Source organism: Aeromicrobium sp. Leaf272 (assembly GCF_001422865.1).
GTDB lineage: Bacteria > Actinomycetota > Actinomycetes > Propionibacteriales > Nocardioidaceae > Aeromicrobium.
Window position 1 is genome coordinate 353,187 of the sequence record NZ_LMMY01000014.1, and the last position, 40,446, is coordinate 393,632.

General features: G+C 72.0%; 42 protein-coding genes and 1 pseudogene. 27 read left to right on the forward strand and 16 right to left on the reverse strand.

The genetic code is table 11. The features are described from left to right. Positions 1-95: 95 nt before the first annotated feature. The 3 genes from ASF38_RS14550 to ASF38_RS14560 are packed head-to-tail and all read right to left on the reverse strand — an operon-like array spanning position 96 to position 2,940. Positions 96-1,076, reverse strand: coding sequence for an SDR family NAD(P)-dependent oxidoreductase (locus ASF38_RS14550; RefSeq protein ID WP_056576909.1), 981 nt, complete (start codon positions 1,074-1,076; stop codon positions 96-98). Positions 1,077-1,132: 56 nt separating this feature from the next. After that, positions 1,133-1,783 (reverse strand): response regulator transcription factor, encoded by a 651-nt coding sequence (locus ASF38_RS14555; RefSeq protein WP_200914536.1) that lies wholly within the window; start codon positions 1,781-1,783, stop codon positions 1,133-1,135. Beyond that, positions 1,780-2,940, reverse strand: a complete 1,161-nt coding sequence (locus ASF38_RS14560) for a sensor histidine kinase (protein WP_235497746.1) — start codon at positions 2,938-2,940, stop codon at positions 1,780-1,782. Before ASF38_RS14560 ends, ASF38_RS14555 begins: the two co-directional genes overlap by 4 nt. Positions 2,941-3,071: 131 nt before the next feature. Between ASF38_RS14560 and ASF38_RS14565 the strand changes: the two genes are divergently transcribed. The 5 genes from ASF38_RS14565 to ispG all read left to right on the forward strand — a co-directional run bounded on the left by ASF38_RS14565 (position 3,072) and on the right by ispG (position 8,588). Next, complete coding sequence (locus tag ASF38_RS14565) at positions 3,072-3,998, forward strand: ATP-binding cassette domain-containing protein (RefSeq protein ID WP_055967386.1); 927 nt, start codon at positions 3,072-3,074, stop codon at positions 3,996-3,998. Further along, entirely contained in the window at positions 3,995-4,795 is an 801-nt protein-coding gene (locus ASF38_RS14570; protein ID WP_055967388.1) for an ABC transporter permease subunit, read from the forward strand. The genes ASF38_RS14565 and ASF38_RS14570 overlap by 4 nt, the downstream gene beginning before the upstream one ends. A gap of 66 nt (positions 4,796-4,861) precedes the next feature. Continuing rightward, positions 4,862-6,109: a 1-deoxy-D-xylulose-5-phosphate reductoisomerase gene (gene dxr / locus ASF38_RS14575; RefSeq protein ID WP_056554174.1), complete on the forward strand. Its 1,248-nt coding sequence runs from the start codon at positions 4,862-4,864 to the stop codon at positions 6,107-6,109. After that, the gene (locus ASF38_RS14580) at positions 6,106-7,434 is read left to right on the forward strand and encodes an RIP metalloprotease (RefSeq protein ID WP_056576912.1); all 1,329 of its coding nucleotides are present in this window, start codon (positions 6,106-6,108) and stop codon (positions 7,432-7,434) included. Before dxr ends, ASF38_RS14580 begins: the two co-directional genes overlap by 4 nt. Before the next feature lie 2 nt (positions 7,435-7,436). Continuing rightward, complete coding sequence (gene ispG / locus ASF38_RS14585; RefSeq protein ID WP_055968544.1) at positions 7,437-8,588, forward strand: flavodoxin-dependent (E)-4-hydroxy-3-methylbut-2-enyl-diphosphate synthase; 1,152 nt, start codon at positions 7,437-7,439, stop codon at positions 8,586-8,588. A 17-nt stretch (positions 8,589-8,605) separates the two neighbouring features. On the opposite strand, the gene ASF38_RS14590 is transcribed toward ispG, so the two are convergent. Further along, the gene (locus tag ASF38_RS14590; protein WP_055967394.1) at positions 8,606-9,094 is read right to left on the reverse strand and encodes a universal stress protein; all 489 of its coding nucleotides are present in this window, start codon (positions 9,092-9,094) and stop codon (positions 8,606-8,608) included. Positions 9,095-9,182: 88 nt separating this feature from the next. Here ASF38_RS14590 and ASF38_RS14595 point away from each other — a divergent pair, with 88 nt between their 5' ends. Next, positions 9,183-10,070 carry a DUF4081 domain-containing GNAT family N-acetyltransferase gene (locus ASF38_RS14595; protein WP_055967397.1) on the forward strand — a complete coding sequence of 296 codons (888 nt, stop codon included), beginning with the start codon at positions 9,183-9,185 and terminating at the stop codon, positions 10,068-10,070. 11 nt (positions 10,071-10,081) lie between these two features. Here the strand turns inward: ASF38_RS14595 and ASF38_RS14600 are convergent, their stop codons facing one another. Beyond that, positions 10,082-10,372, reverse strand: coding sequence for a putative quinol monooxygenase (locus tag ASF38_RS14600; RefSeq protein ID WP_056576915.1), 291 nt, complete (start codon positions 10,370-10,372; stop codon positions 10,082-10,084). 76 nt (positions 10,373-10,448) lie between these two features. Between ASF38_RS14600 and ASF38_RS14605 the strand changes: the two genes are divergently transcribed. After that, a complete protein-coding gene (locus ASF38_RS14605; RefSeq protein ID WP_056576918.1) occupies positions 10,449-10,811 on the forward strand; it encodes a hypothetical protein in 363 nt (120 codons plus the stop codon). Between the two features lie 79 nt (positions 10,812-10,890). Next, a complete protein-coding gene (locus ASF38_RS14610) occupies positions 10,891-12,636 on the forward strand; it encodes a proline--tRNA ligase (protein WP_200914554.1) in 1,746 nt (581 codons plus the stop codon). Between the two features lie 33 nt (positions 12,637-12,669). Here ASF38_RS14610 and ASF38_RS14615 read toward each other — a convergent pair whose 3' ends face one another. Continuing rightward, positions 12,670-13,077, reverse strand: a complete 408-nt coding sequence (locus tag ASF38_RS14615) for a DUF4439 domain-containing protein (protein ID WP_055967409.1) — start codon at positions 13,075-13,077, stop codon at positions 12,670-12,672. Between the two features lie 10 nt (positions 13,078-13,087). Further along, positions 13,088-13,543 carry a hypothetical protein gene (locus ASF38_RS14620; RefSeq protein WP_156366934.1) on the reverse strand — a complete coding sequence of 152 codons (456 nt, stop codon included), beginning with the start codon at positions 13,541-13,543 and terminating at the stop codon, positions 13,088-13,090. A gap of 106 nt (positions 13,544-13,649) precedes the next feature. Here ASF38_RS14620 and rimP point away from each other — a divergent pair, with 106 nt between their 5' ends. The 9 genes from rimP (at position 13,650) to ASF38_RS14665 (ending at position 22,698) form a co-directional block, all read left to right on the forward strand. Continuing rightward, positions 13,650-14,207, forward strand: coding sequence for a ribosome maturation factor RimP (gene rimP, locus ASF38_RS14625; protein ID WP_082480782.1), 558 nt, complete (start codon positions 13,650-13,652; stop codon positions 14,205-14,207). Then, positions 14,207-15,382, forward strand: coding sequence for a transcription termination factor NusA (nusA, locus tag ASF38_RS14630; protein ID WP_056576924.1), 1,176 nt, complete (start codon positions 14,207-14,209; stop codon positions 15,380-15,382). The genes rimP and nusA overlap by 1 nt, the downstream gene beginning before the upstream one ends. Then, entirely contained in the window at positions 15,379-15,672 is a 294-nt protein-coding gene (locus ASF38_RS14635; protein WP_056576927.1) for a YlxR family protein, read from the forward strand. Before nusA ends, ASF38_RS14635 begins: the two co-directional genes overlap by 4 nt. Before the next feature lie 146 nt (positions 15,673-15,818). After that, positions 15,819-18,581, forward strand: coding sequence for a translation initiation factor IF-2 (gene infB / locus ASF38_RS14640; protein ID WP_055967420.1), 2,763 nt, complete (start codon positions 15,819-15,821; stop codon positions 18,579-18,581). Positions 18,582-18,667: 86 nt separating this feature from the next. After that, a complete protein-coding gene (gene rbfA / locus ASF38_RS14645; RefSeq protein WP_056576930.1) occupies positions 18,668-19,120 on the forward strand; it encodes a 30S ribosome-binding factor RbfA in 453 nt (150 codons plus the stop codon). Next, complete coding sequence (gene truB, locus ASF38_RS14650) at positions 19,117-20,001, forward strand: tRNA pseudouridine(55) synthase TruB (protein ID WP_056576933.1); 885 nt, start codon at positions 19,117-19,119, stop codon at positions 19,999-20,001. Before rbfA ends, truB begins: the two co-directional genes overlap by 4 nt. Positions 20,002-20,051: 50 nt before the next feature. After that, the gene (locus ASF38_RS14655; RefSeq protein ID WP_056576936.1) at positions 20,052-21,284 is read left to right on the forward strand and encodes a phosphatidylserine/phosphatidylglycerophosphate/cardiolipin synthase family protein; all 1,233 of its coding nucleotides are present in this window, start codon (positions 20,052-20,054) and stop codon (positions 21,282-21,284) included. A gap of 110 nt (positions 21,285-21,394) precedes the next feature. After that, a complete protein-coding gene (locus ASF38_RS14660; RefSeq protein WP_055967432.1) occupies positions 21,395-21,844 on the forward strand; it encodes a hypothetical protein in 450 nt (149 codons plus the stop codon). Beyond that, the gene (locus ASF38_RS14665) at positions 21,844-22,698 is read left to right on the forward strand and encodes a serine/threonine-protein kinase (protein WP_056554197.1); all 855 of its coding nucleotides are present in this window, start codon (positions 21,844-21,846) and stop codon (positions 22,696-22,698) included. Before ASF38_RS14660 ends, ASF38_RS14665 begins: the two co-directional genes overlap by 1 nt. A gap of 706 nt (positions 22,699-23,404) precedes the next feature. Here the strand turns inward: ASF38_RS14665 and ASF38_RS14670 are convergent. From ASF38_RS14670 to ASF38_RS14680, 3 genes are read right to left on the reverse strand one after another with little or no spacing between them, the layout of a single operon-like run. Beyond that, positions 23,405-24,064, reverse strand: a complete 660-nt coding sequence (locus ASF38_RS14670) for a response regulator transcription factor (protein ID WP_055968550.1) — start codon at positions 24,062-24,064, stop codon at positions 23,405-23,407. Continuing rightward, complete coding sequence (locus ASF38_RS14675; protein ID WP_056576939.1) at positions 24,061-25,518, reverse strand: cell wall metabolism sensor histidine kinase WalK; 1,458 nt, start codon at positions 25,516-25,518, stop codon at positions 24,061-24,063. The genes ASF38_RS14670 and ASF38_RS14675 overlap by 4 nt, the downstream gene beginning before the upstream one ends. A gap of 39 nt (positions 25,519-25,557) precedes the next feature. Continuing rightward, complete coding sequence (locus tag ASF38_RS14680) at positions 25,558-25,857, reverse strand: hypothetical protein (RefSeq protein ID WP_056554203.1); 300 nt, start codon at positions 25,855-25,857, stop codon at positions 25,558-25,560. 113 nt (positions 25,858-25,970) lie between these two features. Here ASF38_RS14680 and ASF38_RS14685 point away from each other — a divergent pair, with 113 nt between their 5' ends. The 6 genes from ASF38_RS14685 to ASF38_RS14710 all read left to right on the forward strand — a co-directional run bounded on the left by ASF38_RS14685 (position 25,971) and on the right by ASF38_RS14710 (position 32,560). Next, on the forward strand, positions 25,971-26,945 hold the full coding sequence (locus ASF38_RS14685) for a bifunctional riboflavin kinase/FAD synthetase (RefSeq protein WP_235497751.1): 975 nt from the start codon (positions 25,971-25,973) through the stop codon (positions 26,943-26,945). 126 nt (positions 26,946-27,071) lie between these two features. Beyond that, positions 27,072-27,362: a 30S ribosomal protein S15 gene (gene rpsO / locus ASF38_RS14690; protein WP_055967444.1), complete on the forward strand. Its 291-nt coding sequence runs from the start codon at positions 27,072-27,074 to the stop codon at positions 27,360-27,362. 266 nt (positions 27,363-27,628) lie between these two features. After that, on the forward strand, positions 27,629-29,881 hold the full coding sequence (locus ASF38_RS14695; RefSeq protein WP_055967446.1) for a polyribonucleotide nucleotidyltransferase: 2,253 nt from the start codon (positions 27,629-27,631) through the stop codon (positions 29,879-29,881). A gap of 106 nt (positions 29,882-29,987) precedes the next feature. Further along, positions 29,988-31,199: a kynureninase gene (locus tag ASF38_RS14700; protein ID WP_056576942.1), complete on the forward strand. Its 1,212-nt coding sequence runs from the start codon at positions 29,988-29,990 to the stop codon at positions 31,197-31,199. Between the two features lie 9 nt (positions 31,200-31,208). Further along, positions 31,209-31,958 (forward strand): 4-hydroxy-tetrahydrodipicolinate reductase, encoded by a 750-nt coding sequence (gene dapB / locus ASF38_RS14705; protein WP_055967452.1) that lies wholly within the window; start codon positions 31,209-31,211, stop codon positions 31,956-31,958. A gap of 26 nt (positions 31,959-31,984) precedes the next feature. After that, positions 31,985-32,560, forward strand: coding sequence for an esterase (locus tag ASF38_RS14710; RefSeq protein WP_156366935.1), 576 nt, complete (start codon positions 31,985-31,987; stop codon positions 32,558-32,560). Between the two features lie 7 nt (positions 32,561-32,567). Here ASF38_RS14710 and ASF38_RS14715 read toward each other — a convergent pair whose 3' ends face one another. Genes ASF38_RS14715 through ASF38_RS14730 form a run of 4 tightly spaced genes read right to left on the reverse strand, consistent with a single transcriptional unit; the run spans position 32,568 to position 34,583 of the window. Further along, positions 32,568-32,870, reverse strand: coding sequence for an AzlD domain-containing protein (locus ASF38_RS14715; RefSeq protein ID WP_056576948.1), 303 nt, complete (start codon positions 32,868-32,870; stop codon positions 32,568-32,570). Further along, positions 32,867-33,574 (reverse strand): AzlC family ABC transporter permease, encoded by a 708-nt coding sequence (locus ASF38_RS14720; RefSeq protein WP_055967461.1) that lies wholly within the window; start codon positions 33,572-33,574, stop codon positions 32,867-32,869. The genes ASF38_RS14715 and ASF38_RS14720 overlap by 4 nt, the downstream gene beginning before the upstream one ends. Continuing rightward, complete coding sequence (locus ASF38_RS14725; protein WP_055967464.1) at positions 33,571-34,089, reverse strand: GNAT family N-acetyltransferase; 519 nt, start codon at positions 34,087-34,089, stop codon at positions 33,571-33,573. Before ASF38_RS14725 ends, ASF38_RS14720 begins: the two co-directional genes overlap by 4 nt. After that, the gene (locus ASF38_RS14730) at positions 34,083-34,583 is read right to left on the reverse strand and encodes a hypothetical protein (RefSeq protein WP_055967467.1); all 501 of its coding nucleotides are present in this window, start codon (positions 34,581-34,583) and stop codon (positions 34,083-34,085) included. The genes ASF38_RS14725 and ASF38_RS14730 overlap by 7 nt, the downstream gene beginning before the upstream one ends. Before the next feature lie 51 nt (positions 34,584-34,634). Here ASF38_RS14730 and ASF38_RS14735 point away from each other — a divergent pair, with 51 nt between their 5' ends. Then, positions 34,635-35,447, forward strand: a complete 813-nt coding sequence (locus ASF38_RS14735; RefSeq protein ID WP_055967469.1) for a thymidylate synthase — start codon at positions 34,635-34,637, stop codon at positions 35,445-35,447. 8 nt (positions 35,448-35,455) lie between these two features. Then, on the forward strand, positions 35,456-35,959 hold the full coding sequence (locus ASF38_RS14740; RefSeq protein ID WP_056576951.1) for a dihydrofolate reductase: 504 nt from the start codon (positions 35,456-35,458) through the stop codon (positions 35,957-35,959). A gap of 25 nt (positions 35,960-35,984) precedes the next feature. Here ASF38_RS14740 and ASF38_RS14745 read toward each other — a convergent pair whose 3' ends face one another. After that, positions 35,985-38,951, reverse strand: coding sequence for an EAL domain-containing protein (locus ASF38_RS14745; protein WP_056576954.1), 2,967 nt, complete (start codon positions 38,949-38,951; stop codon positions 35,985-35,987). Between the two features lie 97 nt (positions 38,952-39,048). Between ASF38_RS14745 and ASF38_RS14750 the strand changes: the two genes are divergently transcribed. Next, complete coding sequence (locus tag ASF38_RS14750; RefSeq protein WP_056576956.1) at positions 39,049-39,483, forward strand: MarR family winged helix-turn-helix transcriptional regulator; 435 nt, start codon at positions 39,049-39,051, stop codon at positions 39,481-39,483. After that, positions 39,480-39,953: a DUF2306 domain-containing protein gene (locus ASF38_RS14755; RefSeq protein WP_056576959.1), complete on the forward strand. Its 474-nt coding sequence runs from the start codon at positions 39,480-39,482 to the stop codon at positions 39,951-39,953. The genes ASF38_RS14750 and ASF38_RS14755 overlap by 4 nt, the downstream gene beginning before the upstream one ends. A 56-nt stretch (positions 39,954-40,009) precedes the next feature. On the opposite strand, the pseudogene ASF38_RS18130 reads toward ASF38_RS14755, so the two are convergent. Then, positions 40,010-40,446: pseudogene (locus ASF38_RS18130) on the reverse strand (acyl-CoA thioesterase domain-containing protein); the annotation flags it as partial.

The following is a 40,446-nucleotide window of genomic DNA, read 5'->3' on the forward strand; positions in this document are numbered from 1 at the left end:
GCACGACCAGACCACAGCGACTCAGCAGCGCGTGCAGGCCCAGCGGAGGCGACGGGTCGTCCACATCCCGTCGAGACGACCGGCAGGGGGAGCGCTCAGGAGCCCTCGACGTCGAGTCCGGCCCAGGTGGCCACGCGGTCCCAGACGCGGCGCCGAAGAGCCGGGTCCTCCTTCGGCCACGGGGCGTAGTGCGGCGAGCGACGTCGGCGGTCGCACCAGAACCCGTCCTGCCCGGTCCGCGACGTGGGCACCGCAGCCAGCCAGACCATGGTGTCGGCGCCCTCGGCGGCCGTGCGGAGCACCGGACCCAGGACCTTGGCGAAGCCGGGCAGTGAGTCGGTGATGCCGGGGGTCTGCGCCCAACCGGGGTGCATCGAGTGGCTCGGCAGCTGCGGGTGCCGCTGGGCGAGCAGCTCGGCCACCACGACCTGCAGCCGCTTCGTGCGGGCGTAGGCACGCACGCCGTCGTAGGTGCCCTCGCGGTACTGCAGGTCGTCCACGAGTGCCTCCGTGAGCGGGGCGGTGTACATGCCGCCCGACGAGACCCACACGACGCGCCCGTCGTCGGCCGCCTCGAGCAGCGGGCGGACGAGCTCGGTGAGCAGGAGCGGGCCGAGCACGTGCGTGGCGAGCGTCAGCTCGTGACCCTGTGCCGACTCCGTGCGCTCGGTCGGCATGACGCCGGCGTCGTGCACGATCGCGTGCAGCGCGCCGAGGTCGGCCCGAAGACGCTCCGCGTAGCGGCGCACGTCGTTTAGATCGCTGACGTCGCACACCTCCTCGCGGAGCTCGGCCGACGGTAGCGAGCGGCGGATCTCGCCGGCGGCGTCGGCCAGGCGGTCGGCCTTGCGTCCCACCAGGTGCACGGTGGCGCCGAGCTCGGCGAGTCCCGTCGCCGCCGCGGCGCCCAGGCCACCGCTCGCTCCCGTCACGACCACGTGGCGACCTCGGAGCGAGTCGGGCTCGGGGTCGGCCGGCCACCAGCGACGACGCAGCCGCGGTCCGATGCTGGAGTACCCGGGCAGCACCGTCTTGTCGAGGATCGTGTCGGCCAGGTCGGTCAGCGTCGAGGACATGCCTCCACGCTAGAGAGGTGGATCGCTGCAGGCACCTCCAGACGACGTGCCGTGCGCTACAGGAGGCCCGCGTCGTGCATCGTGATCGCCACCTGCACCCGGTTCACGGCGTCCAGCTTGGTGAAGAGGTGGGAGATGTGCGCCTTCACGGTCGCGAGGCTGAGGTGCAGCTCCGAGGCGATCTCGGCGTTGGACGCGCCTCTCCCGATCGCCCGGGCCACGTCGCGCTCGCGGTCGGTCAGCGACGCCACCAGGACCGCGGCCCGCGTCTCGCGGCCGTCGCCCGACCCGTCCGTCACCTGCTCGATGAGTCGACGGGTGATCGCCGGCGACAGCGCGGGCTCGCCGGAGGTCACCGTGGCGATGGCCTCGACGATCTGCGCCGGCGGGGTGTCCTTCAGGAGGAACCCGTGCGCCCCTGCGGCCAGCGCCCGCACGACGTAGTCGTCGGCGTCGAAGGTGGTCAGCACCAGGACGCGGGGCGCCGAGGGCAGGGCGACGATCGCGGCGGTCGCGTCGATCCCGTCCATCACCGGCATCCGCAGGTCCATCAGCACCACGTCGACGTCGCCCTCGCGGACCCGGGCGACCGCCTCGCGGCCGTTGGACGCCTCGGCGACGACCTCGAGCTCGTCGGACCCGCCGAGCATGAGCGCCAGGCCGGCTCGCACCAGTGCGTCGTCGTCGACGAGGAGCAGCCGGGTCACGCCGGCCACGGTACCCACGCCTCGAGCACGTAGCGCTGGTCGGGCGTCACCTTCTGCGTCAGCCGACCGCCGGCGAGCTCCACCCGCTCCCGCAGGCCCACCAGGCCCAGGCCGGCCCCCGGTGGTGGCGCCGTGGTGCGGGTGGTGCCGACGCGCAGCGGGTTCGTCACCACGGCCCGCACACCCGCTCCGCCCTCGGCCTCCACGCGCACCGTGACGGCGGTGTCGGTCGCGTGCTTGTGCGCGTTGGTGAGACCCTCCTGCACGACGCGGAAGATCGTGCGGCCCTCCGCGTCGGGAACGTCGTCGAGATCGCCGTCCACCGACAGGTCGACGCGCATCCCGGCACGCGCCCACTCCTCCACGAGGATCCGCAGGTCGCCCGCGGACGGCTGCGGCAGCTCGGGGGCCGCGTCGCCGGGACCGTCGCGGAGCACGCCGAGCACACCCCTCAGCTCGGTCATGGCCTGGTGGGCCGTCTCCTGGATCGTGCGGGCGGCCTCACGCACCTGCTCCGGCGGGAGGTCGTCCCGGTAGGCCAGCGCCCCCGCGTGCATGGTGACCAGCGAGATCCGGTGCGCGAGCACGTCGTGCATCTCCCGGGCGATGCGCGTGCGCTCGGCGCCGCGGGCCTGCGCCACCTTCGCCGCCTGCTCCGCCTCGGCGATCTCTGCCCTGGAGCGGAGCGTGGCCAGCAGCTCACGCCGCGACCCGACGTAGAGCCCCACCGCCACCATGAGGCCGATGACGACGACCACCACGGCGGCGTCGAGTCGTGGGTCGGGCCCCGGGACCGGGTTGATGGCCACCACGACCGGGATCGTCAGCGCCACCACGATCGTGACGGGGACGATCTCGCGCCAGCGTCGGCGCGTGGCCAGCGAGACGAGCGCGAGGCTCGCCGCGCCCCCGGAGCTGAACGACACGATGCTCACGACGTTGGTGACCAGCGCGGTCGCCACCGGGAAGCGGTGCCGCCACCGGAAGGTGGCCACCGTGCTCACCACCCCGATCGCGATGTCGGCAGCGAACCACCCGGGCGCGTTGGCGAGCTGCCACGGGGCGAGCTCGACCCACGACAGGCCCGTGACCGCGAGCACGAGCAGGAGTCGCCAGACCTGCCCCCATCGCGTCACGGTCGGGGGCGGGGGGCTCACCGGCGTCACGCTACCGACGTGGGTGCGGGCCGTGCCACGTCCACCCGGCCGACGAGGCTCATACTTTCGGCGACCGGATCGTGGCTGCGTGGCGGATGCCCACGACGCACCACGTCGGGCAGGCTGGGGTCATGATCCAGGTCCAGAACCTCACCAAGACGTACGCCGGCTTCACCGCCGTCGACGACGTCAGCTTCACCTGTCGCCCAGGGGCCGTCACCGGCTTCCTCGGGCCGAACGGTGCCGGCAAGTCGACGACGATGCGCATCATGACCGGCCTCACCCCGGCCTCCGTCGGCCAGGCCCTCATCGACGGCGTCGACTACCGCGACATCCCCAACCCGGGCACGCAGGTCGGCGTGCTCCTCGACGCCTCGGCGCAGCACGCCGGCCGTACCGGCCGCGAGATCCTCACCCTGTCGGCCCTGACCATGGGTCTGCCCAGCAGCCGCGTCGACGAGATGCTCGAGCTCGTCAGCCTGAGCGACACCGAGTCCAAGCGCCGGGTGAAGAACTACTCGCTCGGCATGCGCCAGCGGCTCGGCATCGCCAACGCGCTGCTCGGCGATCCCAAGGTGCTCATCCTCGACGAGCCGGCCAACGGTCTCGACCCGGCCGGCATCCACTGGATGCGCAGCCTGCTGCGCCACTACGCCGACCGCGGCGGCACGGTGCTGCTGAGCTCGCACCTGCTGCACGAGATCGAGATCATCGCCGACGAGATCATCGTCATCGGCCACGGCAAGATCGTCGCCCAGGGCACGAAGGACGAGCTCATGCACCGCGCACGCGGCGGAGCGGACTCCACCTTCGTCCACTCGGTCGACGACGAGCAGCTGCAGAAGGCGCTCGTGGGCGCCGGGCAGCAGCCCACCGCCGTCCAGGGCGGCCTGCAGGTCGCCGTCGGCGCCGAGCAGGTCGGCCAGGCCGCCCTCGCGGCCGGCGTCGCCCTCGTCGAGCTCCGGCCCGCCGGAGGCGCGGGGCTCGAGGACATGTTCCTCGAGCTCACGTCCTCGACCCAGCGCGAGAAGACCACCACCGAAGGAGGCGTGGCATGAGCGCCACCACCGCAAGCCCGCTGCCCGCGTCGGTCTCCACCGACCGTCCCGGCATCCCGTTCGCCCGGCTCGTCCGGGTCGAGCTGCGCAAGATGTTCGACACCCGCGCCGGTCGCTGGCTGATGATCAGCATCGTCGTGCTGTCGCTGATCGCGGCCGTCTCGGTGATCGCGTTCGCTCCCGACAGCGTCATCTCCTACGCCGTCTTCGCGACCGCCTTCGGCGTGCCGCTCGGCATCCTCCTGCCGGTGGTGGCGATCCTGTCCGTCACGGGTGAGTGGAGCCAGCGCAGCGGCCTGACGACGTTCACGCTCGTGCCGCACCGCGGCTCGATCATCAACGCCAAGATCGTCGCCTCGGTGCTCGTCGGCATCATCTCCGTGCTGGTGGCCTTCGCGATCGGCGCGGTCGGCAACCTCGCCGGTGCCGCGATCAACGGGATCGACGCCGACTGGGACGTCACGCTCACCCAGTTCCTCACGATCCTGCTGGCCAACATCCTGGGCCTGCTGCTGGGCTTCACCCTCGGCGCACTGTTCCGGAACACGCCCGCCGCGATCGTCGGCTACTTCGTGTACGGCTTCGTCCTGCCGACCGTGTTCGGGATCCTGGCCGCGTTCCAGGACTGGTTCAAGGACCTGCAGCCGTGGATCGACTTCAACTTCTCGCAGAGCAAGCTGTTCGAGGGCAACCTCACCGGCGAGGAGTGGGCACAGCTGGGCACGTCCGGGGTCATCTGGTTCGTGATCCCGCTGGCACTGGGCATCTGGCTGATCCGTCGGTCCGAGGTCAAGTGACCCGACGGCGATGAGACCTCCGGCGCCCGGGCGGGACACCCGGTGCCGGTGAGAGAGAATGGCGACATGCGAAAGCGTGTCGCCATTCTCGGTTCCACCGGCTCCATCGGTACCCAGGCCCTGGAGGTGGTCGAGGCCGCCCCGGAGCGGTTCGACGTGGTGGCGCTCGCAGCCGGCGGCTCGGACCCGGGCCTGCTGGCCGCCCAGGCGATCCGGCACGAGGTGGAGCTGGTCTCGGTGGCCAGGGCCACCGCCGCCCAGGACGTGCAGCTGGCGCTCTACGCCGAGGCCAAGCGACGCGGGTGGTCCGAGGGCGACCACCGCCTCCCGAAGCTGCTCGCCGGACCGGACGCCGCCACCGAGGTGGCCCGGGCCGACGTCGACGTCGTGCTCAACGGCATGACCGGGGCCGTCGGGCTCAGGCCGACGCTGGCCGCGCTCGAGACCGGGACCACGCTCGCCCTCGCCAACAAGGAGTCCCTGATCGTCGGTGGCGACCTGGTCACCTCCCTCGCCGCACCGGGTCAGATCGTTCCGGTCGACTCCGAGCACTCGGCCATCGCGCAGGCCCTGCGTGGCGAACGGATCGAGGACGTCCAGCGTCTCCTGGTGACGGCCAGTGGTGGACCGTTCCGTGGGCGGACCCGCGACGAGCTGGCCGACGTCACGCCCGAGCAGGCCATGGCGCACCCGACGTGGGACATGGGTCCGGTCATCACGATCAACTCGGCCACGCTCGTCAACAAGGGTCTCGAGGTGATCGAGGCGCACCTGCTGTTCGGCATCGGCTTCGACCGCATCGACGTGGTCGTGCACCCGTCGTCGGTCGTGCACTCCATGGTCGAGTACGTCGACGGGTCCACGATGGTCCAGGCCTCGCCGCCCGACATGCGCCTGCCCATCGCCCTCGGGCTGGCCTGGCCCGAGCGCGTGCCCGGCTCGGCCCGGGCCTGCGACTGGAGCGCCCCGACCGCCTGGGAGTTCTTCCCCCTGGACGAGATCGCGTTCCCCGCCGTCCGCCTGGCGCGCCAGGCGGGGGAGCACGGTCGGACGGCGCCGGCGGTGCTCAACGCGGCCAACGAGGTGTGCGTCGACGCCTTCGTGGCCGGCGAGTTGGACTTCCTTGGCATCGTTGACACCGTGGGAGCGGTCCTGGCCGAGCACCTCGACGACCCCGACGTCGCCCACGCCGACCTGACCCTCGACCTCGTGCTCGAGGCCGACACCCGAGCCCGGGACCGGGCGAGGGCCCTGGTGGAGGAAGCTTCCATGCGATCGAACACCGTGACAGCACCGGGCGGGACCCGCGCGTGACCGGGCTCGTCTACGCCCTCGGCGTCGTCGTCTTCGTCCTCGGCGTCATCGCCTCGATCGCCCTGCACGAGCTCGGCCACCTGTACCCGGCGAAGAAGTTCGGCATCAAGGTCACCCAGTACTTCGTCGGGTTCGGCAACACGGTCTGGTCGTTCCGACGCGGCGAGACCGAGTACGGCATCAAGTCGATCCCGCTCGGCGGCTACGTGAAGCTCGTCGGCATGCTCCCGCCGGAGCGGCGTTCGCAGGAGGACGTGCCCGTCGGGGGAGCGACGGCACCCGAACGGGTCCGCGACACGAACACCGGCCTGTTCACCCAGCTGGTGAGCGACGCCCGCCACGCCGAGTACGAGCTCGTCGACGAGGACGACGCCGACCGGCTGTTCTACAAGAAGCCGTGGTGGCAGAAGCTCATCGTGATGGCCGGCGGCCCCATGGTGAACGTGGCCATCGCGGTCGTGCTGTTCGCCGTCGTCCTCATGGGCTTCGGCGCGCTCACCCCCACCACCACCGTGGCGGCGGTCTCGGACTGTGCCATCAGCGACGCCGAGGCCGGTCGCACGTGCACCGACGCCGACCCCGTCACGCCGGCCAAGCAGGCCGGTCTCCAGCCGGGGGACCGGTTCGTCTCGTTCAACGGCGAGCGGATCACCTCGTGGGAGCAGCTCTCGGGGCTCATCCGCGGCAACGGTGGCGGCGAGGCGCGGATCGTCGTGGAGCGGGACGGTCGCGAGATCGCCGCGGAGGTGCCCACCACGGTCCTCGCCCGGGCGTCGGTCGACGACCCCGAGCGCACCGAGCGGGTCGGGTTCCTCGGCGTGGAGCCCACCCAGGCGATGCAACGCCAGGGACCCGGCACCGTGGCCGAGGTGATGGGTGAGCAGGTGGTGGCCACGGCCGACGCCATCGCCCACCTCCCGGTACGGATGGTCGAGGTCACCAAGGCTGCCTTCGGTGCCGAGCGCCCGGCCGACGGACCGATCAGCGTGGTCGGCGCGAGCCGCGTGGCCGGCGAGCTGGTCACCGTCGACGAACCCACGTGGTCCGAGCGGGCGCAGCGGATCCTCGGTCTGCTCGCCTCGCTGAACCTCTTCCTCGCGCTGTTCAACTTCATCCCGCTGCTGCCGCTCGACGGTGGTCACATCGCGGGCGCCCTGTGGGAGGCGATCCGGCGGGGCTGGGCGCGGCTGCGGAGGCGTCCCGACCCCGGATACGTCGACGTGGCGAGGATGCTGCCGGTCGCCTACGTGGTGGGTGGCATCCTGATGGTCATGAGCGTCATCCTGATCTACGCCGACATCGTGAACCCGGTGAGCATCTCGTGAGCATCCCCGTATCGCTCGGCATGCCCGAGGCGCCGCCGCCCGTCCTCACGCCGCGGCGCAAGACCCGCAAGATCAAGGTCGGCTCGATCGACGTGGGCGGCGACGCCCCGGTGTCGGTGCAGTCCATGACCACGACGCTCACCTCCGACGTCAACAGCACCCTGCAGCAGATCGCCGAGCTGACGGCCGCCGGCTGCGACATCGTGCGCGTGGCGTGCCCGAGCCAGGACGACGCCGACGCGCTTCCCGACATCGCGCGCAAGTCGCAGATCCCCGTGATCGCCGACATCCACTTCCAGCCGAAGTACGTGTTCGCGGCCATCGACGCCGGCTGTGCCGCCGTGCGCGTGAACCCGGGCAACATCCGCAAGTTCGACGACCAGGTCGGCGCGATCGCGAAGGCCGCCAAGGATGCCGGGGTCTCGCTGCGCATCGGCGTCAACGCCGGCAGCCTCGACAAGCGCCTGCTCGAGAAGTACGGCAAGGCCACGCCCGAGGCGCTCGTGGAGTCTGCCGTGTGGGAGGCCTCGCTGTTCGAGGAGCACGACTTCCACGACTTCAAGATCTCGGTCAAGCACAACGACCCCGTGATCATGGTGAAGGCCTACGAGCTGCTCTCCGAGCGAGGCGACTGGCCGCTGCACCTCGGCGTCACGGAGGCCGGTCCGGCGTTCCAGGGCACCATCAAGAGCGCCGTGGCCTTCGGGCACCTGCTGGGCAACGGCATCGGCGACACGATCCGGGTCTCCCTGTCGGCACCGCCGGTCGAGGAGGTCAAGGTCGGCATCCAGATCCTGCAGTCGCTCAACCTGCGCCCGCGCAAGCTCGAGATCGTCTCGTGCCCGTCGTGCGGTCGCGCGCAGGTCGACGTGTACACGCTGGCCGAGCAGGTCACGGCCGGGCTCGACGGCCTCGAGGTCCCGCTGCGCGTGGCCGTCATGGGCTGCGTCGTCAACGGACCGGGCGAGGCTCGCGAGGCCGACCTCGGTGTCGCCTCGGGCAACGGCAAGGGTCAGATCTTCGTCAAGGGCGAGGTCATCAAGACCGTGCCCGAGAGCAAGATCGTCGAGACCCTCATCGAGGAGGCCATGCGCATCGCCGAGACGATGGAGCCCGTGGAGGGCGCCACCGCCTCGGTCGACGTGTCGGGCTGAGGCCCGGACGACCGCCGCTAGTCGACCACGCTGTCGATCGGCCGTGACCGCGGCGCGGAGGCGTCGTCCTGACCGCGCAGCACCAGTACGGGGCACGACGCGTGTCGGACCAGCCGGTCGCTGACCGAGCCGAGCAGCAGCCCGGCGAAGCCGCCCAGGCCGCGGGGGCCGATCACGACCATGGTGGCGCCGCGCGACGCCTCGAGCAGGGTGTCGTCCGCGGGCCCGTGCACGGCCTCGAGGGTGACCGGCACGTCGGGGTGCGCCGCACGGGCGTCGGCGGTGTCGGCCTCGAGCGCGGCCTGCGTGGCGCGGCCCAGCTCGTCGACGCCCGGGACGAAGCCGGGGCGGGCGTCGGCCGGGCGCGCGGCGGTGGAGATCGACCAGGCGCGCACGACGTGCACGGGCAGACCAGCGGCCTCGGCGTGGTCGAGCGCCCAGGCGAGGGCGGAGTCGGAGAAGCGGGAGCCGTCGTGACCGACGACGAGGGGACCGGGTGACGTCATGACTCATCGTAGGACGGCGTGGGATCACCTCCGGCGCTACGCTGACGAGGTCTCGGCACGCCGTGCTGCGGACGGACGGAGGTGCGCGATGACCCAGCTGGTCGACGCGCGTGCCGGCGCCGGGCCTGGAGACCAGGTGGTCCGAGCGCTGACCCCCGGTGACGTCCCCGACCTCGTGCGCCTCACCGCCCGCGACGCGCGAGCCAACCTCTTCGTCCGGCACCGCGTCGCGGAGACCGGGCTGCGCGACGTGCTGCTCGGCGGGTCGATCCTCGGCTGCTTCCGGGACGGCGTGCTCGTCGCCGCCTGCCACAGTGGCGCCAACCTCGTCCCGGTTCAGGCCGACGCGGTGGCGATCGACGGCTTCGCCGAGCACCTCCTGGCCGCCGACACGGGCCCCGGCGGACGCCGCAGTGCCTCGCTGGTGGGTCCCCAGGAGGCGGTGCTGCGGCTGTGGTCACGTCTGGAGGGGCTGTGGGGCCCGGCGCGCTCGGTCCGGGCCGACCAGCCGTTCCTCGCCATCGACCACGACCCCGCTCTGCCGGCGGACCCGCGGGTCCGCCACGTCATGATCGACGAGGTCGACGCGCTGTACCCCGCCTCCGTCGCGATGTTCCGCGAGGAGGTCGGGATCGACCCGGAGGCCGGCGGGAGCGTCGGCTACCGGGCTCGGGTCGGGCAGCTCGTCGCGCGGGGCTGGGCGTTCGCGATCATCGAGCGCGGCCAGGTGCTGTTCAAGACCGAGGTCGGGGCCGCGGTCGACGGGGTGTGCCAGCTCCAGGGCGTGTGGGTGCACCCTGATCACCGCGGCCGTGGGATCGCAGCCCCGGCACTCGCGGGCGTGGTGCGCCTCGTCCGGCGTGACGTCGCACCCGACGTCACGCTCTACGTCAACGACTTCAACGCCCCGGCTCGCGCCACCTACGACCGCGTCGGGATGCGCCAGGTCGACACCTTCGCCTCGATCCTGCTGTAAGGCGTCCGGAGTCAGTCCGACGTGCTCCACCGGGTGAGCACGGGTGCCGCAGCCAGCAGGGCGGCCAGCGCGGGACGCTGCCCGCCGCCCGCCCGCCAGGTGCGGTAGGCGTCGTCGTGCTCCAGGCTCTCCCAGCGCTCGAGGGCAGTGACGTGCGTGGGGTCCTCGACGTCCGTCAGCACCTCGACCCCGTGGTTGCCGGGGAAGGCCCGGGTCTCGGCGAGGACCTCCTCGAGGACGGCCGGCGCGTCGTCCAGCCGGTCGGGCCGCAGCCGGAGCTCGAGGGTGGCGATGACGGTCATGGAGTTCTCCTGGGGCTGGTCGGGTCGGCAGGGCCGGGACCGATCCTTCCACGGGTCACCTCGCTAGGGTGCGGGCATGGATCGTGACGTGAAGGCGCTCGCCGGACTCCTCGCAGCCGCAGGGGTCGCCCACTTCGTGAAGCCGGCACTCTTCGAGTCGATGGTCCCGAGGCCCCTGCCGTACAAGCGCGAGCTCGTCCTGGGCTCCGGCGCGGTGGAGATCGCGTGCGCGGCCCTGCTCGCCCACCCCCGCACCCGTCGTGCGGGCGGGACGGCTTCGGCGGCGCTGCTCGTCGGGGTGTTCCCGGCGAACCTGCAGATGGCGGCCGACGCGGTGCGCAGCCGGCGCGCGTCGACGGGGTGGAAGGTCGGCACCCTCGCGCGTCTGCCGCTGCAGGCCCCGCTCGTGCGCACCGCGCTCAAGGCGTCCCGCGGCTAGGACACGCCCTGGGGCCGACCCCTGGGCCACCTCGCGCGCGAGGTGCCGCCGACACCCTCGATAGGGTCGGTCCATGCGCATGTCCCAGCTGTTCCTGCGAACCCTGCGAGACGACCCCGCCGACGCGGAGGTCCCGAGCCACAAGCTGCTCGTCCGGGCGGGCTACGTGCGTCGCGTGGCGCCCGGGATCTACTCGTGGCTGCCGCTGGGGCTCAAGGTGCTCGCCAAGGTCGAGCAGATCGTCCGCGAGGAGATGGACGCCATCGGCTCGCAGGAGGTGCGGTTCCCCGCGCTGCTCCCGCGTGAGCCCTACGAGGCCACCAACCGCTGGGTCGAGTACGGCCCGAACCTGTTCCGGCTGAAGGACCGCCGCGGGACCGACATGCTGCTCGGCCCCACGCACGAGGAGATGTTCGCCCTCCTGGTCAAGGACCTCTACTCCTCGTACAAGGACCTGCCCCTGAGCCTCTACCAGATCCAGACGAAGTACCGCGACGAGGCGCGTCCCCGTGCCGGCATCCTGCGCGGACGCGAGTTCGTCATGAAGGACTCCTACTCCTTCGACGTCGACGACGCCGGCCTGGAGGCCAGCTACCGGGCCCACCGCGAGGCCTACGTCCGGATCTTCGACCGGCTGGGGCTGGACTACGTCATCGTCCACGCCGACTCCGGAGCCATGGGTGGCTCGGCCAGCGAGGAGTTCCTCGCCGTCGCCGAGGTCGGCGAGGACACGTTCGTGCGTTCCCCCGGCGGCTACGCGGCGAACGTCGAGGCCGTCACCACCGTGGTGCCCGACCCCCTGCCCCTCGACGAAGCGCCCGCTGCGCACGCCGAGCAGACCCCCGACACCCCCACCATCGAGACGCTCGTCGCGCACCTGCAGGAGCACTTCCCGCGCGAGGACCGACCTTGGCACGCGTGCGACACGCTCAAGAACGTGCTGGTGGTGCTGCGGCACCCCGACGGCAGCCGCGAGCCGCTCGCCATCGGCGTGCCCGGCGACCGCGAGGTCGACCCCAAGCGCCTGGAGACCCAGGTCTCGCCCGCCGAGGTCGAGCCGTTCACCGAGGACGACTTCGCCGCGCACCCGCTCCTGGTCAAGGGCTACATCGGTCCGGCCGCCCTGGGCGCGGAGTCCGAGAGCGGCATCCGCTACCTCGTCGACCCCCGCGTCGTCGAGGGCAGCCGGTGGGTCACGGGTGCGAACGTCCGCGGGTCCCACGTCGTCGATCTCGTGGCGGGCCGCGACTTCACGCCCGACGGCACGATCGAGGCCGCCGAGGTGCGCGCCGGCGACCCGGCTCCCGACGGCTCCGGGCCGCTCGAGCTGGCCCGCGGCATCGAGATGGGCCACATCTTCCAGCTGGGACGCAAGTACGCGCAGGCCCTCGGGCTCCAGGTGCTCGACGAGAACGGCAAGCTCGTGACGGTCACGATGGGCTCCTACGGCGTCGGGATCTCCCGTGCCGTGGCGGCCGTGGTGGAGAGCTCGCACGACGAGATCGGCATCGTCTGGCCCCGCGAGCTCGCCCCCTACGACGTGCACCTCGTCGTGGCGGGCAAGCAGCCCGAGCAGTTCGAGGCCGCCGACCGGCTGGTCGCCGACCTCGAGGCCGCCGGCGTCACCGTGCTCCACGACGACCGGCCCAAGGTCTCGCCCGGCGTCAAGTTCAAGGACGCCGAGCTGCTCGGGATGCCCACGATCGTGGTGGTCGGCAAGGGTCTGGCCGACGGTGTCGTCGAGGTGAAGGACCGCGCGACGGGATCACGACGCGACGTGCCGGTCGCGGGTCTCGTCGACGAGCTGCGCGCCGTGTGCCGCTGATCGACCCGACGGACCACAGCCCGCCGGGCCGGGTCAGCCGAGTCCGGGGAACGCGGTCGGGGAGGCGCCCCAGTCGATGGCCTCCAGCGCGGAGGCACGCAGCGAGGCCAGGGCCTCGCGGCGGTCGCCGGCTCCGCCGAGCGTCACGAGCGGCAGGGTGGCCGTGCACAGCCGGTCACTGACGTCGGCCAGACGCTGCCGAGCGTCGTCGGCCGTCGCCGGTGCGGTGCCGTAGGACGCCTGCGGGCCCACCGGCGTGGCGCCGGCCGCCGCGACCCGGGCGATCAGGCTGTCCCGCGACCGACGGTGGCGGACGAGGGCGTCGCTCGCGGCGTCGCGCAGGGCCGAGAAGCGACCGGCCACCAGCGAGGCGAGCCAGACCGCCTCGTGCTCGAGGGCGAGGCGCCGTTGAAGGGCGCCGACCGGGGACGGAGTGCTCATGGTCGCGCCCTCAGCCCCGACGTCCGAGCGTCCGGGCGACCTGGGCCTGGCCGGCGGCCAAGGACGCCAGCACCCGCGCGAGGTCGGGGGAGACCGCCGTCAACGCGTCGGACTCGCGGCGTCGCGCGGCGGCCGCGACGGCACGCGCCACGGCGGCGCCGCCGCCGGTGATCTCCGAGGCCGGGGGAGTGGAGCCGCCCGGAGGGCCACCCAGCGCCTCCAGCTGCTCGCGCAGCACGTCCACCAGGGTCTCGTCGGCGCCGCCGAGCTGCTCGACGGCGCTCACCAGCGAGACCTGCTCGGAGGCCGCCGTCCGCAGCAGCGCGGTGTCCGACGCGTCCGGGATCGGGTGCGGGCGGGCGCCGAGTGCACGCAGCAGGTCGTCGTCGCGTCCGGCCACGTGCAGGCCCGCCCCGGCCGCGACGACGGCGAGCCCGGACCCCACGACGACGCGACGGCTGACCACCACGGCAGCCTAGTCCGTGACCGCTAGAGTGGTCGCCTGCGGCAGGCCGTCCCCTCGGCTCGCCGCACGTGACGTGTCGACAACAGAACACAGGAGGCTGCTCGAGATGGCGGACCCGCAGGCCGACCGCGTGGAGGACGAGGTCCGAGGCGCGCTGACGCCGCTCGGACTGGACCTGGAGGCGGTGGAGCTGTCCCGCTCGGGGTCCAAGCGCCTCCTGAGGATCGCGGTCGACGCCGACGGTGGCGTCCCGATCGACCTCATCACCGACGCCACGCGCGTCGTGTCCGCCGCTCTCGACGAGGGCAGCGCCATGGGCGAGGAGCCCTACACGCTGGAGGTCACCTCCCGTGGCCTCGACCGCCCTCTGACCGAGCCCCGGCACTGGCGGCGCAACGTCGGCCGGCTGGTGGCGGTGACGCTTCACGACGGTCCCTCCGTCACGGGGCGTGTCGTGGGCAGCGACGACACGGGCGTCGAGCTCACCGTCAAGGGCCAGCAGCGCCGTCTGGAGTACTCCGAGGTCGCCCGTGCCCTCGTGACGCCGGAGCTGGGTGCCCCCAAGGCCCCCACGACGGGTCGCTCCAAGCAGCCCCGACGGCCGGTGCAGGGCCGGCCCGGCACGTCACGCCCCACCGACCGGAACCGCGAGAAGGACTCCTGATGGACATCGACATGAGCGCACTGCGTGCGCTGGAACGCGAGAAGGACATCTCCTTCGAGGTGGTCGTCGAGGCCATCGAGACAGCGCTGCTGTCGGCCTACCACAAGACGCCCTACGCCCACTCCCACGCGCGGGTCGTGCTCGACCGCGCGAGCGGCCACGTCACCGTGTGGGCGAAGGAGCGACTCGAGCCCGAGCCGCAGGCTCAGCCCGAGACCGCGCCCGACGCTGGGACCTCGACGGAGACCGGGCAGGAGGGCGCGGCCGAGGACGCAGCGGCCGACACGGACGGGACCGTCGCTGCCCAGCCGGCCCCCGCTCCCACCACCGCCCCGGCCCCGCCACGGTTCTCCGAGGAGTTCGACGACACCCCCGAAGACTTCGGCCGGTTCGCCGCCGCAGTGGCGCGCCAGCTGATCATGCAGCGTCTGCGTGACGCGGAGGACGAGCAGAAGTTCGGCGAGTTCTCCGGCAAGGTCGGCGACATCGTCTCCGGCGTCATCCAGCAGGGCAGCCGGCCCGGCGACGTCATGATCGACCTGGGCCGTGTCGAGGCGCTGCTGCCGGCGTCCGAGCGCGTGGCGGAGGAGAAGTACGCCCACGGCGAGCGCATCAAGGCCTACGTGTACGAGGTCGAGAAGGGCATGCGTGGGCCGCGGGTCAAGGTCTCGCGCACGCACCCGAACCTGGTGCGCCTGCTGTTCGCGCTGGAGGTGCCCGAGATCGCCGACGGTGCGGTCGAGATCATGGGCGTGGCCCGTGAGGCCGGACATCGCACGAAGATCGCCGTGCGCGCCAAGGCGGCCGGGGTCAACGCCAAGGGCGCCTGCATCGGACCGATGGGCCAGCGCGTCCGCAACGTCATGCACGAGCTGCACGGCGAGAAGATCGACATCGTCGACTACAGCGACGAGCCGGCTGCGTACATCGGTCACGCACTCTCGCCGTCGCGCGTCAAGCAGGTGACGGTGGTCGACGAGCAGGCTCGTGCGGCGAGGGTGGTCGTTCCCGACTTCCAGCTCTCCCTCGCGATCGGCAAGGAGGGCCAGAACGCCCGCCTCGCCGCGAAGCTCACGGGCTGGCGCATCGACATCCGGTCCGACACCGAGGACCCCTCCGTGGCCGGGGGGCCAGCGCGCCCGTCCGGTGCGTCGAGGCCCGAGAACGGAGCATGAGCGCGGACGGGGTAGACTCGACTCTGGTCACTCGCACGTGCATCGGCTGCCGGTCGCGCGACGCAGTGACCGCTCTGGTGCGACTCGTCGCGGTCCCGGGGGAGACGACCACGGTCGTCACGCCCGATCCACGGCGGTCCATGCCGGGGCGAGGGGCGCACCTGCACCCCGACCCTCGGTGCCTGGAGCTGGCACGTCGCCGCAAGGCGTTCGGCCGGGCCCTCCGTCTGGAGGGACCACTCGACCTGACGCCGCTCGACGCCGTCGCCGACCGCACCATGCACCAGTGACACCGATCCAGGGGGCCACCCGGCCCCACGACCCGAAAACGGAGCAACCGCTCATGAGCTCTCGATGAGAACCAACCGATGAGCCTGCACGTCAACTAGGGTCCGCACCTCTCTTCAGGGCGGGCGGACCCCCCTGAAGGAGAACAGTGGCTGTCAGAGTCCACGAGCTCGCACGAGAGCTCGGAGTCCAGAGCAAGGACATCCTGTCCACGTTGAAGGACATGGGTGAGTACGTGAAGTCCGCGTCGTCCACCGTCGAGGCGCCGGTCGTCCGCCGCCTCAAGGAGGAGCACGGCGACACCCTGCGCGACAAGGGTGCGAAGAAGGCTGCCAAGAAGGCGCCTGCGGCCAAGCCGGAGGCACCGGCCCAGGCCGAGGCCAAGGCTCCCGAGGCCCCCGCGCCCGTCGAGCAGCCCGCTGCGGCCGAGCCCGCCGCGGAGGCTCCTGCCCCTGCGGCGCCCAAGGCCGCGCCGGCACCCGGCCCGCGTCCCGGTCCGCGTCGTCCGGCCGAGCCGGAGGCCCCGGCGGCCGAGGCCGCTCCGGAGGCACCTGCGGCGCAGCCCGGCCCGAAGCCGGCCGCTCCCGGACCCCGTCCGGGACCGCGCGGTGGCGGTGCCCGCCCGGGCAACAATCCGTTCTCGTCGCGCCAGGGCATGCAGCAGGACCGTCCCCCGCGCCCGCCGGCCGCCCGTGAGGGTGGAGCGGCTCCTGCGCCGGGCGGTCGCCCGGGCATGCCGCGTCCCAACCCGGCCATGATGCCCAAGCAGTCCGGTCTGGCCGGCTCCCGTCCCGGCCCCGGTGGCCGTGGCGGCCCCGGCGGCCGTCCCGGCGGTCCCGGTGGCCGACCCGGTGGCGGCGGCGCTCCCGGCGGTCGTCCCGGCGGTGGCGGTGGCGGCGGCTTCGCCGGTCGTCCCGGCGGCGGTGGCGGCTTCGGTGGCCCCGGCGGTCGTCCCGGCGGCAACCGTCCCGGTGGCCGCGGTGGCACGCAGGGCGCGTTCGGTCGCGCCGGTGGCCCGGTCCGACGTGGACGCAAGAGCAAGCGCGCGAAGCGTCAGGAATTCGACCAGATGCAGGCGCCCGCCATCGGCGGCGTGCGTGTGCGCAAGGGCAACGGCGAGACGATCCGTCTCACCCGCGGTTCGTCGCTGAGCGACTTCGCCGACAAGATCGGCGTCGACGCGGCATCGCTCGTCGAGGTGCTGTTCCACCTGGGCGAGGTCGTCACGGCCACCCAGTCGGCCAACGACGAGACGCTGCAGCTGCTCGGCGAGGAGCTCAACTACACGGTCGAGGTCATCTCGCCCGAGGACGAGGACCGCGAGCTGCTCGAGTCGTTCTCGCTGGAGTTCGGCGAGAACGAGGGCGACGACGACGACCTCATCGCGCGGCCGCCGGTCGTCACGGTCATGGGTCACGTCGACCACGGCAAGACCAAGCTCCTCGACGCGCTGCGCTCCAGCAACGTCGTCGACAAGGAGGCCGGTGGCATCACGCAGACCATCGGCGCCTACCAGGTCGCCACCGAGGTCGACGGCGACGAGCGTCGCATCACCCTGATCGACACCCCCGGTCACGAGGCCTTCACGGCCATGCGTGCCCGTGGTGCGCAGGCGACCGACATCGCGATCCTCGTGGTCGCGGCCGACGACGGCGTCATGCCGCAGACGGTCGAGGCGCTCAACCACGCGAAGGCGGCCGGCGTGCCGATCGTCGTCGCGGTCAACAAGATCGACAAGCCCGACGCCGATCCGACCAAGGCTCGCGGCCAGCTCACCGAGTACGGACTCGTGCCCGAGGAGTACGGCGGCGACACGATGTTCGTCGACGTCTCGGCCAAGGCCGGGACGGGCCTGGAGGACCTGCTCGCCGCCGTCGTGCTGACGGCGGACGCCGAGCTCGACCTGCGCGCCAACCCGACGCAGAACGCCGAGGGCCTGGTCATCGAGGCGCACCTGGACCGCGGTCGCGGCCCGGTCGCCACGGTGCTGGTGCACCGCGGCACCCTGCGCGTCGGCGACTCGCTCGTCGCCGGACCGGCCTTCGGTCGTGTCCGCGCGATGCTCGACGAGCACGGCGAGAACATCGAGGAGGCCACGCCGTCGCGTCCCGCGCTCGTGCTCGGCCTCACCGCCGTTCCCGGCGCCGGCGACAACTTCATGGTCGTCGCCGACGACCGCCTGGCTCGCCAGGTGGCCGAGAAGCGCGAGGCGCGCGAGCGCAACGCACTGCTCGCCAAGCGCAGTGGTCGCCGGACCCTCGAGGACTTCATGTCCTCGATGGAGAAGGGCGAGACCGACGAGCTGCTGCTCATTCTGAAGGGTGACGGCTCTGGCTCGGTCGAGGCGCTCGAGGACGCGCTCGCCAACATCGACGTCGGCGAGGAGGTCGACCTGCGGGTCATCGACCGCGGCGTCGGTGCGATCACCGAGACCGACGTCAACCTGGCTGCCGCGTCGAACGCCGTCATCATCGGCTTCAACGTCCGGCCGCAGGGCAAGGCCACCGAGCTCGCTGACCGCGAGGGCGTCGAGATCAAGTACTACTCGGTGATCTACCAGGCGATCGACGAGATCGAGGCGGCCCTCAAGGGCATGCTCAAGCCCGAGTTCGAAGAGGTCCAGCTGGGCACGGCGCAGATCCGCGAGATCTTCCGCTCGTCCAAGATCGGCAACATCGCCGGCTGCATGGTCACGAGCGGCACGCTGCGGCGCAACGCCAAGGCTCGCCTGCTGCGCGACGGTGCCGTGGTGGCCGACAACCTCGACCTCTCGAGCCTGCGGCGCGAGAAGGACGACGTGTCCGAGGTCCGCGAGGGCTTCGAGTGCGGTCTGGTGCTCCGTGGCTACGGCGACATCAAGATCGACGACGTCGTGGAGATGTTCGAGCTGCGCGAGAAGCCGCGCGCCTGAGGTGACCCGGGTCGGGCCCGACACCCGTCGGGCCCGACCCAGCACCTGTACTGACCCGGCACGAGGGTGCCGGACGAGGAGGAATCATGGCCGGACAGCGCACCCAGCAGCTCGCTGACCGCATCAAGGTGATCATCGCCCAGATGCTCGAGCGTCGGGTCAAGGATCCGCGTCTCGGCTTCGTGACCATCACCGACGTCCGGCTCACCGGTGACAACCAGAACGCCTCGGTGTTCTACACCGTCATGGGTGACGAGCGGGCCATCGCCGACACCGGCGCCGCGCTCCGCAGCGCCACCGGGCTCCTGCGGGCCGAGGTCGGCAAGCAGCTCGGGACGCGGCACACGCCCACGCTCGAGTTCTTCCTCGACGCGGTGCCCGAGACGGCACGCCAGATCGAGGACCTGCTGGCCAGGGCGCGCGAGATCGACGAGCGCGTGGCCGCGGAGTCGGCCGGCGCGCAGTACGCCGGCGACCCCGACCCGTACAAGCAGCCCCGCACGGACGAGTCGTCCGACGAGGACGACGGACGCGCATGAGCCCCGTGGGGCTGGTCGTCGTCGACAAGCCCGCAGGCTGGACGTCGCACGACGTCGTCGCGCGCACCCGACGCCTGGCCGGGACGCGCAAGGTCGGTCACGCCGGGACGCTCGACCCGATGGCCACGGGTGTGCTCGTGCTCGGGGTCGGACGTGCGACGCGGCTGCTCGGCCACCTGCAGCTGGCCGACAAGGAGTACCTCGCCACGATGCGGCTGGGGCAGACCACCGTGACCGACGACGCCGAGGGGGACCTGCTCGAGCAGGTCGACGCCTCCGGCATCGGCGAGGCCGACGTCCGGGCCGCGGTGCTGCCGCTGACCGGCGACATCGAGCAGGTGCCGACCGCGGTCTCGGCCATCAAGGTCGACGGCAAGCGGTCCTACGCGCGGGTCCGGGCCGGCGAGGACGTCCAGCTGGCGGCGCGGCCGGTGACGGTCTCGACCTTCGAGGTCACCGACGTGCGCCACGTGGACGTCGACGGCACCCCCGTGGTCGACGTCGACGCCCGGGTCGTGTGCTCCAGCGGCACCTACGTCCGCGCGCTCGCACGCGACCTCGGCGCCTCGCTCGGGGTGGGCGGCCACCTGACCATGCTGCGGCGCACCCGGGTGGGCGGCTTCGGCCTCGACGTCGCCAGCACGCTCGAGGAGCTCGAGCGTTCGTGGACCCACGTGGATCTCGACGCCGCGGCGCGGGCGGCGTTCGTGTCGATCGACCTCGACGAGTCCGCCGCTCAGGAGGTGCGGTTCGGGCGCGCGCTCACCGGCACCGCTCTCGGTCACGACGGCCCGGTGGCGCTGTTCGCGCCCGACGGAGCCTTCCTCGCGCTCTACGAGCAGCGCGGCCCCGACGCCCGGGCGGTCGCCGTCTTCGTGTGAGCGGCACCGAACGAGGACGTGTCGGTCGCACGATGTCCTAGGGTGACGCCGTGGCTCGCATCTCGACCCGAGGTCTCCTCTGGCGCCCCCTGCAGACCTGGTTCCTCTCCGTCGTCGGGATCGTCTCGGGCCTGATGCTCACGACCAAGGTGCGCAAGATCCTGCGCGCCGGCGGGCAGAAGCCCTTCCCGACCGTCGCGCCGCTGACGCTGCCCGTCGGGCAGGAGAACCACGCCACCACGTACACCTACGGCGAGGACCTCTACGCCGACATGCTGGCGGCCATCCGTGGCGCCCGGACCCGTGTGCTCTTCGAGACCTTCATCCTCAAGGCCGACGAGGTCGGTGCCGAGTTCAAGCGGGAGCTCGTGGCCGCTGCCGAACGAGGCGTCCACGTGCACGTGATCTACGACGGGTTCGCCAACCTCGTCGTGCCGCGGTCCTTCCTGCGCTTCCCGCCGAGCGTGCACGTGCTGCGGTTCCCCGTCCTGAACTCCGGGCTGCAACCCTTCAACCCGCGCCGGTGGGGGCGTGACCACCGCAAGATCCTGGTCGTCGACGACAAGGTCGGCTTCGTGGGCGGCTACAACGTCGGGTCGCTCTACGCGACGCAGTGGCGCGACACGCACCTGAAGGTCGAGGGCGCCGCGGTGTGGGACCTCGACAACGCGTTCATCGACTTCTGGAACGACCGCCACCCGGTGCGGATCGAGCCCCTGGGCGAGGCCAGCTGGGAGCCGACGGTGCGGGCCCACCGCAACGTCCCGCAGCAGCTGGTGTTCCCGATCCGCGGGATGTACCTGGAGGCGATCGACCGTGCGCGGCACCACGTGCACATCACGGCGGCCTACTTCATCCCCGACCACGACATCCTGCGGGCGCTCCTCGACGCGCGGTCACGGGGCGTCGAGGTGACGATCATCGTGCCCGAGATCAGCAACCACGTCGTGGCGGACTGGCTGTCGCGCGGGTTCTACGGCGAGCTGTTGAGGCACGGCGTGCGGATCCAGCTGTACCAGGACGCGATGGTGCACGCGAAGACCATGACGATCGACGGCCACTGGTCGACGGTCGGCACCGCCAACATCGACCGACTGAGCCTCACGGGCAACTACGAGATCAACCTCGAGGTGATCGACCCGAACCTCGCCGAGCATCTCGAGCGGGTCTTCGAGACGGACCTGGAGAACTGCCGCGAGCTCACCCTCGAGCAGTGGCAGTCGCGGCCGTTCGTGGCCCGGGCGTGCGAGCTGCTGCTCACCCCGCTGCGACCCCTGCTCTGAGGTGCGTGACCGGTGCGGACCCGCGCATGAGAGTCCTCTCATCGGGGTCTCACGGAGGGCTCACGGGCGCTGGCGAGAGTGAGGGCATCACATCGACACCAGGAGGAACCATGAAGCTCTCAGTCCGCACCGGAATCGCCGCCGTCGCCGGCACCCTCGCCCTCGGCACCGCCGGGTTCGCCCTGTCGGCGGCCAACGCCGACGACACCGACCGCGACCCCGCCCTCAAGCGCGAGGACACCAGCACCTCGTGGACGGTGCCGGCCGCCGACGACGATGACGACGACCGCGACGGCCGCGACGACGACCTCAACACGCAGGTGACCGCGCAGACGGCCAACACGGCTCAGACCGCGCAGACCCGGAACACGGCCCCCACGGCCAACACCAAGAACACGGCGCAGACCAAGAACACCGCGCCGACGAAGAACACGGCCAAGACGGTGCAGTCGGCTCCCACCAAGAACACCGCCAAGACGGTCCAGTCGGCGCCCACGAAGAACACCGCGCCGAGCGCCCCGACCAAGAACACCGCCCCGACGAACGACACGAACAGCTGATGTCCGACGACCGCTGGGGCCTGGCCGGGGGCGACGAGATCGCCCCCGGCCTCACGGCCGTGAAGGACCTCGGGGGAGGCACCGTCTACGAGGCGTGGCTCGCCTTCGACGAGCGCCTGCACGCCCCCGTGGTCGTCAAGGTGCTGCGGCCCGGCCACGTGGAGGACCCCGCCTCGCGCGCCGGCTTCGACCGCGAGATCGGGCTGCTGTCGCGGCTGGCGCACCCGGGCATCACGCGGGTCTTCTCCTACGACGACGAAGCCGAGCGCCCGTACTTCGTGCTGGAGCACGTGGACGGTCCCAATCTCTCGCGCCTGATCGGCAAGCACGGTGCGGTCCCCGAGCACCAGCTGCTGCCGCTGGCGCTCGAGCTCGCGTCGGTGCTGCACTACCTGCACGGTGAGGACGTCCTCCACCTCGACATCAAGCCGAGCAACGTCATCATGGGCTCGCCGGCCCAGCTGATCGACCTGTCCGTCGCCCTGGACGCCTCCGAGGCCGCCGCCCTCGACCACGCGGTCGGCAGCGACGAGTACATGGCCCCCGAGCAGTGCCTGCCGGGGGAGCGCGGCACCGTCGGTCCCGCGGCCGACGTCTGGGGCCTCGGCGCGACGTTGTTCCGCGCCGCGGCCGGCTTCCGCGCCTTCGACCGCGACCCGCGCTGGGCCCAGCTGCAGGACGAGCCGAAGCCGCTTCCCGCCCACGTGCACCCGGGCGCCGCCGACCTCATCAACCGCTGCCTCGACCCCGACCCGGCGGCGCGTCCCACGCCGACGCAGATCGCGCACGACCTCGAGCCGATGATCGCCGGCCTGCCCAGCGCCCGGTTGTCGGGGTTCACGCTGAAGCGCTGAGCCTCTTCGTCGTTGCGTAGCCGTCTGTCCGGGTCTCGACCTGCGGTTGCGTCGCTGTGGCTGGGTCGTTCCTTGCTGCTGCGTCGCTGTGGCTGCGAGTCGACCTGCGCTCCGAAAGGGCCCTCGACCGGCGGTCGGGTGCGGGGTCGGCCGGGCTCTCGGAGCGTGGCTCGGGGGGACGCAAGGTTCTGCGTTGGAGCGTGAGAGCTTGAAGGATGCTGCGTTCCGGTCCGGATCCCGTCGTGAACGCAGCATCGTTCGGGGTCCTGCACGCGAAGGCAGAATCCTGCGTCCGCGGGGCTTCGGTGCACGGCGGGTGGGCAAGGATTCTCCCTTCTCGTGGACCGTTCAACGCAGATGGAGAATTCCTGCCCTCGAGGACGTCATGTCGTCGCCGTGATTCTTCCTTGACGAGGCACGGTCCACGCGAAGGAAGAATCGTGCGCGTATCCCGCACAGAAGAAGAATCGTGGCCGCGCCCCGCAGACCCAGCCGAGCCCAGACCCCCGGTCCGGTCGAGGCCCTTTCGGAGACCACGCCCACTCGCAGCCACAGCGACGCAGCAGCACCTGAAGGCCCAACGGCAGCGACGCAGCAGCACGTGAAGGCCCAACGGCAGCGACGCAGCAGCACGTGAAGGCCCCACGGCAGCGACGCAGCAGCACGGAAAGACCCAGCCACGGCGACGCAGCATGCCGGGAGGACCTCAGTCCACTCGGTACCCCAGCCCCCGCACGGTGGTGACGAGCTCGGCACCCAGCTTCCGTCGCAGGTACCCGACGTAGACGTCCACGACGTTGGAGCCGGGGTCGAAGTCGTAGCCCCACACGTGCGAGAGCAGCTGCTCACGCGACAGGACCTGACCACGGTGGCTCATGAGGACCTCGGCCAGCGAGAGCTCGCGGGCCGAGAGCTCCACCTCGCGCTCGCCGACGTAGGCCCGCCGCCGACGCAGGTCCAGCCGGACGTCGCCGGCCACGAGCTCGTCGTCCGGGGCGGCCTGGGCGGGGGAGCGCAGCCGCAGCCGCACACGGGCCAGCAGCTCGGCGAAGCGGAACGGCTTGCTCATGTAGTCGGCGGCGCCGCCCTCCAGCGCCTGGACCGTGTCGGTCACCGAGTCGCGGGCGGTCAGCACGATGACCGGCAGCTCGGGGCGCTCGGCCTGCACACGCTCGAGGATGGTGAACCCGTCCAGGCCGGGCAGGCCGATGTCGAGGATCATCAGGTCGAACGGGCCGGTGAGGGCGTAGTCGAGCCCGCTCACGCCGTCCGCGACCACCGTGGGGGTGAACCCCTCGGCCTTGAGGCCCTTGGAGACGAACGAGGCGATGCGGTCCTCGTCCTCGACCACCAGGATCCGGTTCACCACTGTCCTCCTGCCGGGACGACCAGCCGGAACGTCGCGCCGGTGCCACTGGTCGGTCCATGGTCGCTCGTGCCGTGCTCGTCGGCTCTCGGCCCATCAGTGCTGGGTTCGTCGAGCACCACCTGGCCCTCGTGGGCCCGGGCGATCACCGCGACGATGGAGAGCCCGAGGCCGAAGCCGGCGTGCTCGTCCTCGCCCTGCGAGAAGCGCTCGAAGATCGTCTCACGCAGCGCGGGCGAGACGCCGGAGCCCGTGTCGCGGACCCACAGCTCGACGTTCCCCTCGTGCAGGCGCGAGCCGATGCCGATCTCGTCACCGGCGGCCGTGTGGCGGACGGCATTGTCCGCCAGCTGGAGCAGCGCCTGGGTGATGCGTTGCGGATCGACCTCCACCGTCGTGCGCGCGACGCCGTCGAGCACCCACGCGCGCTCCGCGAGCCCGCGGGCTCGCTCCAGCACGCCGACCGTCAGGGCCTCGACGTCGGTGCGCTCGAGCCGCACGAAGTCGGGACGCTCGGCCTTGGCGAGCAGCAGGAGGTCGTTCACCAGCCGGGTCATCCGGTCGATCTCGTCGAGCAGCAGCACGCGGGTCGTGCGCACGTCGTCGGGGTCGGTGAGGTCGAGGACCTCCAGGTGACCCTGCAGGACGGTGAGCGGGGTGCGCAGCTCGTGCGCGGCGTCGTCGAGGAGCCGACGCTGGCTGGCGAACGCCTCCTCCAGGCGGTCGAGCATGTCGTTGAACGTGCGCTGCAGCTCGCTCAGGTCGTCGTTGCCGCTCACCTCGAGCCGCCCGCTCAGGTCACCTTCGGTGATCCCCTGCGCGGTCTCACGGAGCCGGCGCACGGGGGAGAGGAGACGGCCGGCGAGCCACGACGCGATCGCGGAGATCAGCACCACCGACAGCGCACTGAGCAGGGCGTAGGTGACCATCAGCTCGTCCAGCTGGTTGCGCGACTCGCTCACGTCGTGCGAGACGACGAAGGAGGCGCGCTCGGATCCCTGCTCCACCGGCTGGACCGCCACGCGGTAGTCGCGGTCGGCGACGGTCAGGTCGGCCACGCCGCCTGCGGTCTGGAGCCGCTCGACCAGGGCCGGGAAGCGCGGCGAGGTGCGCAGCGCCCGTTGGCCCTCGCCGACGAACGTGGGCTTGCCCGTGACGGGGAACTGCCAGAGGTTCTCCTCGGCGTCGGGCACGTTGCGGGACAGGAAGAACGCGATCAGGCGGTCGGGGTCGGCGAACCGTTCGCCCGTCTCCGGGTCGACTCCCTCGGCCTGGAGGCGACGCAGCTCGCCGACCTCCTGGGCCAGGCTGGTGTCGATCACGCGGTCGATGCGGCGCGACTCGAGCACGAAGAGCGTGGCACCGACGGCGACGAGGGCCGCCGCCGTCAGGAGCGCGACGGCGGCGGTGAGACGTTGGCGGACGGAGTAGCGGGGGCTGCGGCTCACGTCCACGGGTCGCTCCTGCGTCCACGGCGGAGCCGGGGAGGGAGGTCAGTCGTCATCGTCGTCCCGGTCGTCCCTGTCGTCATCGTCGTCGTCATCATCGTCGATGGGGCGCGGTGTCTGGGGGACGCGCTCGTAGTCGTCGTCGTCATCGTCGTCGTCCGCCGACGGGGTCGGCGACGGGGTGGGGGTGGGGCTCGGGGTGGAGCTCGTCGTCGTCGGCACCGTCACGGGGGCGAAGTCGCCGGCCGGTGCGTCGTCCTGCGCCACGACGCGCGCCGCCACGATGCCGAGCAGCACGACGGCGACCCCCACGACGAGGGGGACGAGGAGGCGGGAACGCGTCATGCGCACACTGTGCCGCACGGAGCACCTCGCCACGATGAGGTGGCGATGAGAGAACTCTCATCGAACGTCACCGCGCACGCGTGCCGCGAGCGCCGCTGTGGCACAGTTCTGGCGTGGCCACGTGGACAGAGCTGGGCGGGGCGTCGACCGCGCCGATCGCCGAGGACTCCGCCGTCACCATCGGGACGTTCGACGGCGTCCACCGAGGGCACCAGGCGCTGCTGCAGCGGACGCGCGAGGTAGCCGACGGTCTGCCGGTCGTGGCCGTGACCTTCGAGCCGCACCCGGTCGCGGTCTTCGCCCCCGAGCGGGTCCCCGCCCGTCTCACGTCGCTCGAGCGCCGCGTGCAGCTGTTGCTCGAGCCGGCGCCCGGCGTGCGCGGGGCCGACCACGTCCGCGTCCTCGACTTCGACCGCGAGATGGCCTCCTGGTCACCTCGCGAGTTCGTCGAGCGCGTGGTGGTCGAGCAGCTGCGGGCCCGTCACGTGGTGGTCGGGGAGAACTTCACGTTCGGCGCCAAGGCCGCCGGCACCACGGAGGTGCTGCGCGAGCTGTGCGCCGAGCACGGCTGCTCGGCCGACGCGCTCACGCTCGTGGGGGACGCCGAGGCACGGGGGGACGACGGATCCGGCACCTGGTCGTCCACGCGGGTGCGGGGTCTCGTCGCCGAGGCCCGCCTCGCCGAGGCCGCAGCGGTGCTCGGCCGCCCGCACGAGGTGGACGGCGTGGTCGTCCCCGGTGACCGCCGTGGCCGAGACCTCGGGTTCCCCACGGCCAACGTCCCGGTCGACGCCGGGTACTGCGTCCCGCCCGACGGGGTCTACGCCGGTCGCCTCGTCACCGGCGACGCCGCCTACCCGGCCGCCGTGTCCATCGGGACGAACCCGACCTTCGCCGGCACCGAGCGGCGGGTCGAGTCCTACGTGATGGACCACGGGCACGACCTCGACCTCTACGGACGCGCCGTGCGGGTGGAGCTGGTCGAGCGACTGCGCTCGATGGTGGCCTACGAGGGCGTCGACGCCCTCGTCGAGCAGATGCACGCCGACGTCGACGCCGCCCGCGCCGTGCTCGCTCGACCGTCCTGACCCGGGCGATTCGCCTGGAGGTGCCGCCCGCTGATAGCCTGGCAGGCGGCGTACCAACGCCCACGGATCATCAGAGCCCCGGTGGACATGCCCGGGAGCGCCGTGCAACGACCTCCCAGGAGAAGAATGTCGAAGAAGACCGCTGCCCCCACCGTCGCCGGCACGCCGCGTGACGAGATCATCAAGCAGTACGCCCGCAGCGAGGGCGACACCGGCTCCCCGGAGGTCCAGGTCGCGCTGCTCACCGAGCGCATCTCGCACCTGACGGAGCACCTGAAGGAGCACAAGCACGACCACCACAGCCGTCGTGGCCTGCTGCTGCTCGTCGGCCAGCGCCGTCGGCTGCTCAACTACCTCCAGGCCAAGGACATCGAGCGCTACCGCTCGCTCATCGAGCGCCTCGGTCTGCGTCGCTGACTTCGATCAGGCGGTCTCCCCAGTCGGGGTGGCCGCCTGATCCGCATCCGGGCTCGCCCAGGTCGTAGGACCTGGACGACCGCCCACCACAACTGAACATCGACACATCCACGGACGAGAGCCGCCACGTCGGGTCCGGTCCTCGGTAGTGGCCCTCGGGACGGCGATCGCCGCGCCGCGGGCCTCGATCGAAGACCGAAGGCCATCATCACGGCAGGTCCGGAGCTCGTCCCACCGCGCGACGACCGTCGCGAGAAGGGACTTCTATGTCCGACTCCATCCACACCACCGAGACCGTCATCGACAATGGTCGTTTCGGTACCCGCACGATCCGTTTCGAGACGGGTCAGCTCGCTCGCCAGGCCGCCGGCTCCGTGTCCGCGTTCCTGGACGACGACACGATGCTGCTCTCGGCCACCACGGCCGGCAAGCACCCCAAGGACCACTTCGACTTCTTCCCCCTCACGGTCGACGTCGAGGAGCGGATGTACGCCGCGGGACGCATCCCCGGCTCGTTCTTCCGTCGTGAGGGCCGCCCGGGCGAGGACGCGATCCTCACCTGCCGCCTGATCGACCGCCCGCTGCGGCCGACCTTCAAGAAGGGTCTGCGCAACGAGGTCCAGGTCGTCATCACGGTCCTGGCCCTGAACCCCGACACCCCGTACGACGTGCTGGCCATCAACGCCGCCTCCGCGTCCACGCAGATCTCGGGCCTGCCGTTCTCCGGTCCGATCGGCGCCACCCGCGTCGCCCTGATCGACGGCCAGTGGGTCGCCTTCCCGACGCACAGCCAGCTCGAGGACGCCGTGTTCGACATGGTCGTCGCGGGCCGCATCGCCACGCAGGCCGACGGCTCCAGCGACGTCGCGATCATGATGGTCGAGGCCGAGTCCACCGAGAACACCTGGGACCTCGTGCAGTCCGGTGTCCAGGCGCCCACCGAGGAGGTCGTGGCCGGTGGCCTCGACGCCGCCAAGGGCTTCATCCGCCAGCTGTGCGAGGCGCAGCAGCAGCTCGCCGAGGCCGCGGCCAAGCCCGTCCAGGACTTCCCGGTCTTCCTCGACTTCCAGGACGACGTCTACGACGCCGTCGCCGCAGCCGCCTCCGGCCCGCTGGCCGAGGCCCTCACGATCTCCTCCAAGGCCGATCGCGAGGACCGCGAGAGCCAGATCAAGGCCGACGTGCTCGACCAGCTCGGCGAGCAGTTCGAGGGTCGCGAGAAGGAGGTCGGTGCCGCGCTGCGTGCCGTCACCAAGAGCCTCGTCCGCCAGCGTGTGCTCCGCGACAAGGTGCGCATCGACGGTCGTGGACTCGCCGACATCCGTGAGCTGTCGGCCGAGGTCGGCGTCATCCCGCGCGTGCACGGCTCGGCCCTGTTCCAGCGTGGCGAGACCCAGATCCTGGGCGTGACCACGCTGAACATGCTCGACCTGGTGCAGAAGCTCGACACGCTGAGCCCCGAGAGCACGCGTCGGTACATGCACAACTACAACTTCCCCCCGTTCTCCACGGGTGAGACGGGCCGCGTCGGTTCGCCGAAGCGCCGCGAGATCGGCCACGGTGCGCTCGCCGGCCGCGCGCTCCTGCCGGTCCTGCCCACCAAGGAGGAGTTCCCCTACGCGATCCGTCAGGTCTCCGAGGCGCTGAGCTCGAACGGCTCCACGTCGATGGGCTCGGTCTGCGCCTCGACGCTCGGTCTGCTCAACGCCGGTGTGCCGCTGCGCGCCCCGGTCGCGGGCATCGCGATGGGCCTCATCTCCGGTGAGGTCGACGGCGCCACCGAGTACGTCACCCTCACCGACATCCTCGGTGCCGAGGACGCGTACGGCGACATGGACTTCAAGGTCGCGGGCACGCCCGAGTTCATCACGGCCCTGCAGCTGGACACCAAGCTCGACGGCATCCCCGCCGACGTGCTCGCCGGTGCCCTCACGCAGGCCAAGGGTGCGCGCCTGACGATCCTCGACGTCATGTCCGAGGCCATCGACGCGCCCGACGAGATGAGCGAGTTCGCCCCGAAGATCATCACGGTGAAGGTGCCGGTCGACAAGATCGGCGAGGTCATCGGCCCGAAGGGCAAGATGATCAACCAGATCCAGGACGACACCGGCGCCAAGATCTCGATCGAGGACGACGGCACCGTCTACATCGCCGGCGAGGCCGGCGGTGCGGCCGACCGTGCGCGCGACGCCATCAACGCGATCGCCAACCCGACGATGCCCGAGGTCGGCGAGCGCTACCTCGGCACCGTCGTCAAGACGGTCGACTTCGGTGCGTTCATCGCGCTCTCGCCGGGCAAGGACGGGCTGCTGCACATCAGCAAGCTGCGCGACCTCAACGGCGGCCAGCGCGTGAACAACGTCGAGGACGTCGTCTCGGTGGGCCAGAAGATCCAGGTCCAGATCGCCGAGCTCGGCGACCGCGGCAAGATCTCGCTGATCCCCGTCCCCGAGGACGCAGCTCCCGAGGACGCCACCGACGAGGCCCCGGCCGACGCCGAGGAGTCCACGGACGCCTGATCGGTCCACGTCACGAGGCCCTCACCCCTTCGGGGGTGGGGGCCTCGTCGCGTTCGGTCCGGGCGGTCGACGGGGTCACGGCCCTCGGCGTGAGACGATCCGCGAGATGACCGACTTCCGTGAGCGCGCCGCCGCGCTCGATGCTGCCGACCCGCTGGCCGTGTACCGCCAGCAGTTCGTGCTCGACGCCGACATGGTGGCCTACCTCGACGGCAACTCGTTGGGTCGGCTGCCTCTGCGCACGCGAGAGCGCCTCGCCTCGTTCGTGCGTGACGAGTGGGGCAGCCGTCTGATCCGTGGCTGGTCGGAGGGCTGGACCGAGCTGCCGGTCGAGGTGGGCGACGAGGTGGGCGCCCTCGTCGGTGCCGCACCCGGTCAGACGGTGGTGGCCGACTCGACGTCGATCTGCATCGCGAAGGCCCTGCACGCCGCGGCGTCGATCGTGCCCGGACGCAGCCGGATCGTCGTCGACGCCGGCGACTTCCCGACCGACCGCTACCTGGCGTCGCACGTGGCGGCAGCCCGTGGCATGGAGCTGGTCACGATCGAGCGTGACTCCGAGGGCGACCTGACCGATTCGTTGGACGCCGTGCTCGACGAGCGCACTGCCGTCGTGCTGCTGAGCCACGTCGACTACCGGTCCGGCGCCCTGCTGGACCTGGCCGCGCTCACCGACCGGGTGCACGCGGCCGGTGCCCTGGTCGTGTGGGACCTGTGCCACTCGGTCGGGGTGGTGCCCACCGCGCTCGACGCCGCGGGCGTGGACCTCGCGGTCGGCTGCACCTACAAGTACCTCAACGGTGGACCGGGCTCACCGGCGTTCCTGTACGCGGCGGCTCGCCACCTCCCCGTGCTCGAGCAGCCGCTGCCGGGCTGGTGGAGCGCCGACGACCTCTTCGCCATGGCCGACGACTACCGCCCCGCCGCGGACGCACGTCGGTTGCTGTCGGGGACGCCGAACGTCGCCGGCCTGCTGGCGGTGCGCGAGGGTGCGGCCATGGCCGCCGAGGCGGGCGTGGACGCAGTGCGGGTCAAGTCGGTGCTGCTCACGTCCTTCGCGATCGACGCGCTCGACGTGCTGGCCGCCGACGGCAGTCCGGTCGAGGTGGTCACACCGCGTGACGCGGCACGTCGCGGTGGTCACGTGACCGTGCGGGTCCCCGACGCGCGCGCCGTCACGGCTGCGCTGGTGGACCGTGGCGTGGTGCCCGACTTCCGCGAGCCCGACCTGGTGAGGCTCGGGCTCGCGCCCCTCACCACGTCGTTCGCGGAGCTGCACGCCGGGCTCGTGGTGCTGCGCGACGTGCTCGCTCGATAGCCTGAGGTCATGACTCGTGTAGCCGTGCTGGGCGCCCGTGGGCGCATGGGTTCGACCTCCGTCGAGGCGCTCGACGCCGCCGACGGGATCGAGGTCGTCGCCCAGGTCGACGTCGGCGACTCCATCGACCTGGTGGGGGAGTCCGGAGCCGAGGTGGCCCTCGTCTTCACCACGCCCGACGTGGCGCTCGACCAGGTCCTGTGGTGCATCGAGCGCGGGGTGCACGTGGTCGTGGGCACCTCGGGATTCGACGGCGAGCGGCTGCGGTCGGTGCGTACGGCCGTCCACGAGCGCACCGGGGTCTCGGTGCTCGTGGTGCCCAACTTCTCCATCGGCGCGGTGCTCCTCATGCGCTTCGCCGCCACGGCCGCGCCCTTCTTCGAGTCCGTCGAGGTGATCGAGATGCACCACCCTGCGAAGGTCGACGCCCCCTCGGGGACGGCCGTCCGCACGGCCGAGCTGATCGCGGCCGCCCGCGCCGAGGCCGGTTCGCCGCCGGTCCCCGACGCCACCACCACCGACCCCGACGGTGCTCGGGGTGCCCAGGTCGACGGGATCACGGTGCACGCCGTGCGCTCGCGTGGCTTCGTCGCGTCCCAGGAGGTGCTCCTGGGCGGCGAGGGGGAGATCCTGAGCCTGCGGCACGACTCGTCCACGCGGGAGTCGTTCATGCCCGGCGTGGTGGCGGCCGTGCGTCACGTGGCCGACCGGCCGGGTGTCACCGTCGGTCTCGACGTGGTGCTCGGCCTCGGCGACTGATGGAGGTCGCGTACGCGCCCGGTCGGGTGGCGGACGTAGTCGGCGACGGTCCCACCGTCCTGCTCTGGCACGGCTCCGGCCCGAACGAGCGCCGCGCCCTCGCCCGACTCGCCACCGCCGTGACTGCGTCCGGGCACCGGACCGTCACGCCGGACTGGGACGTGACCTCCTCTGACGGCGGACGCGCCGACCTGCTGACCTCCTTGCGCTTCGCCCGGGAGACCGCTGACCACGATCCCGACGACCTGGTGCTCGTCGGCTGGTCCCGTGGGGGCGTCGCCGCAGCGAGCCTCACCCTGAACCAGCGACGTCTCGGGGTCGGCCTCGCACGCACGGTCTGCGTCGCCGCCGCTCCGTTCCCTCGCGCCGACCCGATCAGCGGCGCGATGCTCGGACCGGCGTCGCCGCCGGTGGCGCGCGGGACGTCGGTCGCGTTCGTGACCGGGCTGCGGGACGAGCGGACACCGATCGACGAGGTGCGCGCCGTCCACCGGCAGTGGAACCACGTGGGCTGGCCCACGACGTTGCACGAGCTCGACGCCGACCACTTCTCCGTGGTCGAGGACCACGCCGAGGACGTCGCCGCCGTCGTGGTCGGCTGACCCGGGGCTACAGACGCAGGAGGGCGGCGCTGAGGGCTGCTGCCCCCACCACGGCGAGGAACGGCACACGCAGCACCAGCAGCACCGCCGCCACCGCGACGGCGGCCAGGCGCGCGTCGACGGCGACGCGCTGTCCGTCGGCCAGCACCTGCACGGCCACCAGGGCACCGAGAAGAGCCACCGGGATGAGGTCGACGGCACGTCGGGTGGCGGGGTGCTCGAGGACCCGCTCCGGCACCGAGAGCCCGGCGAGCTTCAGGGCGTAGCAGCCGACGCACGTGAGCACGATGCCCAGCCAGGTGGCGCTCACGACGCGGGCCGTCCGAGCCGGTCACGCAGCAGCAGACCTGCCGCGACGGCCACCGCGCCGCCGGCGATGATCGGCACGCCGGCGGGGGAGAGCGGCACCAGGCCCAGGGCCACCCCGGCGCCGACCAGCGCGACGACCCGGGCGAGTGCTCCGGACAGGCGTGGCCAGAGCAGGGCCAGGAACGCCGCGCCGACCGCGGCGTCGAGCCCGTAGGTGCGGGGGTCGCCGATCGCGGTGCCCGCGAGCGCGCCGGCGAGGGTCGACAGGTTCCACAACAGGTAGATCGAGGCGCCGGTCCACCAGAACCCGAGCCTGCCGAGGACGTGGTCGCGCTGGGCGACGGCGACGGCCGTCGACTCGTCGATCACGAGGTGCGCGCCCAGGGTCCTCCGCACCCCGGTGAGACGCAGGATCGAGGCGAGGCTGAGACCGTAGAACAGGTTGCGCGTGCCCAGCAGCACGGACGTGAGGGCACCGGTCAGCGGAGCTCCGCCGGCCGCGACCACGCCGATGAAGGCGAACTGGGAGGCACCGGTGAAGGCCACCAGGGACAGCACGCACGTCTGCAGGACGCTGAGTCCCGACGCGGTGCCCAGGGCGCCGAACGAGACGCCGTAGAGACCGGTGGCCACGCCGACCCCCAGGGAGTCGGCCACGACTCGGCGACGGGCGGCACTGGGTGGGTCGGGGGAGCGGTCGCTCACTCCTCGACCAACGAGGTGACGAGTCGCACCTGCTTCACGGTGTGGGCGCCGGTCTCGTCGGCGAGCTCACGGTGGGCCCCGTCGGCGGCCCACCCGGTGCCGACCACGAAGGCTCGCAGGGCGTCGTCGGTCGTGGGCAGCCACCACCGGGCTCGCTCGAAGCCGTCGGCGCGCAACGTGTCGATGGCGGCCTGGAGCAGCCGCGAGCCGTGACCCTCGCCGCGGTGGCCGGGGTCGACCAGCAGCTCGCCGACCTCGCCGTCGGCGACCTGGTCGGCGTCGGGGTCGTGGCAGGGGTGCACGAAGGCCACCCCGCGGAGCGTGGCCTGCTCGAGCGCGACGAGCACCCGGGCGCGAGCGTCCGGGGGAGTCGTGAGGAGTGCGTGCCACGCCGGGGCGACGTCGACGGTGGTCATGTCCCCGAAGGCGTCACGCCAGGCGGCCTGCTGGACGGTCGCGATCGCCGCCACGTCGTCGGGCCAGGCGAGCCGGACGCTCACGTCGGCGGTCACCACGACCGGAAGCTCTCGACGAGTCGTGTCTCGGCGCCCTCGGCCTCGAGCATCGCGGCGGTCATGGTCAGGTTGCGCAGGCCGGGCCACGTCTCGAAGCCCAGCAGGAACAGGCCCGGGACCCCGGCGAGCAGGATCGGCCAGCCGCCCCAGGTGCCCACGAACGAGACGAGGATCGCCAGCAGCACGGACGCCTCGCAGAACATCAGCTTGCGCACCGTCTGCGCGGCGTAGATGCCGATCGCGCGGCGCTCGAGGTCGTCGGGGTCGTCGTCGGGATCGAGCGGGGAGGCCTGCAGCCAGACTCGTTCGGAGAGCACGGCGGCGACCACGACCACCAGCAGCAGCGCCGCCAGCAGCCACCACGGCGGAAGATCGGCGTCGGTACCGCCGAGGGCCAGGAAGATCAGCGTCATGAAGCCTGCGGTCAGACCGATCTGCAGGAGGGCGAAGCGGCGGACCTCCTGCGGGGAGGCCTCGTACTCGGCGAGGGGCACGACCAGAGTTTCGCACAGGACCTGTCGGCGTCGGCGGGTATCCTCCGGAGCATGCAGGCCTACCTCGACCTCGTCCGCCGGATCCTCGACGAGGGCGTCGAGAAGGGCGACCGCACCGGAACCGGCACCCGCAGCGTGTTCGGGCACCAGATGCGCTTCGACCTCACGGCCGGGTTCCCGCTGGTCACCACCAAGAAGGTGCACCTCAAGTCGGTCGTCGGCGAGCTCCTCTGGTTCGTCTCGGGCGACACCAACACCCGGTGGCTCCGCGAGAACGGCATCACCATCTGGGACGAGTGGGCCGACGAGAACGGCGACCTCGGGCCGGTCTACGGCCACCAGTGGCGCTCGTGGCCGACGCCGGACGGCGAGACGATCGACCAGCTGGTGGGTGTCATCGAGTCGCTGAAGGCCGACCCGGACTCCCGGCGCCACATCGTCAGCGCCTGGAACGTGGCCGACCTGCCCGCCATGGCGCTCGCGCCCTGCCACGCCTTCTTCCAGTTCTACGTCGCACCGGCCGACGACGGGGGCCCGGGCCGTCTGTCGTGCCAGCTCTACCAGCGGTCGGCCGACGTCTTCCTCGGCGTGCCGTTCAACATCGCGTCCTACGCGCTGCTCACGCACATGGTCGCGCAGGTCGCCGGGCTGCGGGTGGGCGACTTCGTCCACACCTTCGGCGACGCGCACCTGTACCTCAACCACCTCGACCAGGCCCGCCTGCAGCTCGAGCGCGAGCCGCGCCCCCTGCCCGAGCTGTGGCTGGACCCGTCGGTCACGAGCATCGACGGGTTCACCCTGGACTCCGTCAAGGTCACCGGGTACGACCCCCACCCGGGCATCAAGGCACCGATCGCCGTCTGAGCACACGCATGACTACCGCCACCACCACGCTCGTCGTCGCGATGGGCGCCAACCGGGTGATCGGGGTCGACGGCGCCCTGCCCTGGCGGCTCCCCGAGGACCTGGCCCACTTCAAGCAGCTCACGCTCGGCCACCCGATGGTCATGGGGCGGGCCACGTACGAGTCCATCGGCCGGCCGCTGCCGGGCCGCACCACCATCGTCGTCACCCGCGACCCGCGGTGGAGCGCCGAGGGTGTCGAGGTGGCGCACTCCCTCGACGAGGCGCTCGACCGTGCCCGATCGCTCGACGACGAGGTGTTCCTGGTCGGTGGTGCCCAGGTCTACGCTGCGGCGCTCGAACGCGACCTGGTCGACGTCCTGGTGGTCACCCGCGTGGCCGCGGCGCCGGACGGCGACACGTACTTCCCGCGGATCGACTGGGAGCGCTGGCACGAGGCGGGCCGGGTCCCGCACGTCGGACCGGAGCCCGAGCGGGTGCCGTTCGACATCGTCACCTACGTGCGCGCCTGACCCGGCGCGCCGTCGGCCCCGGGCCTCAGTCGAGGTAGGTCGCCGCGAAGTCGTCGTGGTGGACCGGACGCCCGATCACGTACCCCTGGGCGAAGTCGACGCCCTCGGCGCGCGCCACGTCGAGGACGGCGCCCTCGGCCACGAACTCCGCGACCGTCCCCTTGCCGAGCGCCTTCGCCATGGCCACCACCGATCGCAGGATCGTCCGGTCGACACCGTTGCGGTGCGAGTCGGCCACGAACTCGCCGTCGATCTTGAGCAGGTCGAAGTCGAGGTGCTTGAGGTAGGAGAGGGACCCGAACCCCGCGCCGAAGTCGTCGAGGGCCAGCCGGCATCCGGTCGCCGCGACCCGTCGGGCGAAACCACGGGCGTTCTCGAGGTCGGAGACCGCCGCCGTCTCCGTGATCTCCAGCACGAGTGACTGCGGTGGGAAGGCACCCGAGGTGGCTGCCGAGACGATCATCCGTTCCAGCTCGGGATCGCCGATCGTCAGCCCGGACACGTTCACCTCGAGCACGAAGCCCGGCCGGACCCGCTGCAGGTCGGTCAGGATCGGCAGCGCATGGGCCAGGACCCAGCGGTCGAGGGCCGCGATGAGACCCGCACGTTCTGCGATGTAGAGGAATCGGCCGGGCATCACGAGAGCCCCGTCGGGGTCCCGCATGCGCAGCAGCGCCTCTGCGCCGGTGATCCGTCCCGACGCGACGTGCTGGATCGGCTGGAGGTGGAGCTCGAAGTCGTCGTGCTCGAGCGCGTGCTCGAGGCGCTCGCGCCAGCGCAGTCGCGCCCCGAGACGGGGGACCTCGTTCAGGGCGACACCGAGCACGGCGGCCCGGTCGCGGCCTGCGTCCTTCGCGTCGTACATGAGCATGTCGACCGTCGCGAGGGCGTCGTCACCGGACAGGCTGTCGGCGTAGGTGATCGGCAGGACTCCCACGCTGGCCGTGACCCGCCGCCGCGTCCCGTCGAGGGTCGCCGTGTGGTCGCGGATGCGTTCGACGAGTCGGTTCGCGAGCGCTGACGCCTCCTCCGGTCCCGCGGACGGCAGGAGCACTCCGAACTCGTCGCCGCCGAGTCGCGCCACGATGTCCGCGTCCCCCAGCTCGCGGCGCAGGACCGCGGCGACCGAGGAGATCAGCTCGTCGCCGGCCCGGTGCCCGAGCGTGTCGTTCACCTCCTTGAAGTGGTCCAGGTCCAGCAGGAGGAGCGCGCCGCGTGCCCCCGTGCGGCGGCACTCCACGAGGTGGCGTTCGAGGTCGCGGTCGAAGCGGCGCCGGTTCACCAGACCGGTGAGTGCGTCGTGGTCGGCCATGTGGGTGAGCTGGAGCTCGTAGCGCTGGCGGTCCGACACGTCGACGACGTTGACGATGATGTCGTCCGACGACGTGTCCTCGTCGGCTCGCAGTCGTGCCAGCGACAGGGAGAGGTGGACCACGTGGTCGTCGTCGGACTCCCACGTCCACGACGTGGTCGCGAGGCGCGCCGGGCTCTCGTCGAGCTCGGCCAGGAGACGTCGGCTGGACTCCGGGTCGGGGGAGAGGTCGACGAGGTTCCGGCCCACGAGCGCTCCCGCGGGGAGCGGCAGCATCCGCTCGAGTGCGCCGTTCACCTCGAGGACGACACCGTCGGCGTCGAGGACGGCGATGCCGTGCGGCGCGTCCAGGAAGAGGTGCTCGGCGCGGTCCCGGGCCCGAGCCACCTCGCGCTCACGCCGACGCTCCGCGCTGACGTCGCGCGCCACGATCAGTGCGCGTGGACCGTCCGCCGTGTCCAGGGGCGTGACGACGACGTGGTGCTCGTCCCCGGTGCGGGTCGCCGCGAGGTCCTCCTCCGACGTGGTGCCGTCGATGGCGAGCGGGACGAGCCGGTTCCAGATCGCCATGTTGACCGGTCCCGAGAAGGCATCGAGCGGCTGACCCACCTTGCCCTCGATCCCCTGACGCATGGCCCCGGCCCCGGCGACGAGCTCGATGGTCATCGACGGGTCGACGACGACGACCGTCGCGTCCGGCAGCTGGTCCGTCACCGTGCGCCATCGGGCTTCTGCGGCCGCGAGCCGGCGCTGGTCCGAGACCGCGGCAGTCGCGTCGATGGCGACGTGGAGGTAGCCGACCACGGTGCCGTCGTCGTGGCGGAGCTCGGTGACCGCGAGGCGCACGAAGATCCTCGTCCCGTCGGCGCGCAGGTAGGTCCAGACCTGGCTCGGCGCGTCCTCGGCGGCGAGCTCGGCGAGGACGTGCCCCGGGTCGCTGTCGCGGGCCGTCGCGGTGGCCGCGAGCTCCTGCGGGTCGTGCAACGACGAGACGTTCACGCGTCCCACGACCTCGACGGCTCGGTACCCCAGGAGGTGCTCGGCCCCCACGCCGAAGGACGTGATCAACCCGGCGCGGTCGGTCGCGATCATGCTGCTCAGTCGCGCGCCTCCCAGCAGGCCGCGCGCCTCGGCCGCCGCCTGCTGGTGCTCGCGCCGTTCGACGGCGAGACGGCGCACGACGTCCTGGATGGCTGGGCCGATGAAGAGGGAGACGCCCGTCCAGATGAGGGCCATCCGCCACCCGCTGGTGGGGTAGCGCGGATCGCCGATGAGCAGCGCGGGCACCAGGAAGAGCACCAGGGTGGCCAGGGCGGAGAGCCAGAGGTCCTTGCGGCGACCGAACAGGGCCAACCACAGGACGGGGAGCGCGACGAGCCCGCCCCCGCCGCCCATGGCGCCGCCGCTGACCTCGCGCGCGGCGGCGATCACCACGAAGAAGAACAGCGGGGCACCGGGATCGGCCCAGGTGCGTACCGGCGACGTGAGGCTGCGAGCGAGGATCGCGAGGGTGACGGCGAAGAGTGCCACCACGTGCCACGGCTGCACGGGTGTCGTCGACTCCGGGTGGGGCGGTACGAGGAGGCCGAGGAGGCCGAGCGTGCCGACCGCGACGAACGGGGCGGCGGTGCGCAGGGTCGGTCGGTCCCCGACCGGCGTGGCGCGGGTGTCCCTCGTCATGGCTCAGGGTAGGAGCGAGCCGGGGTCACGTGGCGGACCTGAGACCACTGACGACTGCATATTGACGTAGGTAACTTAATCTGTGCACCATGGTCGGGTGACCTACGACCCGACGCAACCGGCCTACCGGCTGCACACTCTCGTCTCGGCGCTCGACGCCGCGGCCGACCGCATGCTCGGCGAGTCGTTCGACATCAGCTACGGCCGGTTCCTGACCCTGGTCACGATCCAGGTGCTCGGCGCGCCCACTCAGGTCGAGCTCGCCGGCGCCCGTGGCGTCTCCGCACCCGCGGCCAGTCGGATGGTGCAGTCGCTGGTCGAGGCCGGGCTCGTCACCGCGACCCGGACGGACGGGGCGGGCAATCGTCGAGTCGTGCAGCTCACCGATGCGGGATCCACGCTCGTCGCCGACGGGGGACGGCTGCTGGAGTCCTCGTTCGAGCAGCTCCTGGCCGCGACCACCGTCACCGCCGACCAGGTGCGCTCGGTCACCGACCCCCTGCTCGCCCTCCTGAAGCCGGAGCTGTCATGACACCCCTGATCGCCACCCATGCCTTCGCCGCCGTCGTCGCGCTCCTGGTCGGGGCGTGGCAGCTCTTCCGGGGCCCGCGCGGCAACCAGGGGCATCGCGTGGCCGGGCGGGTGTGGGTCGTCGCGCTGATGTTCGTGGCCGCCTCGTCGTTCTGGATCCAGGAGATCCGGCCCGGGCACTTCAGTGCCCTGCACGCGCTCTCGGTGGTCACGCTGGTCACGGTTCCGCTCGGCATCCTCGGCGCACGGCAAGGTCGTATCCGCGACCACCGGTCTGCCATGACGGGCAACTGGATCGGGCTGGTGGGTGCCGGCATCGCCGCGGCGGCGGTGCCGGACCGCGCGATCCCGCAGCTCGTGGTGCACGACGCCGTCACCGCAGGTGTCGCGGGTCTGGCCGTCCTGGCGACCGCGGCCGCGGTCATCGGCGTCGGCCGCGTCGTCGACGCCGCCGTCGTGCCCCAGCCCTGACGACCTGCCCTGGCCACCAGTCCTGAGAGCCGCGCCGGAGGCGTGGGCCCCGAAGGTCAGGACAGGACGGCGAGCTGCCGGCTCTGTGCCACGAGGCGGCCCTGGTCGTCCCAGAGCTCGACGTCCTCGTCGTGGTAGCCGTGCACCACGTGGCGGGTCGTCACGTGCATCAGCGCCCACGCCGTCTCGGGGCGGCGGCGCAGGTGCACGGTCAGCTGGACGGTGGCGGAGGCCAGGAGCCCGAGCTCGGCCGTGACGGGCGGGTAGCCGTCGACGATGGCAGCGGCCGCGACGGCGTCGATCGGTCGGCCGTCCTTGGGGCGGACCCACACGCTCGCCTCGGGATCGCCGCTCGGCTCGCCACGCAGCCAGCCGGGGACCTCGGGCAGACGGACCTCGTAGCGGTCGACGATCGGGACCGCCCCGGACGGCACGTACCCGGAGACGTCGACGCCGTCGTCGGGCCCGCCGACGGGGGGTGCGCCGTGCGGGG

Bases quoted from the DNA above. Each gene is read 5' to 3' on its own strand.
- ASF38_RS14550 (WP_056576909.1), bottom strand. From the start codon at position 1,076: ATGTCCTCGACGCTGACCGACCTGGCCGACACGATCCTCGACAAGACG.
- ASF38_RS14565 (WP_055967386.1), top strand. From the start codon at position 3,072: ATGATCCAGGTCCAGAACCTCACCAAGACGTACGCCGGCTTCACCGCC.
- ASF38_RS14570 (WP_055967388.1), top strand. From the start codon at position 3,995: ATGAGCGCCACCACCGCAAGCCCGCTGCCCGCGTCGGTCTCCACCGAC.
- dxr (WP_056554174.1), top strand. From the start codon at position 4,862: ATGCGAAAGCGTGTCGCCATTCTCGGTTCCACCGGCTCCATCGGTACC.
- ASF38_RS14590 (WP_055967394.1), bottom strand. From the start codon at position 9,094: ATGACGTCACCCGGTCCCCTCGTCGTCGGTCACGACGGCTCCCGCTTC.
- ASF38_RS14595 (WP_055967397.1), top strand. From the start codon at position 9,183: ATGACCCAGCTGGTCGACGCGCGTGCCGGCGCCGGGCCTGGAGACCAG.
- ASF38_RS14600 (WP_056576915.1), bottom strand. From the start codon at position 10,372: ATGACCGTCATCGCCACCCTCGAGCTCCGGCTGCGGCCCGACCGGCTG.
- ASF38_RS14605 (WP_056576918.1), top strand. From the start codon at position 10,449: ATGGATCGTGACGTGAAGGCGCTCGCCGGACTCCTCGCAGCCGCAGGG.
- ASF38_RS14610 (WP_200914554.1), top strand. From the start codon at position 10,891: ATGTCCCAGCTGTTCCTGCGAACCCTGCGAGACGACCCCGCCGACGCG.
- ASF38_RS14615 (WP_055967409.1), bottom strand. From the start codon at position 13,077: ATGAGCACTCCGTCCCCGGTCGGCGCCCTTCAACGGCGCCTCGCCCTC.
- rimP (WP_082480782.1), top strand. From the start codon at position 13,650: ATGGCGGACCCGCAGGCCGACCGCGTGGAGGACGAGGTCCGAGGCGCG.
- nusA (WP_056576924.1), top strand. From the start codon at position 14,207: ATGGACATCGACATGAGCGCACTGCGTGCGCTGGAACGCGAGAAGGAC.
- ASF38_RS14635 (WP_056576927.1), top strand. From the start codon at position 15,379: ATGAGCGCGGACGGGGTAGACTCGACTCTGGTCACTCGCACGTGCATC.
- rbfA (WP_056576930.1), top strand. From the start codon at position 18,668: ATGGCCGGACAGCGCACCCAGCAGCTCGCTGACCGCATCAAGGTGATC.
- truB (WP_056576933.1), top strand. From the start codon at position 19,117: ATGAGCCCCGTGGGGCTGGTCGTCGTCGACAAGCCCGCAGGCTGGACG.
- ASF38_RS14660 (WP_055967432.1), top strand. From the start codon at position 21,395: ATGAAGCTCTCAGTCCGCACCGGAATCGCCGCCGTCGCCGGCACCCTC.
- ASF38_RS14665 (WP_056554197.1), top strand. From the start codon at position 21,844: ATGTCCGACGACCGCTGGGGCCTGGCCGGGGGCGACGAGATCGCCCCC.
- ASF38_RS14680 (WP_056554203.1), bottom strand. From the start codon at position 25,857: ATGACGCGTTCCCGCCTCCTCGTCCCCCTCGTCGTGGGGGTCGCCGTC.
- rpsO (WP_055967444.1), top strand. From the start codon at position 27,072: ATGTCGAAGAAGACCGCTGCCCCCACCGTCGCCGGCACGCCGCGTGAC.
- ASF38_RS14695 (WP_055967446.1), top strand. From the start codon at position 27,629: ATGTCCGACTCCATCCACACCACCGAGACCGTCATCGACAATGGTCGT.
- ASF38_RS14700 (WP_056576942.1), top strand. From the start codon at position 29,988: ATGACCGACTTCCGTGAGCGCGCCGCCGCGCTCGATGCTGCCGACCCG.
- dapB (WP_055967452.1), top strand. From the start codon at position 31,209: ATGACTCGTGTAGCCGTGCTGGGCGCCCGTGGGCGCATGGGTTCGACC.
- ASF38_RS14735 (WP_055967469.1), top strand. From the start codon at position 34,635: ATGCAGGCCTACCTCGACCTCGTCCGCCGGATCCTCGACGAGGGCGTC.
- ASF38_RS14740 (WP_056576951.1), top strand. From the start codon at position 35,456: ATGACTACCGCCACCACCACGCTCGTCGTCGCGATGGGCGCCAACCGG.
- ASF38_RS14745 (WP_056576954.1), bottom strand. From the start codon at position 38,951: ATGACGAGGGACACCCGCGCCACGCCGGTCGGGGACCGACCGACCCTG.
- ASF38_RS14755 (WP_056576959.1), top strand. From the start codon at position 39,480: ATGACACCCCTGATCGCCACCCATGCCTTCGCCGCCGTCGTCGCGCTC.